Genomic DNA, 56,355 nt, shown 5'->3' with positions numbered 1-56,355 from the left:
CACGAATCGTTGCCGGGACCGCGGGCGGACGGCGGCTGGCGGTGCCACCCAAGGGAACCAGGCCGACATCGGACCGGGTGCGCGAAGCGCTGTTCAGCGCGCTGGAGTCCATGGTGGACCTGGACGGCGCCCGGGTGCTCGACCTCTACGCGGGATCGGGCGCGCTCGGGTTCGAGTCGCTGTCCCGGGGAGCGGCGACGGCGACCTTCGTGGAGTCCGACCGCCGGGCGAGCGATGTCCTCCGCCGCAACGCGGCCGACTTGGCCCTGCCTGGCGCGGACGTCCGGACGGGCACTGTGGACACAGTCCTGTCGACAGGCGCGGCCACCCCGTACGACGTGGTCTTCGCCGACCCGCCCTACGACCTGACCAACGAGGCGCTGCACAAGGCCCTCACGGTGCTCGTCGAGTCGGGCTGGACGGCGCCTGGCACGGTCGTCGTGGTGGAGCGAGCCCTCCGTAGCGGAGACCCCATCTGGCCGGATCCGCTGGAGCCTTTCCGCACCCGCCGCTATGGCGACACAGCTCTGCACTGGGCAGAACATCCGACCCCCTGACTCCGCCAATGCCGCTACTGGCGCTTTGCAAGCGAATGGGGCGGAGTGCTCTTGTTGCCAGTGAGGGGCATTTGCACCGTCGTCGCAATGGGTTTTACGACGTATGTTGCCGCTCGTGGGTGTGTTCGGGAATCGCGTTTATCGGCGGCTCTTCGTCGCCCAGGTGATCGCGCTCGTCGGGTCCGGGCTGGCGACCGTCGCGCTCGGGTTGCTGGCGCACCGGCTCGCCGGGGGTGATGCGGGCGCGGTGCTCGGTGTCGCGCTGGCGATCAAGATGGTGGCGTACGTGTTCTTCGCGCCGCTGGCCACCGCGCTCGCCGAACGGCTGCCTCGGCGGGCGTTCCTGGTGGCGATGGACGTGTTGCGGGCAGTCGTAGCTCTCGCGCTGCCGTTCGTCACGCACGTGTGGCAGGTGTACGCGCTCATCATCGTGTTGCAAGCCGCTTCCGCGTCGTTCACGCCAACGTTCCAGGCCACTGTTCCCACCGTGCTCACCGATGAGGACGAGTACACGCGCGCGTTGTCGCTGTCGCGCTTGGCCTACGAGCTGGAGAGCTTGGTGAGCCCCGTGCTCGCGGCGGCGTTGTTGACGGTGGTCGGTCCGAGTCAGCTGTTCGTCGGCACCGCGATCGGCTTCGCCGGGTCGGCGGTATTGGTGCTGAGCGTCGTGTTGCCCAAGCCGGTAGCGCGAGAAGGGAAGCCCGTTGGCGGACTGCGGGTGTACCTCGCCACACCGCGGTTACGGGCGCTTGTGGGGCTCAACCTCGCGGCTTCGGCGGCCGGAGCGATGGTGCTCGTCAACACTGTCGTGGTCGTGCGTGAGGACTTGGCGCTGACCGATTCGTTCGTCGCGTTGACGCTCGGCGCCTACGGGGCAGGTTCGATTCTCGGCGCGCTGCTGCTGCCTCGCGTGCTATCGCTACTCGGTGAGCGACGCGTGATGCTCGGCGGCGGCTGTGTACTGGTGTTCGTGCTTGCCGTGAGCGCGCCACTGCTCCACATGTCGTGGGCAGTAGTGCTCGGAGCCTGGGCCGCGCTCGGTGTTGGCTGCGCTGCGGTACAGACGCCTGTGGGGCGGCTCGTGCGGCGTTCGGCGACGCCCGGGGGTTGGCCCATGTTGTTCGCCGCGCAGTTCACCGTGTCGCACGGCGGGTGGTTGGTGACGTACCTGCTCGCAGGGTTGTTCGGCGCGTGGGTGGGGATGCCGAGCACCTTGCTGGTGCTGGGCGGGGTCGCGGCCTTCGGTGTGGTCTTCGCGCTGTGGGTGTGGCCGATGCACGATCCGTCCACTGTGGAGCATGTGCACGACAACCTCGAAGCGGGCGACCCGCACCTGCGGGACGCCGTGCTGACCGGGCGCGGGTGGGTGCACACGCACGAGTTCGCCATCGACCGCGTGCACCCCCGCTGGCCTCAGCGACCGAGGTAGGCGCCCCCGTTGACGTGCAGGATCTGGCCGGTCATGTGGCCCGCTTCCGGTGAGCACAGGAACTCCACCGCCGCCGCGACGTCACCCGGAACGCCTGCGCGGCCGTTCATGGTCTGGTCGACCAGCATCGTCCTGCGGGACTCGGACAGGGTTCCGCCGAAGAACTCCGTCTCCTCGATCAGGCCCGGCGAGACCACGTTCACGGTGATGCCGCGCTTGCCGAGCTCCGCGGCGGTCCCGGCGGTCCACGCCTCCACGGCGGCCTTGGCCGCGCCGTAGCCCGCCGCGCCCCGGCGTGCCGCGATCGAACCGATCGTGACGACGCGGGCGTCGTCGACCAGGCGCGGACGGAGAGCCTCGGTCACCAGGACCACGCTGATCAGGTTCGCCTCGATGTTGGCCAGCCAGGCCGCGCGCAGCGCGACGAGGTCGCCCTCCGCCGGGGGCGTCGCGCCCCGGTCGGTGTTGCCGCCCGCGTTGTTGACCAGGACGTCCACCCGCTCGGGCAGCTCGGCCAGCGCGGCGGTCACGGCCTCGGGGTCGGTGGCGTCGAAGGCGACCGGGCGCGCGCCGATCTCCTTCGCCACCTCCGCGAGCAGCTCGGCCCGGCGGCCCGTGATCACGACATCCAGGCCTTCCGCGGCGAAGCGCGCCGCGACCTCCCTGCCGATGCCGGTCGCTCCGCCGGTGACCACTGCCGTGCGTGTCATCGCTTCTCCGTTTCCAGTACTTCGCCGATCGCTTCCAGGAGCGGGACGAGCGTGGCCAGCTCGGCGTCGTCCGTGGTGACGCACTCGGTGACCGCCGCCCCGACGACCGTCCACCCCGGGCTGAGCCGCCGGACGTGCTCGGCGAGCAGAGCCACGCCGATCCCGCCCGGTTCCGGATACGTCATGCCGCCGAACTCCTCGGGGGACAACACGTCCAGATCGATGTGGAGGTAGACCTCCCGGTTTCCCAGCAGGTCCAGAGTGATGCCGATGATGTCCTCATCGGCTTCCAGATCGGCGCACTCCACCAGGGTGACCGGTCTTCCGTCGGTACCGGCGCCGAGCAGCGGTCGTTCTCCGTCGTCGATGCTGCGCGCGCCCGCGAGCACCGCCCGCCGCTCCCCCAGCGCCGACCGCAGGACCATGCCGTGGAAAGCGCCGGACGGTGAGGACTCCGGGGTGTTGAGGTCGGCATGCGCGTCGAACCACAACACCGACGTCTCGGAGCCGAGCAGCTGGACCGGCACGAGGTCGACAGCGCAGTCCCCGCCGATCGTCAGAACCGGACCGTCCACATCGGACAGCACCGCGCGCTGCGCCTCCTGGTGGTCGAGCAGCACCGCGTGGTTGGCGATCCCGCCGACGGTGGGTGAGGTGTCGGTGCGCACCGGGACCTCGCGCACGTCGACGTCGAGGACGCGACTGGCGAGCCCGGCCAGCGCGCGGCAGCCGGGCGGCAGCCCGGACCGGCGCTCGACGAGCGCGCCCTGGAACTGGGGAACCGCGTGGATCTGCACATCCCCGAGTCTGCACACGCGAAGAGCCCGGCAGTAGCGATTTACCGCCGGGCTCTTCGTGAGCGTTCGATCAGGTCAGCTCGATGAGCAGGTCCCCGCCCTCGACCTGCTGGACCTTGCCGATCGCCAGCCGCTTGACCTGGCCGGCCTTGGGCGCGGTGATCGCCGCCTCCATCTTCATCGCCTCGATGGTCGCCACGGTCTGGCCCGCGTCGACCTGGTCGCCCTCGGCCACCGCGACCGTGACCACACCGGCGAAGGGCGCTGGCACGTGGTCGGGGTTGGACCGGTCGGCCTTCTCGGCGGCCGGGATGTCGGCGGCCACCGAGCGGTCGCGGACCGAGATCGGCCGGAGCTGGCCGTTGAGCGTGGCCATCACGGTGCGCATACCCCGGTCGTCGGCCTCACCGATCGCCTCAAGGCCGATCAGCAGCCGCACGCCCTGCTCCAGGTCGACCGAGTACTCCTCGCCCGGTCGCAGGCCGTAGAAGAAGTCCTTGCTGCGCAGCACGCTCGTGTCGCCGTAGGCGTCGCGGTGGGCGTTGAACTCCTTGGCCGGGCCGGGGAACAGCAGCCGGTTGAGCGTCCTGCGGCGGTCGGTCTCCAGGCCCCTGCGGTCGTCGTCGGTCAGCTCGGCGACGCGGCGCGGGGCGGAGCGGCCCGCGAGGGCGCGGGCGCGGAACGGCTCCGGCCAGCCCCCCGGCGGGTTGCCGAGCTCACCGTGCAGGAAGCCGATCACCGAGTCCGGGATGTCGAACCGGCCCGGCTCCGCCTCGAAGTCGGCGGGCTCCACCCCCGCGCCGACCATGTGCAGCGCCAGGTCGCCGACGACCTTGGACGAGGGGGTGACCTTGACCAGGCGGCCGAGCATGCGGTCGGCGGCGGCGTAGGTCGACTCGATCTCCTCGAACCGGTCGCCGAGGCCGAGCGCGATGGCCTGCTGGCGCAGGTTCGACAGCTGCCCGCCGGGGATCTCGTGGTGGTAGACGCGGCCGGTCGGCGAGGCGAGCCCGGACTCGAAGGGCGCGTAGACGCGGCGCACGGCCTCCCAGTACGGCTCCAGGTCGCAGACCGCCTGGAGGTCCAGCCCGGTGGCGCGCTCGGTGTGGTCGGTCGCGGCCACGATCGCCGACAGCGACGGCTGCGAGGTGGTTCCGGCCATGGACGCCGCGGCGCCGTCCACCGCGTCCACACCGGCCTGGATGGCGGCGAGGTAGGTGGCCAGCTGACCGCCCGCGGTGTCGTGGGTGTGCAGGTGCACCGGCAGGTCGAACTCCGAGCGCAGCGCCGTGACCAGCGTGGCGGCGGCGGGTGGGCGCAGCAGCCCGGCCATGTCCTTGATCGCCAGCACGTGCGCCCCCGCCCGGACCATCTGCTCGGCGAGGCGGAGGTAGTAGTCCAGCGTGTAGAGCTGCTCGGACGGGTCGGAGAGGTCGGCGGTGTAGCAGAGGGCGACCTCGGCGAGCGCGGTCCCGGTGTCGCGCACGGCCTCGATCGCCGGGCGCATCTGCTCGACGTCGTTGAGCGCGTCGAAGATCCGGAAGATGTCGATGCCGGTTGCCGTCGCCTCCTCGACGAAGGCCTGCGTCACCGCCTCCGGGTACGGCGTGTAGCCCACGGTGTTGCGCCCGCGCAGCAGCATCTGCAGGCAGATGTTCGGCGCGGCCTCCCGCAGCGCGGCCAGCCGCTCCCACGGGTCCTCGGCGAGGAAGCGCAGCGCCACGTCGTAGGTCGCACCGCCCCAGCACTCCAGCGACAGCAGCTCGGGGGTCATCCGCGAGACGTGCGGGGCGACCGCGAGCAGGTCCTTGGTGCGCACCCGGGTCGCCAGCAGCGACTGGTGCGCGTCGCGGAAGGTGGTGTCGGTGACGCCGACCGCGGGGTTGGAGCGCAGCCAGGCCGCGAAGCCCTCCGGGCCGAGCTCGACCAGCTTGTTGCGCGAGCCGGGGGCCGGGGCGTCCAGGAGGTTGGCAGCAGGCAGCTTCTGCACCGGGTCCACAGTGGACGGACGAGCGCCGTTGGGCTTGTTCACCGTCACGTCGGCGAGGTAGGTCAGCAGCCTGGTGCCGCGGTCGGCGGAGTGCCGCGCGGTCAGCAGGTGCGGGCGCTGCTCGATGAACGCGGTGGTGACCCGGCCGTCCAGGAACTCGTCGTCGTCCAGGACCGCCTGGATGAACGGGATGTTGGTGGACACGCCGCGGATGCGGAACTCGGCGATGGCGCGGCGGGCGCGGCGGACCGCTCCGGCGAAGTCGCGGCCCCGGCAGGTCAGCTTCACCAGCATCGAGTCGAAGTGCGCGCTGATCGCGGCGCCCGCGTGCGCGGTGCCACCGTCGAGCCGGATGCCCGCGCCACCCGGCGAGCGGTAGGCGGTGATGCGGCCGGTGTCCGGGCGGAAGCCGTTTGCCGGGTCCTCGGTGGTGATGCGGCACTGCAGCGCCGCGCCGCGCAGGCGGACCGCGTCCTGGGTGAGCCCGAGTTCCGGCAGCGTGGCCCCGGCGGCGATGCGCATCTGCGACTGCACCAGGTCGACGTCGGTGACCTCCTCGGTCACGGTGTGCTCGACCTGGATGCGCGGGTTCATCTCGATGAAGACGTGGTTGCCCTCGCGGTCGACGAGGAACTCCACGGTTCCGGCGTTGACGTAGCCGATGTGCTTGGCGAAGGCGACCGCGTCGGCGCAGATCCGCTCGCGCAGCTTCGGGTCGAGGTTGGGCGCCGGGGCGATCTCGATGACCTTCTGGTGCCGCCGCTGCACCGAGCAGTCGCGCTCGAAGAGGTGGATCACGTTGCCCTTGGCGTCGGCGAGGATCTGCACCTCGATGTGCCGGGGCTCCACGACGGCCTGCTCCAGGAAGACCGTGGGGTCGCCGAAGGCGGACTCGGCCTCGCGCATGGCGGCTTCCAGGGACTCCCGCAGCGCCGCGGGCTCCTCGACCCGGCGCATGCCGCGCCCGCCACCGCCCGCGACGGCCTTGACGAAGACCGGGAAGCGGATGTCCTCGGCGGCGGCCAGCAGGGTGTCGACGTCCGAGGAGGGCTCGGAGGACTCCAGCACCGGCAGCCCGGCCGCGCGCGCCGCGGCGATGGCCCGCGCCTTGTTCCCGGTCAGCTCCAGCACCTCGGCAGTGGGGCCGACGAAGGTGATGCCCGCGTCCGCGCAGGACTGCGCGAGGTCCGGGTTCTCCGACAGGAAGCCGTAGCCGGGGTAGATCGCGTCGGCGCCCGCCTTGCGCGCGGCCTTGATGACCTCGGCGACCGACAGGTAGGCGCGCACCGGATGGCCGGGATCACCGATCTCGTAGGACTCGTCCGCCTTGAGGCGGTGCAACGAGTTGCGGTCCTCGTGCGGGAACACCGCGACCGTTCCCGCGCCCAGCTCGTAGGCGGCGCGGAACGCCCGGATGGCGATCTCTCCTCGGTTGGCGACGAGGACCTTCGCGAACATGCCGGCTCCTCACGGGTCGTGCCTCGGGGTCGGTCGAGGCACCGTATCGTCGTCTCCCGCCGTACGGGAGGGTCGTCCCAGGTGACGGACTTCATCCTGATCGATTCGCCGGACCTTCGCGACTGCCGACGGGCTGTGGTTCCGGTCACGGACTACATCTCTGGTTTTCTCGCGGGCCGAGGCGGCTACCCCATCGGTCGGACCTTCGGCCGAAGACCCGCTCGCGGGGTCGAGCGTCAGCACGGTGGAGAAGAGATGCGATTCACGTCACGTGGAGCCCTTGCCTTGTCCGCGGCGCTGGTCCTCGGGCTGGTCGGTGTCCCAGCCGAGGCCGGGTACCCCCTCTACTCGGCGACGACGAGCCCGGCGGTCGCCACCGGTGCGGACGGGCTGTCGGAGGTCTTCGCGCCCGGCCCGGGCAACGCCGTCCTGAACCACCGGCGGGAGCTGGCGGGCGGCTCCTGGGGACCGTGGGAGGCCTTCGGCGGACCCACTGAGGGAGCCCCGGCGGTGGTCAGGAACGCGGCGGGCCTGCTGGAGGTGTTCGCGCTCGACCACCGGGACGGCAAGGGCGACGAGCGGATCCGGCACCGCGCCCAGCTCCCCGGCGGGGCGTGGGGCGAGTGGTCGGACTTTGGCCGCGCGGCCTCGGTCCCGGTGATCGCCGACGGCGCGACCGACCTGTTCGCCGTGGCGACCGGTGGGACGAAGCTGCTGCACCGAGCGCGCTCCGGCTCCGGTTGGGGCCCGTGGGAGGAGTTCGGCGAGGGTTCCGGGCTGCCCGCGGTCGCTCGCGGTGGCGACGGTCAGCTGCGGGTGTTCACCACCGTCTCCGGACAGCTCATGGGACGGACCCAGACGCCCGCCGGGTGGAGCCAGTGGACCCCGCTCGGCGGCCCGACCGACGCGCACTCCCCCGTCGCGGCCTCGACGCCCAGCGGTGTCGTCGTGTTCGTGACGGCCGACCAGCGCGTGCACGAGTTGCGCGACGGGTGGTCGGTGCTCTCCGAGCCGGTGAGCGGGCGGCCATCGGTGGGGCACAACGCGGACGGCCGCCTGGAGGTGTTCGTGGTCGGCCGCGACGCGAGCAGCGTGCAGCACCGCAAGGAGACCGCGACCGGCTGGGGCCCGTGGCAGACCTTCGACGGCTCCAGCGCGGTGTGCTCGCCCAGCGTGACGTCCATTGTGGATGGACGGCTGGGGTTGTTCACGCTCGCTCCGGCCGGTGAGGCGATCACGTTCCGCGAGCAGACCACACCCGGTGGGACGTGGGGCCCGGCGCAGGTTCTCGACGGCCCCGCCAGCTCCCGCTGCGAGTAGTCAGCGGAGCTGGTTGACCGCCGCGCGCAGCCACGGCTCGGCGAACGCGGGCTCGGCGGCGATGGCTCTGACCAGGCGGTCGCGGTTGTTTCGACCGGCTTCGACCAGCGCGACGGCCTCCGCGAGGGCTTGCCGGGTGTGCTGGCTGTGGTCGGGGGTCGTGGCGTTCGGATCGGCCCACAACCACCGGGCGAACGAGCGCGTCAGTTTCGTCTGGCGGTCGGCGAAGTAGCTGTAGACACCGGCGTCCAGTGAGACGTTTCCGATCGCGCTCGCCGGGACTTCCTCGGTCCATTCAGCGTGCTGCTGCCAGCGGAACGTGTTCGGGCTCGTCCGCTTTCGGCAGGTGAGGCCGAGAAAGCGGAGTTTGCGCCGGATGACGTCCCAGGTCTCGCGCTCGTCGGAGATCCACCGACGCAGTTCCCCATGAAGGCACTCGTACGTTCCGCCACTGCTCACGATGTCGACGAACACGGCCGGGCGGCGTCCTCGCGCGAGCCGATGCGGTGTGAGCCCCGACGCGGACATGTTGGCGCGCAAGCGTTCTGTCTCCTGCTGGTCGAGGAACCCCGTCCAGGCGTTGATCGCGCTGAGCGATACCGGCAACTGGTGCAGTCGTTGCGCCCGGTCCGTGCCCGCGAGCGCTCCGCTGAGGAAGTCGAAAACGCTGTCCGCCGAGCGGCCGACGAAGTAGATCTCCCCGTCCGCGCTGCGCGCCAGCACCTTCGCCGCGCAGTCGATCAGCTCGTCCAGGAACCACAGGTCCGGCGGCTCCGTCCCGTCCAGCAGCGTGCCCAGCTGGTCCGGGCGCACGAGGTCCCACCGGAAGGGTCGGTTCGCCTCGTGGTCCACGCGCTCATCGCACCACAGAACCCGGCCTCGACGCCCGCCCTTTTCGAGCGAGACAAGAACGTGACAAGTTTGCCTTTGAAGCGCGTTGACAACCGCGCTTACCACCTTCTTCAGTATTCCCGGCAGACCACGAACACTCAGCAAAGGTGAAACATGAGAATCGCCCCCGTCATCGCAGCGGTCGCCTTGGCAGTCACAACACTGGCACCGACAGCCTCCGCGAACTCGCAGGCCACTACGGCCTATTCACCCTGCGGCTACTTCGAAGCAGGCGATGGTGCCTGGTACAACCACTGCACGAGCGACGGCAGCTGGATCAAGATCCTCGTGGACTACAGGACCGAGGATGGGGTGGTGCGGTGCGTCGGGCCCGGCGAGACTTTCCTCGGCGCGGTCTCGAGAATCCAGAACGCCTGGTACATCGGCCTACGCTGCTGATCTTCGCCACGGCGAGCGTCAGGTCTTCTCCAGGAACTCCGCGTGCTCCTCGTGGATGAGGTCGGAGACCATTCCGGCGAGCCCGGGGTGGTTCAGCAGCTCGGGATCGGCCGCGACGACGTCGTCGGCGGCCACCCGGGCGGCCTCGATCACGTCCTCGTCCTCCAGCAGCGACAGCATCTTCAGCGTCGACCGCGTTCCCGACTGCGCCGAACCGAGGATGTCGCCCTCGCGGCGCAGCTCCAGGTCCAGCCGGGCCAGCTCGAAGCCGTCGGTGGTCGCCGCGACCGCCTCCAGGCGCTGCCTGGTCGTCGTGTTCGCCGGGATCTCGCTGACCAGCAGGCACAGCCCGGCGGCGCTGCCCCGGCCGACCCGCCCGCGCAGCTGGTGCAGCTGGCTCACGCCGAACCGGTCCGCGTCCATGATCACCATCACCGTGGCGTTGGGCACGTTCACGCCGACCTCGACCACGGTGGTCGCGACCAGCACGTCCAGCTCGCCCGCGCCGAAGGCCCGCATCACCGCGTCCTTCTCGTCGGTGGGGAGCTTGCCGTGCAGCGCGCCGATCCGGAGACCACGCAGCGGGCCGCCTGCCAGCCCCGGCGCCACGTCCATCACCGCGAGCGGCGGGCGACGGTCGCTCTCACCCTTGGGCTCCTTGGGCTCCTTGGGTTCCTTCGCCTCCTTGGCGCTCTTGGCCTTCTTCTTCGGGGGCGCCTCGTCCTCATCGCCCTCGGTCTCGCCGATGCGCGGGCAGACCACGTACGCCTGGTGGCCCTTGGCGACCTCCTCGCGGATGCGCTGCCACGCGCGGTCCAGCCACGCGGGCTTCTCCGCGACCGGCACCACGGAGGTGGAGATCGGCGAGCGCCCCTTCGGCAGCTCGCGCAGCGCGGCCACCTTCAGGTCGCCGTAGACGGTCATCGCCACCGTGCGCGGGATCGGCGTCGCGGTCATGACCAGGATGTGCGGGCTACCGCCGTTCGCAGCGCGCGTGCGCAACGCGTCGCGCTGCTCGACGCCGAAGCGGTGCTGTTCGTCGACGACCACCAGGCCGAGGTCGGCGAAGCTCACCCGGTCCTGGATCAGCGCGTGCGTCCCGATCACGATGCCAGCGGCGCCGGAGGCCGCGTCCAGCAGCGCCTGCTTGCGCTCCTTCGCCCCCATCGCCCCCGTCAGCAGGGTGATCCTGGTCGCCGTCTCCGGCGCTCCGAGCTCACCGGCGCGGGCGAGGTCGCCCAGCATCTCCCGCAGCGACCGGGCGTGCTGGCCCGCCAGGACCTCGGTCGGCGCGAGCATCGCCGCCTGACGGCCCGCGTCCACCGCCTGGAGCATCGCCCGCAGCGCCACGAGCGTCTTGCCGGAACCGACCTCGCCCTGCAGCAACAGGTTCATCGGGTGGTCGGTGGACATGTCCGCCGAGATCAGCTCGCCGACCTCGCGCTGGCCGTCGGTCAGCGTGAACGGCAGCACCGCGTCGAAGGCCGCGGCGACCCCGTCCCCCCGCAACGGGCACCTCGGGGCGAGACGACTCACCGCGGAGTGCCTGCGCTGCGCGAAGACCAGTTGCAGCGCAAGGGCTTCGTCCCACTTGAGCCGCTGGCGGGCGCGGGTGACCTCGGCCCAGCTGTTCGGCTGGTGGATGCGGCGCAGCGCCTCCGACAACCCGGACAGCTCCGCCTCGGCGAGCATCTCCTCCGGCACCGGGTCGGCCACGCCGTCCCACTGGTCCAGAACCTGCCGGACGCAGTTCGCGATGGTCCAGGTCTGGAGGTCCTTCGTCGCCGGGTAGACCGGGATGAGCCCGCTGGCGAACTCCTGCAACGCCGAGCCGTCCCCCTCCTCGCCGTCACCGAGCAGCTTGTAGTCGGGGTGGGTCAGCTGGAGCTTCTGCTTGTACTGCGAGACCTTGCCCGAGAACATCCCGCGCGTACCCGGCAGGAGCTTGGCCTGGTGGTGCTTCTGCTTGAAGAAGGTGATCGTCAGCTGCGCGCGGCCGTCGGTGAGCACCGCCTCGGTGATGTCGCCCGGCCGGTTCACCATCCGCCGGGTCGAGCACGACCTGACCTCGGCCATGATCGACACGTGCTCGCCGATCACCAGGTCGGCGATGCGCGTCAGCTCCCCCCGCTCGGCGTAGCGCCGCGGGTAGTGCCGCAGCAGGTCACCGACGGTGGTCAGTTCGAGCGCGGACTCCAGCGCCTTGGCGGTCTTCGCGCCGAGCAGCCGGTCCAGCTTGTCGTCCCAGGAAGCCATCGACACCATTCAATCGCCTCCCACCGACAGTGTTCATCCGACGCCCAGTTCACTCGACGCCCAGGAGCAGGACCGCATCGGGTTGCCCGCCGGGATACGCGGCGAGCTCGACCTCGGGCCGGGTGTGCCGCAGGTGGTCGGCCAGCGCCTCGGCGACGCCGTCCGGGGCACCGGCCCCCAGCACCGCCGTCACCAGTTCCCCGCCCGCCGCGAGCATCCGGTCGGCCAGTCGGCACGCCGCCGAGGTGACCGCCGCGGCGGGCTCGATCAGCACGACCTCGCCGTCCACCATGCCGAGCACGTCCCCGGGCTGACAGCGGCCGACCCAGGTCAGCGCCTCCCGCTGGGCGATCAGCAGCTCACCGCGCCTCGTCGCCGCGGCGGCCTCCGCCATCGCCACCACGTCGTCACCCGGCCGCCGCGCGGGATCGTGCACCGCCAGCGCGGCGAGGCCCTGCACCGCCGAGGCCGTGGGAACCGCGACGACGTCCTGTCCGGCTTGGGTCGCTTGTGCACACGCTTCGTCCACCACGGCGGTGAGATGCGTGGAGTTGGGCAAAAGCGCCACGTGTGCGGCGCGGCTGCCGCTGATCGCGGCGAGCAGGTCCGCGGTGTCCAACGCCTGCGCGGGCGGCACGGTGACCACCACGGCGCCTTCACCCCGGAACAGCTCCGCGATGCCTTCTCCGTCCACAATTGCCACAACCGCGCGGTCGCGCACGAAGTGCTTCGGCGCAGCCTCGACCTGGTCGGCGAAGCGCACCACGGTGATCCGGTGCGGACGCCCCGCCTCGACACCGGCTTCCACCGCCGCGCCCACGTCGTTGCAGTGGACGTGCACGGTCCACAGCCCCGCTCCGTCCGGAGCGCCGTCGGCGACCACGGACACGCAGTCGCCCAACGCGGCCAGTTCCGCGCGCAGCTTCGTAGTACGCCGGTTGTCGCTGCTGTCGAGCAGGTACATGACCTCGTACTCGAAGTCGGTGGAGCCGCCCTCGCGCTCCGCGTGCAGGTCCTCCGCCAGGCGCGGCACGCGCCGCGGCCCCGCGGGACGCTCGAAGCGCTCGCCGGTGACCACTTCGGCGAGTGAGTCGAGCAACACCACCAGCCCACGACCGCCCGCGTCGACCACGCCCGCCCTGGCCAGCGCGGAGAGCTGCCGCGGGGTCTCGGCCAGCGCCTCGGCCGCGGCCCGCGCGACCACGACCACGATGTCGCCGAGGTCGTCACCAGGGCAGTCGCGCGCCGCGGCCGCGGCCGCGTGCAGCACCGTGAGAATCGTGCCCGGAGCAGGGTCGGCCACTGCGGCCACCGCGAGCGCATCGGCCCTGAGCAGCGCTTTCCTGATGCTCTCGCCACCTGCCGTCGCCGCGCCCGACCACTCCTCGGAGAGCCCGCGCAGCACCTGGGACAGGATCACGCCCGAGTTGCCGCGGGCGCCCGCGAGCGCTCCTCTGGCCAGCGCGGCGACCGCGGTGCCCGCGTCCTCCGCCGCGTCGGCCCTGACCAGCGCCTCCAGCGCGGCGCGCATGGTGTGCAGCAGGTTGGTCCCGGTGTCGGCGTCGGCGACCGGGTAGACGTTGATCCGGTCGATCTCGTCGCGGCTCGCGTCCAGCGCGTCGACGCAGGTCACGGCCCATCGGCGCACCGCAGCGGCGTCCAGCACTCCCAGCACCCGCACCATCCCCGCGTCAGCCAGCTCGAACGTGGTCGGCGATCACCAGCATCGGAGCGTACCGACGGGGGCGGTTTGGATGCGCGGACCGACTCGGGATAACCTGTGCGGGCTGTCCAACTCGGATATCCGAGTCGATGGTGGACGGCCTCATGCCAAGACCTACACCTGGGTCTTGACGTTCTCATTGCACGACAACGGTTGAAGGAGCGCCCGACATGGCTGCCGTGTGCGACGTCTGCAACAAGGGGCCGGGCTTCGGCATGTCGGTCTCGCACTCCCACCGGAGGACGAACCGCAGGTGGAACCCGAACATCCAGACCGTGCGCGCGAAGATCGGCATCTCGCAGCGCAAGCGTCTGAACGTGTGCACCTCCTGCCTCAAGGCCGGCAAGGTCGTCCGAGGCTGACGCACTCGCTCTGAGCTGCGCGAAAGACCCGGGTCGGACTCAGTCCACCCGGGTCTTTCGCCGTGCCGCGACGCGGTGGGCGACCACGGCCGCGGCCGCCGAGCCGGTGACCTGGCGCACGCCACCACCACATTCGGCACCGCGTCGGCCGCGATCAGCGCGACTCCCATGAGCACTCCGCCGACGCCGAGCGACCTCAGCAACGCCCGCTGACCGGTCGCCCGCGCGCCGATGCGGTTGGCCAGCAGCTTCCCCGGGCCCCAGCAGGCCGACGTGATCCCGAGGGCCACCCAGCCCGCCAGCAGCACGACCGCGGCACCGCGCTCGGGCTAGCAGAACGCGATCAACACCGCGAGCACCGGATCGACCAGCACGGGGACCAACCGCGGCGACCGTGAAAGGCCGTGCCCGGTGAGCGAGAACACCAGCGCGAGGGTGGTGAGCGGTGCCGAAGACCGAGACTTCGACACCGCTCACCACAAGCAGCAGATCGCGCCGGTTGCCCGTTATGGCAGCTTCCACTCGACCGGCTGCGCGCCCTGCTCCTCCAACAGCTGGTTGGCCTTGCTGAACGGCCGCGAACCGAAGAAGCCGTTGTGCGCCGACATCGGGCTCGGGTGCGCGGACTCCACACACGGCACGTTCGGCATGATCGGCCGCAGGTTGCGCGCGTCGCGGCCCCACAGGATCGCCACCAGGGGCTTGTCCCGCTCGGCCAGCGCCCTGATGGCCTGCTCCGTGATCTCCTCCCAGCCCTTGCCACGGTGCGCGGCGGGCTTGCGGGGCTCCACGGTCAGCGCCCTGTTGAGCAGCAGCACGCCCTGGTCGACCCACGGCGACAGGTCACCACTGGTGGGCAGCGGCAGGTCGAGGTCCTGCTGGTACTCCTTGAAGATGTTGATCAGGCTGGCCGGCGGGCGCACGCCAGGCGCGACCGAGAAGCTGAGCCCGACCGCGTGCCCCGGCGTCGGGTAGGGGTCCTGGCCGACGATGAGCACGCGCACGTCGTCGAAGGGCTGCTGGAACGCGCGCAGCACGTTCTCCCCCGCTGGTAGGTACTCCCGGCCCGCCGCGATCTCCTGGCGCAGGAACTCGCCCATCGCGGTGATGCGGTCCTCGACCGGTGCGAGCGCCTTCGCCCAACCGGCATCCATGATCTCGTTCAACGGTCGTCCAGCCACGGGCCGTGACGATATCGGTCCGCACTCAGCCGAGTTCGGCCGCTACCGCCTCGACCATGGCCGTGCGCAGCCACGCGTCGTCGCGCACCCGCGGCTGGTGCTCCATGTGGTAGAACCGCCCGCCGATCTCCCTGGTGTGCTTGGCCTGCGGGTTCTTCGTGGCCCCGACCGAAGGCCAGTTCTCCCCGTCGAACACCTCCGCGCGCACGCCCGCGGTGGTCATCCGCTGCGCGATGCGGTGAAGCTCGCCGTGCGGCTGCGCGCTGCCGTTGCTGAGCACCACATCGGGATAGCCGCCCTCGACGAAACCGTGGTACTGCAACACATGCGTGCTCGCGGTGCTCAGCTGCTTGTGCACTGCTTGGAAGAGGCTGCTCGGATTCCGCGCCATGTCCGACAACGGCTCCCTCCCGTTGTGCGGCCGACCGTTGGCATACCGATGCGTTCCGGCGACAAGGAGCGCGGACGCCTGACATCGGTGAAAGGCCTCAACACCGAAGTCCGGCGTGTACTTGTCGAAGCGCGGATGCGGCACCTCTACCACCACATCACGCACAACGACCGGACGGAGGTAGTAGGAACCCCAGCACCGCTTATAAGCCGCTGTTTCGCGCACTAGGTAGAAGGTCCCGTGCACGGGGTCGCGAAGCTCCGCAAGCTCGTAGTCAACGCGCGCCAGCAGTGCGACCGCTTCGTCAAACCGACCAGCGCTGGCAGCGGTGATACCGGCCGCCGCCACCGCGACCTCTTCCGGCCGTCCTACGACGAACCTGTCACTTCCTTCACCTGGCAGCCTGTTGTTCTCTTCAAGGACGTGGTCGAGCAGCGGCTGGTCGATCAGTCCAACCTCCGGAGCTTGTTCCGGTACTCGAGGATGTTCGCCACGTACATCGCGACGGGAATGTCCACTGTGTCCTCGGCGACCTCGAAGTTCTCCCGGATCCGCGCCGGAACACCCAGTGCCATGCGGCGGCTGGGCACCTGTACGCCGAAGGACACCACCGCACCGGCACCGACGACAGCGCCCGCGCCGACCTCCGCGCCGTTGAGCACGACGGAGCCGGAGCCGATCAGGCAGCGGTCGCCGATGGTCGCTCCCTCGATGTGCACGTTGTGCCCCACAACGCACTCCGCGCCGATCAGCGTCGGATGGATCGGCGTGCAGTGCACCACGGTGCCGTCCTGGACGCTCGTGCGCTCGCCGACCTCGATCCTTCCGTAGTCACCGCGCAGCACCGCCTGCGGCCACACCGAGGCGTGCGCGCGGATCACGACGTTGCCGATCACCGTGGCATCGGGGTGCACGTAGGCATCGGGATGCACGTCCGGTTCGAGCTCACCGAGAGCGTAAATGGCCATGTCGCACAGTATCCGGCCACTCAGTGTCAGACCCCCTGGCTACCGTCGGTCCCGTGCTGACGACCTGAGTCCACCAGCGATGACGGCGAACGGACGCTGACTGACGCGCGACGAACCCGCGATGAGCTCGGTCCGGACGGCGGCACTGGTCCACCCACGCGCAGGAGGCGGTGAAACACGTGCTGACACGACTCTCGGACAACCCGGAAAGCGCCGAGCTGCCCCGCTCAGGTATGTGGCTGGGCACCTGGCTGGCGCGGCTGGGTTCGGTGCCCGGGCGGGTTCTCGCCTACGCCCGCGGCAGGCTGGCCGTTGGCCACCCGCCCACCGAAGCCGTTGCGCCCCAACGGCCCCCGGTGCTCATCCCCGGCGAGCCCTGGGCCGACCAGGCGATCGCGGAGGTCGCCGTGATGGTGCCGGAGCACACGCGGTGCTGGGAGGAGCTGCTCCGACACGCGCTGGCGCTCACCTCGGCCCGCCCGGCCAGGAAGTGGCGGACGCGGGCACGTGAGCTGCTGGACTCCCTCGGCGCGGACGAGGTCTTCGCCAGGACCGACCGCTGGCTCACCAGCTACGCCACGGCGCCACCCGGACGCACCCACGAGCACAACGACAACGCCGTCCGCGGGCTGCTGTGGCTGCGCACGGTCGCCCCGGAGGAGGGAACCAGTCCGCGTCTGCTGGGCGCGGTCGTGGAGGGAGCGCTCGTCCGGGAAGGGCGCACCGGCCCGCGCGGCGCCAGGGTGGCGGGCGCGGCCGTGCACGTTCTCTCCACACTGGACAGTGACCCCGCGCTCGCCGAGCTCGTGCGGCTGGCGAGCCGGATCACCTACAAGGCGACACTCCGCCAGCTGGACCGGGCGTTGCAGGCGAAGGCGGACGCGCTGGGCATCACCAGGGCCGAGATCGACGAGATCGCCGTCCCGCACCACGGGCTCACCACGATCGGCCGGGGCGTTCAGGACATCGGCGACGCGCGCGTGGAACTGCTGGTCGAACCGACACGCGTACGCGCGATCTGGCGCGACAACACCGGCACGGCGACGAAGTCCGTTCCCGCGAGCGTCCGCGACGACCACGCCGACGAACTCCGCGCGCGCATCAAGGACATCGACAAGGCACTCGCCGAGCAGAAGGCGCGCCTGGAACTCCTGTTCCTGGAGCACCGCGTCTGGCGTTTCGACCAGTGGCGCACGCGATACCTGGACCACCCGTTGGTCGGCACGATCGCCCGCAGGCTGATCTGGATCGTCGGCGTGACGCCGTGCGTGTACTACGACGGCAAACTGCGCGGTCTGGACGGCGAGCCGGTACACGCGCGCCCGTCAGACGACGTCGCCCTGTGGCACCCGATCGACCACGACACCGACGAAGTCCTGGAGTGGCGAGAGCTCCTCGCGGAACAAGGCGTGGTGCAGCCGTTCAAACAGGCCCACCGCGAGGTCTACCCGTTGACCGAAGCGGAGCGGAACACCGGGCTGTACTCAACCCGCTTCGCCGCGCACATCCTGAAACAGCGGCAGTTCCACGCACTGACGGCCGCGCGCGGGTGGAGCAACCAACCGCGGTCGACGGTCGACGTGAGCTGTCCTCCCACCGTGCGCGAGCTGCCGGAGTGGGGCCTGCGCGCGGAGTTCTGGGTGGACGGCCTCGGCGAGGACCACGACGCGGGGGTGACGCGCTCCGGCAGCTACCACTACGTCGAAACCGAGCACATCCGCTTCTACCCGATCCAGGCGCCGGAGAACGTGGCGTACGCGCCGGGCCGCGGGTACGCGCAGTGGGACGACGTCAACGACGAGCTCGCGGAACCATTGCCCTTGGCCGATGTCCCGCCACTGGTACTGAGCGAGGTGCTGCGCGATGTCGACCTGTTCGTCGACGGCGCGAGCATCGGCAACGACCCCGCTTGGCAGGACGACGGCGCGGACACCTGCTACCGCGAGTACTGGGACTCCTACGGCTTCGGCGAGCTGTCGACCACCGCGCTGACACGTCGCGAGGTGGTGCGCCGGGTGGTGCCGCGGCTGGCGATCGCCGACCGCTGCACGGTCACCGACCGGTTCCTTGAGGTCCGAGGAGACCTGCGGAGCTACCGCATCCACCTCGGCTCGGGCAACGTCCTGATGACCCCGAACGACCAGTACCTCTGCGTCCTTCCCCGACAGGCCAAGGACGTCGACGGCCTGGCCCGGCTGCCGTTCGAAGGGGACCGGATGCTGAACCTCGTGCTGGGCAAGGCGTTCCTGCTCGCCGAGGACACCGCGATCACCGATCCGACCATCGCCGGGCAGCTGCGGTGACGACCGCGCGGTTCAGTCGGCGATCGACTTGGCGTAGCAGCGGCTCAGCGGGTGGTCCTTGTAAGCGCCGAAGTTCGGGATGCGCTCGTACCCGTTGGCGCTGTAGAGGGACATCGCCTCCGGCTGCTTGGTCCCGGTCTCCAGCACCATGCGCCGCCGACCGGCGGCGCGCGCCGTGTGCTCCAGCTCGCTGAGCATGCGCTTGGCCAGTCCACGGCCGCGCGCGCTGTTCACCACGTACATGCGCTTGATCTCGGCGTCCCCGTCCTGGAACTGCGGGTCGTCGCTGTCGTGCGCGCGCCATCCACCGCAGACCACGGGCACCTTGTCGAGGTAGCCGACCACGAACAGCCCCAGCGGGGGCGCGAACTCCGCCGGGTCGACCGGGGTGACGTCCTCGTCGCCGTACCGCACGACGTACTCCTGCTGGACCTCCGCGATCAGCTTCACGGCATCGGGATGGTCATAGCTCACGACGCGCAAATCCATGGCCGCACCCTATGCGACCAGGCATGTGGATAGGAATACGATTTGTTGCATCATCACTCAGCGCCAGTGTTCCCACCCGGTGGTCGGCCCCTCGTACGGCCTGCCGTCCACCGTCACCCCGGAGCCCTTGCCGACCCAGCCGATGGGGTGCCAGTCGTCCGGCACCTGCCCTGGAGTCGGGAAGGCCGCGACGAGCGCGTGGTCCTCGCCTCCGGTGAGCATCCAGTGCAGCGGGTCCGCGCCCAGGGCCGAGGCCACGTCCAGCAGGCGCTGGTGCACCTCGAAACCCTCGGTGCGGACGTTGATCGCGACCTCAGAGGCGCGTGACATGTGGCCGAGGTCGGCGAGCAGCCCGTCGGAGACGTCGAGCATCGCGGTCGCCCCCGCGCGAGCCGCCTGCGGGCCCGCCGCGTAAGGCGGCTCCGGCACCCGCTGGGCGCCGACAACCGCCACCGGAGAACGGAAACCACGGCCGAGCACGGCCAGTCCGGCTGCCGCCCAGCCGAGGCGGCCCGCGTAGGCGAGCACGTCGCCGGGTCGCGCCCCGGACCGTGTCACCGGCGCCCTGCCCTCAAGATCACCGAGCGCGGTGACCGAGATCACCAAGGTGTCCGAGGTGACCATGTCGCCGCCCACGACGCCGATGCCCGCGTTGCCCGCCTCCTGCCACATCCCGGCGAAAAGCCCGTCGGCGAGCTCCACGGTGGTGTCGGCCGGACAGGCGAGCCCGACGAGGACTCCGGTGGGCACCGCGCCCATGGCCACGATGTCGGCGAGGTTCACCGCGACCGACTTCCGGCCGACGTGCTCGGGGTTGGACCAGTCCAGACGGAAGTGGACGCCTTCGACGAGCACGTCGGTCGATGCCACCACCCGGCCGTCGGGTGCCGCGACCACGGCGGCGTCGTCGCCGGGCCCGAGCAGGGTCGGGGGTGGCTGGGTCCGGCCCTCGGTCACCCTGCGGATGAGCCCGAACTCGCCGAGGCCGGCGACCGTCTCCGCGTCATGCGGCGGTTCCGGACGCACACCCACCTCCGACCCTGAGCACCCCGACCCCTGACTGGGGTAGTTTTCCGAGCACGTTCCTACCCCGTGCAGACAGCTCAAGACGAAGGGGCACGCCGTGGTCCAGGCATACATCCTGATCCAGACCGAGGTCGGCAAGGCAGCAGCCGTCGCCGCCGAGATCGCCACCATCAGCGGCGTGATCACCGCGGAGGACGTGACCGGTCCGTACGACGTGATCGTCAGGTCCGAGGCGGAGACCGTCGACCAGCTCGGCCAGCTCGTGGTGGCGAGCATCCAGGGGGTCGAGGGCATCACCCGGACACTGACCTGTCCCGTGGTGCACCTCTAGCACCTCCTGTCGACGACGGTCGCCGGGAGCCGCCCCCGGGACCGGCCTCGTCCCCCGCGCATGTTGTAGTAGCCGGGTGCCCGACAAGCCGACGGACAACGCGTTCCCTCGACCGCTGGTGATCCTGGCGGTCGGGCTCCCGGTACTGCTCGCGATCGCCGTCGGCGTCATCGGGCTCCTCTCCGGACCGGCGGACGAGGCGGAGCGGGAGCTCCAGGCGCGGCGCGAGCAGGAGATCTCCGCCGCCCGCCGCACGGGCCCGCTGCCCCTGCCACCCGTGTCCGCGCCCGGCTCGGCGAGCCCGGAGTGCCGCGCGGTGCTCGACGGCCTGCCCGCCGAGCTGACGTCGAACTCCGAGAAGCTCGCCCGCAGGCAGATCGCCGAGCCCGCGCCCGCGGCCACCGTCGCCTGGGGCAGCCCGAAGGTGGACCCGGTCGTCCTGCGCTGCGGCCTCGACCGGCCCAACGAGCTGACCCGGACCAGTCCGCTGCTCATCGTCGGCGGCGTCACCTGGCTGGAGATCGCCGAACCGGGCGTGAGCACCTGGGTCGCGGTGGACCGCCCGGTGTACGTGGTGCTCACGATTCCCCAGGACGCCGGCACCGGGCCGCTGCAGGAGGTCTCCGCGACCGTGGCGAGGGCGCTGCCGCCCCGCGTGCCCGACCTCACCGGCACCCCACCCGGCCAGGGACCGCCGCACTCGATTCCCCCGACTCCCACTCGCTGACCCCCCTCGTCCACCCGCGACGCCACGACCGTCCACTCAGGACAGCGGTGGGTCAGCGCAGGCCGGTGCCCCGCGCGATCGCGGTCTCGATCAGCGTGGTCAGCAGGCGCGGGTAGTCCACACCCGTGACGTCCCACACCTTGGGGTACATGGAGATCGGTGTGAAGCCGGGCATCGTGTTGACCTCGTTGATGATCGGCGTGCCGTCCGAGGTGACGAAGAAGTCCACCCGCGCGAGGCCCTGGCAGTCCAGCGCGTGGAAGGCGGCGACCGACATCGCCCGGATGCGCGTGCTCAGCTCGTCGTCCAGCTTCGCCGGGATGTCGACCTCGCACGCCTGGTCGGCGTCGAGGTACTTGGAGTCGAAGTCGTACCAGTCGGCGGGCGCGCTCTCCAGCATCCGGATCTCCGAGGGCAGGCTGGCCTCCACCCGGCCGTCCGGGTACTCCAGCACGCCGACCTCGACCTCGCGCACCACGAGGCCCTTCTCCACCAGGACCTTCGGGTCGGTCTGGCGGGCGAGCGCGATCGCCGCGTCCAGTTCGGCCCAGTCGGCCACCTTCGAGATGCCGATGGAGGAGCCCGCGCGCGCGGGCTTGACGAACACCGGCAGGCCGAGCCGCTCCCGCTGCCGCTCGGTCAGGGTCGCCTGGTCGCGCCGCAGCACCTCGAAGGGCACGCTCGGCATGCCCTCGGCGGCGAGCAGCTTCTTGGTGAACTCCTTGTCCATGGAGGCGGCGCTGGCGAGCACGCCCGCCCCGACGTAGGGCACGCCCGCCATCTCCAGCAGGCCCTGGATGGTCCCGTCCTCGCCGAACGCGCCGTGCAGGACGGGGAAGACCACGTCCACCCCGGAGAGCACCTCACCGGCGCGGCCGGGCTCCAGCAGCACGACCCCGCCGCGGGTCGGGTCGCCCGGCAGGGCCACCGCGACGCCGTCCTCGGGCACCGACGGGAGGCTGCGGTCACGGATCTCCAACGCTTTCGGATCATCTGTGCCCAGCACCCAGGCCCCGTTGGGGGCGATTCCGACCGGAACGGCCTCGAACCGGGTGCTGTCCAGGTGGGTCAGCACGCTGCGCGCCGATACGCACGAAACCCCGTGTTCCGTGCTGCGACCACCGAAAACAACCGCGACCCTCGTCCTGCGTTCTGCCATGCCCGTGACCCTACCGGGGGACGCGCGCGGCCCTCCGGGCCGACTTGACCCTGGTGAGACCGTCATGGTGTGCAGCCGTGCGAGCTCGTGAGCGAGGTGAGGGTGGCGGTCCGGGAGCCGGGCTGCCCCCGTCTTCGCGCGAGCCTGGTGGCGGATCTCATCCGCTCGCTGACCGGCTTCCACTGGGTGGGCATCTACCAGGCTTCGCCCAGCGAGGTCGAGCTGCTCGCGTGGAGCGGCCTGCCCGGCCCCGCGCACCCGCGCTTCCCGCTCGCGGAGAACCTCACGCTGGAGGCGGTGCGGCAGGCCGAGCCCATCGTCTGCAACGACGTCGCCGGGGACCCTCGGTACGTGGCCGCCAGCGACAAGGTCGGCTCCGAGGTGATCGTCCCGGTCGTCGACGGCGACCACGTGCTGGGCACACTCGACGTCGAGGACTGTCGTCAGGGGATCTTCACCGAGGACCTGGTCACGAGGCTGCTGGCGATCGCGGCGGAGCTGGTTCCGCTGTACCAGGAGCAGCACGCGCTCGACTGAGCAGTTCCACCAGCACCGGTACCGCGCCGTCGAGCTGCCCCCGGGTGCACGCCGTGTACCCCACCGCAACGCCGAACCAGGCCGGGACGCCGACGTGGTGCCGTTCGAGCCCGTCGAGCACCAGCCCGCGCCGCCGCCCCTCGGCCAGCAGCTCGCGCTCGGCCTCCAGCGACGGCAGCGGGACGATGAGGTGCCCGCCCGCCTCATCGCCCACCGTCGGGACGCCGGCGGCGGAGAGGGCGCTCACCAGCGACGCCCGGCGTTCTCCCAGCTCGCGGCGGAGTCTGCGCAGGTGCCTGCCGAGGTCGCCGTGCCTGGCCAGCTCGACCAGCACCCGCTGTCCGGCCGCCGAGGGCGAGGTGCCGGTGAGGTCGCGGTGGGCGATCACCGCGGCCGCGACCTCCTGGGGCGCGACCATCCACCCGATGCCGAGCCCCACCGTGAGGATCTTGCTCGTGGTGCCGAGGTGCACGACCACGTCCGGGGCCAGCGACGCCAGCAGCGGCAGCGGGGCGACGTCGTAGCGCATCTCGCCGTCATAGTCATCTTCGATGACCAACCAGCCGTTGGCACGAGCCCGCTCGACCAACTCGCTACGCCGGGCGGCGGGCAGCCTGCCGCCCAACGGGTACTGGTGCGCGGGCGAGCAGTAGACCGCGACCACCTCGGCCGGGATCTCCGGGACCACGAGCCCGTCCTGGTCGACCGGAGCGGGCACCACGCGAAGCCCCGCAGCGCGGAAGGCACCGACGGCGCGCTGGTACCCGGGCTCTTCGACCGCGACCGCCGCTCCCCTCGGCAACGCCGCCATCGCCAGCTCCCCGACCGCCGCCGTGGTCCCGGCGGTCGCGAGCACGGCGTCCTCCGGAGCGCTCGGCACCACGAGGCCACGGTGTCGCAACAGGTGCTCCGCGACCGCGGCGCGGTAGTCCGGGAGTCCGGCGCGCTGTGGGCGCAGCAACGGCTCCGACTCCGCCGCCGCACGCCACGCCCTCCGCCACGCGGCCGTCTCGATGCCCTCGGCCAGCCCGGCCCCGGGAGCGAGGTCGATGCCGTTGCCGGGTTCGGCGCTCGGCGCAACCACGGCACTGCCCGGTCCCGGTGCGGGCGGCGTCGCGGTGACGAAGGTGCCCGAACCGTGCCTGCCGTCGAGCCAGCCCTCTGCGTGCAACTGGTCGTAGGCGGCCGCCGTCACGGTCCTGCTGACCTTGAGGTGGGTGGCGAGGGCCCGCGTCGAGGGCAGCCGGTCGCCGCTGCGCAGGTGGCCGGTGGTCGCGGCGGCGCGCAGCGCATCGGCCAACTGGGCGGCCAGTGGCCGGGGGGCCGCGCGGTCCAACACGATCGGCAGCTCGACGGGCAGCACGATAGTGGCCTCTCGAAATCGGGCCGTGGTGGCTATTCGATAATGCCACTTCACCCGCCAGGCTAGGCGCTGGCACGCCGATCCGCCAAGGAGGGTCCCGCCGTGACAAGACCACCGCTGTCACCGACCGAGCGCAGCACCATCCGGCGCGGCAAGGAGCGCGCCGCCTCCGAGCGCGCCGAGCTCGACGCGCTGCTGGACGCCGCGGTGCTCTGCCATCTCGGCGTGGTGGTCAACGGGGCGCCTGTGGTGCTGCCCACCTGCTTCGGCTGGTCGGACAACACCCTCTACGTGCACGGGTCGACTGGTGCGACCACGCTGCGCACGGCGATCGCGGGCGCCGAGGTCTCCGTCGCGATCACGCTGCTGGACGGGATCGTCTACGCCCGCTCGGTGTTCCACCACTCTGCCAACTACCGATCGGCGGTGGTGCACGGGCGGGCGCGGCTGGTGGAGGACCGCGACGAGAAGCTGCGCGCTCTCGAAGTCATCACCGAGCACGTCGCGCCCGGATCGTGGGACTACACGCGCGGGCCGAGCGCGAAGGAGCTCGCCGCGACCTCGGTGCTCGCGCTGGAGCTGACCGAGGCCGCGGTGAAGATCCGCCGTGGGCCGCCCGGCGACGACGAGGCCGACGTGACCGAGGACTCCTGCTGGGCCGGGGTCCTGCCGGTGCGCCAGGTCTGGGGCGAGCCGGAACCCTGTCCGCTGCTACCGGACGGCGCCGAGGTCCCCGCGCACGTCCGCCGCCGTCAGGCTCCCTGACACCAGGTCCTGCCGGTACTCCGTCATGCCCTGCCTGCGCGGGCCGAACACGTGGATGCTGACGGCCGGGTCGGGGCTGGAGTTGCGCACCTCGTGCACGTACTCCGGGCCGAACACGCGGGTCTGGCCCGTGGTCAGCGCGTGCACCAGCTCGACCGGGCGGCCGTCGGCGCCGACGCGGGCGACCCGCTCCACCAAGGAACCGCTGACCACGGTGAACGCGCCGTGGCCGCCGCTGTGGTCGTGCAGCTCGGTGTGCTGACCGGGCAGCCAGCTCATCAGCCAGATCTCGTGCTCGTCGGTCTTCTCCAGCAGCCCCACCCAGCGTTCGGCGGGGGCGTAGCGCAGCCGGTGCGCCCAGCGCGAGCGGTCGGCCGCGACCTGGAGCGCGATCCTGGCGGGGTGCAGCAGCACCGGTCGGTCGTTGGTGGCGATGGTGTTGGGCGGAACGGCGAACATCGGTGTGGTCCCTACGAGGTGTGGTGATGGTGCGAGCACGCACACTTCGTCGCCGGTCAGGCGGACGGGATCGGTGCGGCCACGCGCGAGCAGGCGGGGCGGATCACCACGAGAGACAGAGCGCGCTGGCAACCCGGACGAGGGCGATGTGGCCCTTCCGGTGCGTGATGGCGCGCGAAGACATGCCTAAATCGAACAGGAGGCTTCGGCCGTCCGTCAAGTCACCACGGCATCGAGGGCTTGAATCACATCGGCCACGAGGTCATCAGGGTCTTCACAGCCGACCGACAGCCTGACCAGCCCCTCTGGCACCGGGTCACCCCACTGCGCGCGCCGGTCCCCGGTGGTGTGCAGTCCCCCGAAGGAGGTCGCCGCCGCCACCAACCGCGCCGCCGCGACGAACCGGTCGGCGGTCTCGGCGTCGGCGAGCTCGATCGTGACGACGCCGGGGAACCGCCTCATCTGCCGGCGGGCCAGCTCGTGCGCCGGATCACCGGGCAGACCGGGCCAGCGGACGGTGCGGACGGCGGGATGCGCCAGCAGCGCCTCGGCGAGCGCCGCCGCGTTCGAGCTCTGCCGGGCCAGCCGCAGGTCCAGGGTGCCCAGGCTGCGGTGCGCGAGCCAGGTCTCGAACGGGGCGGGGACGGCGCCGCCGAGGGTCCGCGCCTTGCGCAACCGGTCAGCCAACACGGAGTCCACTGTGGACACATGCCCCATCAGGATGTCGCTGTGGCCCGTCAACGCCTTGCTGTCGCTGGCGACGACGAAGTCGGCACCGAGCGCGAGCGGTTGTTGACCGAGCGGAGTCGCGGTCGTGTTGTCCACCGCGACAAGGGCTCCGGCCGCGTGCGCACGGTCCACAAGGGACTGGATGTCGCAGACGTCGAGCCACGGGTTGGACGGCGTCTCCAACAGCACCAGCCGGACGCCGTCGAAGTCCGGCCACGACCCGGTGGTCGGCACTTCGAGCACGGTCAGCGCGAGCGCGGCGAGCTCCTCGGCGACGAACGTGCGCGTCGCGAAGTAGCCGTCCGACGGGATCACGACGGTGTCACCGTAATGGAGCACCGTGCGCAGCAACGTGCTGATCGCGGCCATGCCCGACGGGAAGAGCACGCACTGACCGCCGTCGAGCTCGCCGATGGCGGTCTCCAGCGCACGCCACGTCGGGTTGCCCGCACGTGCGTAGTAGTCCGGCTCGGAGCGTCTCGATGAACCGTTCAGGTGGTAAGCCGTCGCGAACACCGGCCCGGCCAGCAACGGCTCCCCGACAACGGGATCGGCGAGTCCTGAGTGGACACAGCGCGTTCCGTCACCCAGCCCCCGAGCCCAGTCCCGGGTCATGAGCGCTCCGGCTTCTGCTTGCGGCCCAGCAGCTCCACGACCATCTCGCGCGGTTCGAGCTCGCCCTCGCAGAGCCGGTGCACCGCCTCGGTGATCGGCATCTCCACACCGTTGCGGTTGGCCAGCTCGCGGATGGACGAGCAGGACTTCACTCCCTCGGCGACTTGCCCGTGCGCGGCGTCCTGCGCCTGCGTCAGGGTCTCCCCCCGGCCGAGGCGCTCGCCGAAGCTGCGGTTGCGCGACAGCGGCGAGGAGCAGGTGGCGACCAGGTCGCCCAGCCCCGCCAGCCCGGCGAAGGTGAGCGGGTCGGCCCCGAGTGCCGCGCCGAGTCTGCTGGTCTCGGCAAGCCCGCGGGTGATCAGCGAGGCCGCGGTGTTGGTGCCGAAGCCGAGCCCGACCGCGATGCCACAGGCCAGGGCGATCACGTTCTTGCACGCGCCGCCGAGCTCGCAGCCGATGACGTCGGTGATCGTGTACGGCCGGAAGTAGCCGGTGGCGCACGCGCGTTGCAGTTGCACAGCCCGGTCGTGGTCGGGGCAGGCGATGACCGTCGCGGTCGGCTGCTGCACGGCGATCTCCATCGCCAGGTTCGGCCCGGAGACCACCGCGACCTGGTCCTCCGGCACCTCGGCGACCTCGCGGACGACCTCGCTGATCCGCTTGAGGGTGCCCAGTTCCACGCCCTTGGAGAGGCTGACCAGGGTGGCCCCGGCTGGCAGCAGCGACCGCCAGCCCGCGAGGTTGCGCCGCAGGTGCTGGCTCGGCACGCCGAGCACGACGACGTCCGCGCCCTCCAGCGCCTCCGCGGCGTCCACAGTGGACCGGAGCCGCTCCGGCAACGTGATCCCTGGGAGGTAGCCGGGGTTCTCCGCGCGCTGGTTGATGGCCTCCACCACCTCCGCCCGGCGCGCCCACAGCGTCACGTCCCGCCCGGCGTCGGCGAGCACCTTGGCGAAGGTCGTCCCCCAGGAGCCCGCTCCGAGGACCGCGATGCGCTGGGCGTTCACTCGCCGCCCTCCCGCTTCGTGCCGTTGCGCGCCTTGCGCGGCGAGTAGAACTCCGTCGGCGCCTTCTCCCCGCGCACGTCGGCGAGCAGGTCGCGGACCTCGCTCATCAGGTAGTCGGTGACCTCGCGCAGCAGCTCGTTGTCCACCGCGCGGCCCTGGAACCGCGACATGTCCAGCGGGTCTCCGATGCGCACGACGACGGTCTTGCGCGGGAACAGGCCCAGCCGCTTGCGCTTGTGGTCCCAGACCCGGTGGGTGCCCCAGTGCGCCAACGGGATCACCGGCACCGAGCCGTCGAGGCAGTGCTCGACGGCGAGCCTGGCGACCCCGGTCCTGGAGACCATCGGCCAGAAGTCGGGGTCCTTGGTGAGGGTGCCCTCCGGGTAGATCGTGACGATCTTGCCGTCGGCCAGCGCCTTGTCCGCCGCCTCAAGGCTGTTGCGCGCGTCGGCGCTGCCCCTGCGGACCGGGATCTGGCCGGTGCCGCGCAGGATCGGCCCGAGCACCGGGATCTTCCACAGGCTGTCCTTGGCCATGAACCTCGGCACCCGCTTCGCCTGGTGCACGAACACGGCGGTGTAGGGCGGGTCGAGGTGGGAGATGTGGTTGCCGACGAGCAGCGCGGCGCCTTCCGCGGGCAGCTTGTCCCGGCCGACGAAGGTCCTCTTGGCCAGCAGCCTGGTGCCCGGATAGAAGATCGCCGCGGCGACGCCCACCCAGAATCCGCCCTTTTCCCTGGCCACGCGTTGCCTCCCGTTCACTGCCCCGCCCGGCGCGGTGCTGGGGTGAGTCTTCCCGCAGCGGTGCCATCAGGTCCAGCCGGACACCGGACCGTGGCTTCAGGTAAGGATGAACCGTGTCCTACGAAGTCGATCTGGTGGTCCCGGTCAAGCCACTGCACCGGGCGAAGTCGCGGCTGCTCGGCGCGGCGGACTGCGGCAGGCGCGACCCGGGAGCGCACGCCGCCCTGGCTCTGGCGCTGGCCAAGGACACGCTGACGGCGGCCGCCGAGGCGCCGGGGGTGCGCCGCGTGGTGGCGATCACATCCGACCCCGAGGTCACCTCGGCACTGCGCGCGCTCGGCGTCGAGTCCATCCCGGACGAACCGGACAGCGGGCTCAACGAGGCGCTCCGCCACGGGGCTCGGGTGCTGCGGGAGACCGACCCGCTCGCCCGCATCGGTGCGCTCCAGGCGGACCTGCCCGCGCTGCGCCCCGCCGAGCTCGGCGCGGCGCTGGCCGCGTCCGAAGGCCGCCGCGCGCACTGCCCGGACCGGCAGGGCACCGGGACGACCCTGCTGGTGGCGGGTCTGGGTGGCGAGCTCGATCCGCGCTTCGGGCCGGACTCCTCCGCCGCTCACACCGCCACCGGGGCGTTCCGGTTGCTGGGAGACTGGCCCTCACTGCGCTGCGATGTGGACACCGAGGAGGACCTGGAGGTGGCAGCCGCACTGGGACTCGGCCGCCACTCCGGCGAACGGCTGCTCGCGCGGCTGCGGAAGCCCTGCCCCTAGCGACAAGCGGTGGAGCCGACGCAGTCGCGCCCGGAGTAAGCGACGTTCCGCCGCCGCACGTCGGAGTAATGCGCCGAGCAGGTGACGTTGCCGAGCAGAGGGCCCTCTTGGTCGCGCGGGCTCCACACGCCGACGGTGCCGGTCTGGTCACCGAACGCCTCCTCCGTGTTCGCTCCCCGGGTGCTCGCGGGTCGGCAGCGGGCCGTCGAGCAGCTCGCGGAACGCGTTGCGGCTGAACGCGGTCGGCGTGTCCTTACGCGGCACAACACCGCCCGCATACGGGATCGGGGTCTCCGCAGTCACCACACGGATGCGCCCGAGCAGCGGATCGCGGTGTAGTCCGGAGGTGTAGTACCCCCTCGTACCATCGGTCCCGGAAGTCGGTGACGTGCTTCTCGCCGCCGGTCGGCACGTCGGGTCAGGTGCCCGATCCGCACGGGCTTGTCCACATCGGACATGAGGAAGGTGACCGGCCGGATGGTGCGCGGGGCGCGGCAGGGCTGCTGAGCCCAACGCCGGGGTGGAGAGCACGAGCAGCGCTCCGGCGACGGTCCTGGTTCCCAGGTTCACGCCGGCAGCGTGGCAACGCCGCGACGGCCCCGGCGAACTTTCGGGATGCGCGTGATCTTCCTGCCAGGGCGGGAAAGAGCTATCGTGCGAGCTGTGAGCACCTCTGACCAGGCAACTGTCCACTCCGTCCTGCCGGACGGCGCGGTCACCGTGCTCGACGACGACGGCCTGCTGCACACCGCGGACGCCGAAGCCGTTCGCGCGGGCGGCTGGCGTGCGCCCAGGGCCGGGCAGCGGGTGGCCTTGCGCCGTCAGGACGCCCGGATCACCGCCGTCCTGCCGCCGACCCTGGCCTGAACCATGCGTTCATCTCAACGCCGTGACAGGTTCACCACTCCGAGTGCCGTGAACAGCGCCGACGGAGCCTCGGTGCGGAACAATGGCGCAACGTGAGCCCGGACAGCAGCGAGAGCAGATCAGCAGCCCGTTTCTCCGGTGGCGGCGCGACGAACCGCTCCGAGGAGCACGCGGCGCACCAACGCGCCGTTCCCCCGCCTCCCGCGGCCACGCGGCCCGCCGTGCCGACGGGCCTGCCGGACGACCGGTACTTCAACCGGGAGCTCGCGTGGCTGGACTTCAACGCCCGGGTGCTGGCGCTTGCCGAGGACCCGTCCGAGCCGCTGCTGGAGCGGGCCAAGTTCCTGGCGATCTTCGCGTCCAACCTGGACGAGTTCTACATGGTGCGGGTCGCCGGGCTGAAGCGCCGCGACGAGACCGGCCTCTCGGTGCGCAGCGCCGACGGCCAGTCCCCGCGCGAGCAGCTGGCCAGGATCTCCACCCGCACCCAGGACCTGGTCGAGCAGAACGCGAGCGTGTTCCTCAACGAGCTGCGGCCGGAGCTGGAGAAGCACGACATCCGCATCGTCGGCTGGGACGACCTCGACGACGCCGACCAGCTGCGGCTGGGGACGTACTTCACCGAGCACATCTTCCCGGTGCTGACCCCGCTCGCGGTCGACCCGGCGCACCCGTTCCCCTACATCTCCGGGCTTTCGCTGAACCTCGCGGTGACCGTCAAGGACCCCGAGGGCGGCACGGAGCGGTTCGCCCGCATCAAGGTCCCGGACAACGTGCCGCGGCTGGTGCGGGTGGAGCTGGATTCCGACGCCGACACCGCGACCTTCCTCCCGCTGGAGGCGTTGATCTCCGCGCACCTGGACAAGCTGTTCTCCGGCATGGAGATCAGCGAGCACCACGTGTTCCGGGTCACCCGCAACGCCGATCTTGAGGTGGAGGAGGACCAGGACGAGGACCTGTTGCAGGCGCTGGAACGCGAACTCTCCCGCCGCCGCTTCGGTCCCCCGGTGCGCCTCGAAGTCGAGGAGTCGATGAGCGAGCACATGATGGAGCTGCTGCTCCGCGAGCTCGACGTCGACCCGCACGACGTGGTCGAAGTTCCCGGCCTGCTCGACCTGAACTGCCTGTGGCAGCTCTACGCGCTGCACCGGCCGCAGCTGAAGAACGCGCCGTTCGTGCCCGCGACGCACCCGGCCTTCGGCGAGGGCGAGACGCCCAAGAGCGTGTTCCAGACGCTGCGCGAGGGCGATGTGCTGGTGCACCACCCGTACCACGCGTTCTCCACGAGCGTGCAGCGCTTCATCGAGCAGGCCGCCGCGGACCCGCACGTGCTCGCGATCAAGCAAACGTTGTACCGGACCTCCGGCGACTCCCCCATCGTCGACGCGCTGATCGACGCCGCCGAGGCGGGCAAGCAGGTCGTGGCGCTGGTGGAGCTCAAGGCGCGCTTCGACGAGCAGGCGAACATCAAGTGGGCGCGGGCGCTCGAACGCGCGGGCGTGCACGTGGTCTACGGCCTTGTCGGGCTCAAGACGCACTGCAAGACCGCGCTCGTGGTGCGCCAGGAAGGCTCCACCATCCGCCGCTACTGCCACATCGGCACCGGCAACTACAACCCGAAGACCGCGCGGCTGTACGAGGACCTCGGCCTGCTGACGGCGGAGCCCTCGGTCGGCGCGGACCTCACCGACCTGTTCAACGTGCTGACCGGGTACGCGCGGCAGAGCACCTACCGCAGCCTTCTGGTGGCCCCGCAGGGGGTTCGGCGCGGCATCATCGAGCGCATCGAGCGTGAGATCGGCCACGCCCAGGCGGGCCGCCCCGCCGGGATCCGGCTCAAGGCCAACGCCGTCGTCGACGAGCAGGTGATCGACGCGCTGTACCGGGCCTCGCAGGCCGGAGTGCCGGTCGAGGTGGTCGTGCGCGGTATCTGCGCTTTGAAACCGGGAGTTCCGGGTCTGTCCGAAACGATCCGCGTGCGCTCGATCCTCGGCCGCTTCCTGGAGCACTCCAGGGTCATCCACTTCGCGGGCTGCGACGAGTACTGGATCGGCAGCGCGGACATGATGCACCGCAACCTCGACCGCAGGGTCGAGGTGCTGGTGCGCGTCACCGACCCCAAGCTGACCAGAGACCTCTCCGCCATGTTCGACGTCGCCATGGGCCCCAACACCCGGTGCTGGGTGCTCGGCCCCGGCGGCGGCTGGACCCCCTCCCCCGCGGAGGGCGAAGAGGTGCTGGACCTTCAGACGGAGATGCTGCGGCGGTACGGAGCGAAGGCGTGAGCGAGACAGACCCCGTTGTCCTGGCGGCGGGCGCCGTGCTGTGGCGCTGGGACCTTTCGGGCAAACCCGAGGTCGCGGTGGTGCACCGGCCGCGCTACGACGACTGGACGCTGCCCAAGGGCAAGCGGGACGAGGGCGAGACGATCCCGGCGACGGCGGCCAGGGAGGTCCTGGAGGAGACCGGTTTCACCCCGGTCCTCGGCCGGGGCCTCGGCTCGGTCCGGTACCCGGTGACCACAGTGGACGGCCGAAGTGGACAGAAGGTCGTCGACTACTTCGCCGCCAGGGTCGCTGGCGGGGAGTTCGTGCCCAACGACGAGGTCGACGCGCTGCGCTGGCTCGGGCCGGAGCAGGCGGCGGTGCTGCTGACCCGCGCCCACGACCGCGCGATCCTGGACGCCTTCACCGCGCTCCCCCCTGACACCACGACGCTGCTGCTCGTCCGGCACGCCAAGGCCGGAAAGCGGGAGAAGTGGAAAGGCGACGACGATCTCCGGCCGCTGAGCAAGAACGGTGTGAGACAAGCCGCCGCGCTCCGCGAACTGCTGCCGCTCTACGGCCCGGACCGGGTGTTCACCGCACCTCGCGTCCGCTGCGCGCAAACCGTGGAATGCGTCGCGAAGGACCTCGGTGTGCCGATGCGGGAAGAACCGCTGCTGAGCGAGGAGGGCTATTGGCCGCATCCCTCGGAAGGCGTCGGCAGGCTGCTGGAGATCGCGGCTGAGGGCGGCACTCCTGTGGTGTGCAGCCAGGGCGGGGTCATTCCCCACGCGGTGGAGCACCTGGCGCGCTCCTCGGGGATCACGACCCCGGCGCTCGCCGCCCGCAAGGGCAGCCTGTGGGTGCTCTCCTTCGCCCTCGCAGGCGGCGCCGTCCCCACCCTGGTGGCGGCCGACTACCTGGCGAGCCCCTTCCCCCGCGACTGACCCACGCGCACCACGGCTGTGCGCTGAATGGGTCATGCGGGTGCCCTGAGCGCCCCCGGATGACTCGTTCGGCGCACCGCCTCGGTGGGTGGCGGCTCGCCGACCACGTGTCTTGAGAGCCTCCGAGCCCGCTGCTGCGAGCGGATCATCCTGTTAGGACGGTCGGGCGTCGCACGGACGGTCTGGTGGCCGAAACGAAACGGGGCCCGGTCCTGTGCAGGACCGGGCCCCGTTTCTCGGCTGGCACCGCGGGGTGCGGTGGGCCGTACTTACTTCTTGGCGCGAGCCGGCTTCTTGGCAGCGGGCTTCGCCGCGGCCTTGGCCGTGGTCGCCTTCTTCGCCGCCGGCTTGGCGGCGGGCTTGGCGGCGGCCTTGGCCGTGGTCGCCTTCTTCGCGGTGGCGGCCGCGGGCTTGGCGGCGGCCTTCGCCGTGGTCGCCTTCTTCGCGGCGGGCTTCGCTGCCGGCTTGGCGGCGGCCTTCGCCGTGGTCGCCTTCTTCGCGGCCGCGGGCTTCGCGGCGGCCTTGGTGGCCGGCGCCTTGGCCGCGGTGGCCTTCGCGGTACGCGTGCTGGTGGCGCGCGTGGTGGTGCTCTTGGTGGCGGCCGCCGCGCGGGCCGTGGTGGCCTTGGCGGTGGACGACTTGGCCGCGGTGGCCTTCGGCAGCTTCTTGGTGCCGCTCACCACGTCCTTGAACGTGGTGCCCGCGCGGAAGGCGGGGATGTTGGTCTTCTTCACCTTGACGGTCTCACCGGTGCGCGGGTTGCGCGCGGTGCGAGCGGCGCGGGCGCGCTTCTCGAAGACGCCGAAGCCGGTGATCGTGACCTTCTCGCCCTTGTTGACGGTGCGGACGATGACGTCCACGAGACCGTCCACGGCGGTGTTGGCGGTCTTCTTGTCACCAAGGCGCTCCGCGAGCGCCTCGATCAGCTGGGCCTTGTTCACTTTCAGTCCCTCCCAGGACAGTTACGGCCCAGTCGGGCCGACTACTTGGCCCAAGATAGGCGTAACAGAGCGCATTCTCCACACGCCACGCCCAAAAACCTTTACGGCACGCGGAAATGCGCCCTTCCGAGCTACAACCCCCGACGGGGCGCCGTCCTGGGAGGGAAAACCGATTGTTGCTGCTCAATCCCCTTTGGCAGTAGCGGATCCGGCCCGGTCAGGCCCCGGAAGCGGCCTGTGTCACGGGAAGCCAGGCCGGTCGATCACGTTCAAAAAAGTCGATCTCCTGGGCGTGTCGCAGGGTCAGCCCGATGTCGTCGAGGCCCTCAAGGAGCCGCCAGCGGGTGTAGTCGTCGATGTCGAAGGGGGCCGTGAAGTCCTTCGCACGAACCGTCTTCGCGGTGAGGTCGACGGTGATCTCCGTCCCGGGCTCGGCTTCCAGCAGCTTCCACAGCTGCTCGACGTCGGTCTGCTCGCACCGCGCGGCGAGCAGACCGGCCTTGCCGGCGTTGCCGCGGAAGATGTCCGCGAAGCGCGAGGAGATCACCACCCGGAAGCCGTAGTCGGCAAGTGCCCAGACGGCGTGCTCCCGCGAGGAGCCGGTGCCGAAGTCCGGCCCGGCCACCAGGACGCTGCCCGCGCGGTAGGGGTCGGTGTTGAGCACGAAGTGCTCGTCGGCCCGCCAGGCGGCGAAGAGGCCGTCGGCGAATCCCGTGCGACTGACCCGCTTCAGGTAGACGGCGGGGATGATCTGGTCGGTGTCCACGTTGGACCGCCGCAGCGGAACGCCGACACCAGTGTGCGTGGAGAACGGTTCCATGGTCTTGAAACGCCCTTCTCAGTCCAGGTCCGCGGGGGAGGCGAGGGTGCCGCGCACGGCGGTGGCGGCGGCGACGAGCGGGGAGACGAGGTGCGTCCTGCCGCCCTTGCCCTGCCGTCCCTCGAAGTTCCGGTTGGAGGTCGACGCGCTGCGCTCACCGGGGGTGAGCTGATCCGGGTTCATGCCAAGGCACATCGAGCAGCCCGCCTGGCGCCACTCGGCACCGGCGTCGAGGAAGACCTCGTGCAGGCCCTCGGCCTCGGCCTGTGCACGTACACGCATCGAGCCGGGCACGACGAGCATGCGCACGCCGCCCGCCACCTTGCGCCCCTTGAGAACCTCGGCGGCGGCGCGCAGGTCCTCGATGCGGCCGTTCGTGCACGAGCCGAGGAAGACGGTGTCGACCGAGATCTCGCGCAGCGGCAGGCCCGGCTTGAGGTCCATGTAGGACAGCGCCTTCTCGGCGGCCAGCCGCTCGCTCTCGTCGGCGATCCCGGCGGGGTCGGGAACCGCGGCGTCCAACGGCAGCCCCTGCCCGGGGTTGGTGCCCCACGTCACGAAGGGGGTCAGCTCATCGGCGTTGATCCGGATCTCGTGGTCGAAGGTCGCGTCCTCGTCGGTGGCCAGGGTGCGCCAGTACTCGACGGCGGCGTCCCAGTTCTCGCCCTCCGGCGCGTGCGGGCGCCCCTTCAGGTAGGCGAAGGTCACCTCGTCCGGCGCGATCATCCCGGCGCGCGCGCCCGCCTCGATGGACATGTTGCAGACGGTCATCCGCGCTTCCATGGACAGCTGCCGGATCGCGCTGCCGCGGTACTCCAGCACGTAGCCCTGTCCGCCGCCGGTGCCGATCTGGGCGATGACGGCGAGGATCACGTCCTTGGCGGTGACTCCGGGCCGCAGCTCGCCGTCCACGGTCACGGCCATGGTCTTGAAGGGGCGCAACGGCAACGTCTGCGTCGCCATCACGTGCTCGACCTCGGAGGTGCCGATGCCGAAGGCGAGCGCGCCGAAAGCGCCGTGGGTGGAGGTGTGGCTGTCACCGCAGACGACGGTCATGCCGGGCTGGGTGAGCCCGAGCTGCGGACCGACGACGTGCACGATGCCCTGTTCGGCGTCCCCCATGGGATGCAGGCGGATGCCGAACTCCGCGCAGTTGCGGCGCAAGGTGTCCACCTGCGTCCGCGACACGAGGTCCGCGATCGGCTTGTCGATGTCGACGGTGGGGACGTTGTGGTCCTCGGTGGCGATCGTGAGATCGGGCCGGCGGACGGGGCGACCTGCCAGCCGCAGGCCCTCGAACGCCTGGGGACTGGTCACCTCGTGCACCAGGTGGAGATCGATGTAGAGCAGGTCGGGCTCGTCACCGCTGCCCTGACGCACAACGTGCGCCTCCCACACCTTCTCCGCGAGCGTGCGTGCCATCGCTTGTCTCCGTGGGGTTTCTCGCGAGTAGTCCGGCAGGCGGCGGCCGGTGACCGCGCCGCGAACCACATCTGGACTTCCCAAATACCGGGAAGCTAGTATCGACGTGTGGGACAGCATAGCGGCATCGGCGTCTTGGACAAGGCAGTGGCAGTGCTGCACGCGGTCGCCAAGGACCCCTGTGGCCTTGCGGAGTTGTGCAGCAGGACCGGACTGCCGAGGGCGACGGCACACCGGCTCGCGGTGGGCCTGGAGGTCCACCGCCTCCTCCAGCGGGGAGCGGACGGGCGCTGGCGCCCCGGCGCGGCCCTCGCCGAGCTGGCGGGCGGGGCGACCGACCCCCTCGTGGACGCGGCGAGCTCGGTCCTGCCCCGGCTGCGCGACATCACGGGCGAGAGCGTGCAGCTCTACCGCAGGGACGGGATCCTGCGGGTCTGCGTGGCCAGCGCGGAGCCGCCGAGCGGCCTGCGGGACACCGTCCCGATCGGCGCGCGCCTGCCCATGACGGCGGGCTCGGGTGCCAAGGTGCTGCTCGCGTGGGCAGACCCGGCGACCCAGAGAGCGGTCCTGGGGGACGCGGTCTTCGGCGAGCGGACGCTCCTGGACGTCCGCCGCCGGGGCTGGGCGCAGAGCGTCGCGGAGCGGGAGCCCGGCGTCTCCAGCGTCTCGGCCCCGGTGCGGGACGCGACGGGAGCGGTGGTGGCCGCGGTCTCGGTCTCGGGCCCGGTGGACCGCATCGGCCGCCGTCCGGGAGCCCGCTGGGCCGCGGACCTCCTGGCAGCCGCCGAAGCCCTCCAGTCCCGCATGTGAACAGCTCCCCCACCACCCCAGAGCCGCCTCCCCCAGGAGGCGGCTCTCCTTGCATAACAACCCCGTATACCCAGTAACAAACCCGCAAGTAGAACCGACATACAAAGATTTACCTAAAGAAAAACCGCCACAACAACGAAACAGCCATCCCCAAAACGAACAAGACCACCAAGACCGTAAAGCGGCAAAGCCATAGGCGAGCCGACACCACAACCAAACCGAACCCGCAAAGGCGAAGGCGAAGCCGAGCAACCCCAGCGAGCCACAGCCGGGGGGGCCGGGGCGAAGCCCGCCGGCGTGGGGGCTCGGCCCCCACAGAGAAATACGAAAAAGCCCGTACTCACGTTCTCCGTGAGTACGGGCTTCCCCGCTTTGTAGCCCCGACGGGATTTGAACCCGCGCTACCGCCTTGAGAGGGCGGCGTCCTAGGCCGCTAGACGACGGGGCCTTGAACTAGGGAGGTGTTTATCCTGCCCTGCTGGGGTACTAGGACTCGAACCTAGAACGGCAGAGCCAGAATCTGCTGTGTTGCCAATTACACCATACCCCACCGCATTCGGGCCGGTGTTCCGGGGGCCTTTCGGCTTCCGTTCCGCCGTCCCTCTTGCTGAAATGAATACTAGACCACGCCCCCACGATCCTCCAAATCGGCCCCCTCCTCACGCGTTTGTGCAGGTCAACGCGCTGGAAGGGGGCCGGGGGCGACAGGGCGAGTTGATCAGCGGGTGATCACGTGCCCACCGGGGCGACGTCGCAGACGAGGGCCTCGGGGAGCTCGTCGAGCGTGGCGATGGCGAGGACGCCCTGGGGGACCTCGGCGTGGGTGTCGCCGCGGTCGAGCCAGACACCGTGCATCCCGGCGTCGCGAGCGCCGACGGCGTCCACGTCGAGCCGGTCGCCGACGTGCATGACCTGCTCGGGCGGCAGGCCGAGCGCCACGGAGGCGGTGTGGAAGATGGCCGGGTCGGGCTTGGCGACGCCCAGCTCACCGGCGATGATCACGTGGTCGAACACCTCGGCGAGGCCGAGGTCGGCGATCTTCATCCGCTGCAGCGGCCCGGAGGCGTTGGTGATCGCGGCGATGCGCAGGCCGGCGGCGCGCAGCCAGTCCAGGCAGGGCCAGACGTCCTCGTAGACCTCCCAGGCGGCGCGCATGGCCGCGACCCGCAGCTCCTCGCGCTCCTCCAGCTCGGAGTCGGCGAGCTCGACGCCCAGCTCCGCGAAGAAGGCCCTGGTCCGCTCGCGCCGCATGGTTTCGTAGTCGACCTCGCCTGCGAGATAACGCGCCAACTGCATTTCGGTAACGCGTTCCCATAACGGCCACGCGTCGTCGTGCCCCACCAACGCGGCGAGCCCGCGCCTGGAGGAAGTCACATAGTCGACCAGCGTGTCGTCGATGTCGAAGCACACAGCACGGATTTGTCCGACCTTCTCGGAGGAGGCGATAGGAGCTAAGGCGGATGTCACCCGGTGAGATTACGCGCTTACGAAGTGTTTTCGACTCGGCTAAGGAGGTGATTGTTATGTCCGCTGGCTCGGTCAAGAGCCAGCGAGACACAACGCTTAGTACTTAACCTGCCTTGGCGGGCCTGGCGAGCACCCGCGCGCGGCCCAGGAGTTCCCTCGACTCGCGCAGCGGCCGGGAAACCGTACGACCGCAACCCGCACCGCGCGAAAGCCTTACGGGGCTTCAAACCGGGCCCGTCCACAAGCGCGGACCGCGTCACCTTTTCGATCTTCTCGGTCGTCCACTCCGGCAGCACCTCCCAGGCCGGCCCGGCGTCCGCGCCGAGCGCCTTGGCAACCGATTCCGGCTCGGGGCGACGGAATCCCCGTCGGCGGACAGGAAACGCAGCATCCCGACCGCCCCGGACAGCACGACCAGCCGCTTCCGCGCCAGCGGCGCGGATCAACCCGACGTGCGGGAAGCCGTGGTGGAAGGGCGGAAGCGGATGCGGACCTCGCCCATCACACCAACGCGGCGGCGCACTTGACGCGGGGCCCCGCTCGGTGCAACCTGAGCTTATTCAACTGGCGTTGAAATAAGGGGTGATCATGATGGAGCGCACGACCTGCGTCATCGCCGGGGGTGGCCCCGCTGGCATGGTTCTGGGACTCCTGCTGGCCCGCGCCGGCGTCGAGGTCACGGTGCTGGAGAAGCACGCGGACTTCCTGCGGGACTTCCGCGGCGACACCGTGCACCCGTCGACGCTGGACCTGCTGGACGAGCTCGGCCTCGGCGAGAAGTTCGCGCAAGTGCCGCACCGGCGGGTCGACAAGATGCAGGTGATGCTCGACTCGGGCATCGCCCAGGTCGCGGACATGAGCCGGATCCGGAGCAGGCACAAGTACATCGCGTTCGTGCCGCAGTGGGACTTCCTCGACATGATGGCCGACGCGGGCAAGGCGGAGCCCACGTTCACGCTGCGGATGAGCACCGAGGTGACCGGGCTGGTCCGGCGCGGCGGCAAGGTCGTCGGCGTGCACTACCGCACCGCGGACGGCCGGACCGGCGAGCTGCACGCGGACCTCGTCGTGGCGTGCGACGGACGGCACTCGACCGCCCGCGCGGGCGCGGGTCTCAAGAGCCGTTCGTTCGGCGTGCCGATGGACGTGTGGTGGTTCCGCCTGCCACGCCACGAGGGCGACCCGAGCGGCGGGCTCGGCCGGTTCGGCCAGGGCCAGGCCGCGGTGCTGATCGACCGCGGCGACTACTTCCAGACCGCCTATCTGATCAAGAAGGGCTCGGACGCGACGGTCCGCGCCGAGGGCGTCGAGGCGTTCCGCGAGCGCGTGGTGAACATGGTCCCGTGGCTCGCCGACCGGATCGACGCGGTGGAGTCGCTGGACGACGTGAAGCTGCTGGACGTGCGACTGGAACGCCTCACCCGGTGGCACACCGACGGCCTGCTGTGCATCGGCGACGCGGCGCACGCGATGTCACCGGTCGGCGGCGTCGGCATCAACCTCGCGGTGCAGGACGCGGTCGCCGCGGCGCGGCTGCTCGCGGGCCCGCTCTACCGGGGCACGCTCACCACGAAGGACCTCGCCCGCGTGCAGCGGCGGCGGTGGCTGCCGACCGCGCTGACCCAGAGCGCGCAGCGACTGATCCACAAGCAGGTGCTCGGCAAGACGCTCAACGGCGAACGCCCGGCCATGACCCGGGTTCCGCGCCCGATCCGGATCCTCCAGCGCTTCCCGTGGCTCCAGGTGATTCCCGCGACGGCCGTGGGGCTCGGCGTCCTTCCCGAGCACGCGCCGGAGTTCGCCCGCCGTCGCTGACCGACGGCCAACGCAGGGGCCTCGCGCGTGCGGGGTCCCTTTCGCTATCCCTGGTCCAACGCGTCGACGAAGCGGGTCAGCGACCTCGCGAACTCGGAACGCTCCTTTGTGGACCATCCGCGCATCGCTCGCTCGAACCGCTCCTGCCGGTGAGCGCGCACCTCCTCGACGTGGTGCCACCCTTGCTCGGTGAGCTCCAGCAGCGACCGCCTGCCGTCGCGCTGGTCGGCCACCCGGCGCAGCAGACCGGCTTCCACCGCCCTGGCGACGAGCTTGCTCGCCCTGGGCTGGTCGACGCCGAGCAGGTCCGCGAGCGAGGTGACCGTGCACGGCCTTGCCGCCTCGTGCTCGCCCTCCAGCACGTCCGCGACCACGGTGAGCGCCGGATCGACATTCGCCTCCCTCGCCAGAGCGCGGCGGTTCTGCCTGCGGCGCACGCGAACCATGGCGCGTTCGATTGCGGCGACGGCGTCATCCGGGTTGCGATCCACCCGGTCAAAGTACATGCTGGTGACAATTCCATGTTCAAAGACATGTACTTGGAGTAGGCATGCGTCCTCTCGGCTACTGGCTCAAGCACATCGACGCCCTCATCGAGGCCGACTTCGCCGCCGCGCTGGCGGACTTCGGGCTCGACCGCAGGACCTGGCAGGTCCTGAACACGTTGCACGCCAAGCCGCACACGTACGCGGAGCTGACGGCGGCCGTTGCGCCGTTCCCGGACACCGACGCGGCGGTGCGCGCACTGGCCGAACGCGGCCTGATCACCGTGACGGAGAACACCTTGTACCTCAACGACACGGGAGAGAAGTCCTATGTGGAGGTCGCAGCCAGGGTGCGTGAACGGCGAGAGCGGATCACGCGCGGCATCTCCGACGAGGAGTACGCCGCGACGATCACCGTGTTCGAACGGATGGCGGCCAACCTCACGACTTCGGGCTCATGACGGGAGTCCCGCCATGAGCCCGAACGAGAGTCCTGCTGCCGCTACTTCTTCGCGGCGACCGGGTTGGTGAGGGTGCCGATGCCGTCGATCGTCACCGCGACGGTCTGGCCGTCGACCATCGGCGCGACGCCCGCCGGGGTACCGGTGAGGATCACGTCGCCCGGCAGCAGCGTCATGATGTGCGAGACCCACTCCACGAGCGCGGGCACGTCGTGGATCATCTGCGAGGTCCGGCCGTCCTGCTTCACCACGCCGTCGAGCTCGGTGCGCAGACGGAGGTCCGCGGCGTCGATCGTGGTCTCGATCCACGGCCCCAGCGGGCAGAACGTGTCGTGGCCCTTGGCGCGGCCGAACTGGCCGTCCTGCTTCTGGTGGTCGCGCGCGGTGACGTCGTTGGCCACCGTGTAGCCGAGGATCGCCTCGGCCGCGCGCGAGGCCGCGACGTCCTTGCACGGCCTGCCGATCACCACGGCCAGCTCGCCCTCGAAGTCCACGTGGGAGGAGTTCGAGGGCAGCCGGATCGCGGCGTTCGGGCCGACCACCGAGGTGGACGGCTTGAGGAAGATCATGGGGTCGGCAGGGGCCTCGTTGCCCATCTCCTTGGCGTGGTCGGCGTAGTTGCGGCCGACGCAGATCACCTTGGACGGCAGGATCGGCGCGAGCAGCCGCACGTCGGCGAGCTGCCAGCGGCGGCCGGTGAACTGGACCGGCCCGAACGGGTGCTCCGCGATCTCGGCGGCCATCAGGGAGTCGGTCGACGCACCGGACTCGCCTTCGATCGCGACGAACGCGACACCTTCTGGGTGAGCGATACGAGCAAGACGCACGTGTCCCAGCCTAACCGAGCCGGGCTAGCGTCCCCGGTGTGCGCCTCCCAGGACTGGTGATCTTCGACTGCGACGGCACGCTTGTCGACTCGGAACGGATCGCGAACGAGGTCTTCGCCGACCTGATCACGGCGGAAGGACTGCCCACCAGCTTCGCCGAGTGTGTCGAGCGCTACATGGGCCGGTCGGCCAGCTCCTGCGTCGCCCGGATCGAACGGGAGCTCGGTCGCCCGCTGCGCACCGAGCTGCTGGGCCTGCGCGCCGCCCGCGTGGACCAGCGGCTGGCCGAGGAGCTGACCGCGGTCCCCGGCATGCGTGCGGCGCTCACGGCGCTGGCCGGGGCACGGGTCGCGGTCTGCGTCGCCTCCAGCAGCACCCCACGGGAGATCGCATTCCGGTTGCGGCACACGGACCTGGCCGGGTTCTTCGGTGACGCGATCTTCAGCGCGACGATGGTGGCGAACGGCAAACCCGCCCCGGACGTCTTCCTGCACGCGGCGAAGGAGATGGGATTCCGGCCGCAGGACTGTGTCGTGATCGAGGACAGCGTCGCCGGAGTGCGAGCGGGACGGTCCGCCGGGATGCGCGTGATCGGGTTCGCCGACCTGATGGCCCCGGACGCCTTGCTCGCGGCCGGAGCCCACCAGGTGGTGCGCGACGCCGACGAGCTGCCGGCACTCCTCGGTGTCTGAGCCGGCTACCCGGCGAGGGCGCGCTGGCTCATCGCCTTGTGCACCAACGCGTCGCACAGTGCCAGCCAGCTCGCCTCGACGATGTTGCCGTGCACGCCGACGGTGGTCCACTCCCGTTTGCCGTCGCGCGACTCCACCAGAACCCTGGTCACCGCGTCGGTTCCGTGGTGGTCGGTGAGGATGCGGACCTTGTAGTCGGCCAGCTCGACATCGGCCAGCCACGGCAGGTGCGGGCTGAGCGCCTTGCGCAGCGCGGCGTCCAGCGCGTGCACCGGACCGTTGCCCTCCGCGGTCGCGATCACGCGCTCACCCGCGACGTGCACCTTGACCGTGGCCTCGGACACCACGTCGTCCTGGCCGCGGTGGTCGAGCACGACGCGGTAGGACTCCAGCTCGAACGGCGGCTCCGGCAACGGTTCCGCACCGTCCACATCGGAGGCTTCGCGGCGCAGGAGGAGCTCGAGCGAGGCGTCGGCGGCCTCGAAGGACCAGCCGCGCGCCTCCAGCTCCTTGACGCGGCGCACCGCGCTGTTGATGGTCTCCGACCGGCCGGTCAGGTCCAGCCCGAACTCTCGGGCCTTGAGCTCAAGGCTGGCCCGACCGGCCATCTCGGTGACCAACACTCGCTGCCCGTTGCCGACGGTGGCCGGATCGATGTGGTTGTACAGCTCCGGATCCACCTTGATCGCGCTCGCGTGCAGACCCGCCTTGTGAGCGAATGCCGACGTCCCGACGTAAGCCTGGTGGGTGTCGGGTGCGAGGTTCGCGATCTCCGCGAGGGCGTGCGAGACCCGGGTGAGCTCCGACAGCGCTTCGGTGGGTAGCACCGGCATGTCGAGCTTGGTCACCAGGTTCCCGACAACGGCGAACAGGTCGGCGTTGCCGGTCCGCTCGCCGTAGCCGTTGGCGGTGCACTGCACGTGGGTCGCACCGGCCTGGACGGCGGCGACGGTGTTGGCCACCGCGCACGCCGTGTCGTCCTGGCAGTGGATGCCCACGCGGAATCCCGTGCGGGACACCACGTCCTGCACGGTCTCGGCCAGCTGAAGTGGGAGCTGGCCGCCGTTGGTGTCGCAGAGCACGACCACGTCGGCACCGGCCTCGACACCCGCGGAGAGCACGCGCAGCGCGCACTCGGGGTCGTAGGCGTAGCCGTCGAAGAAGTGCTCCGCGTCGAGGAAGACCCGTCGCCCCTGGCCGACGAGGAACGCCACGGTCTCCCCCACCATCGCCACGGCCTCGGACACCCCGGTGCGCAGCGCGCGCTCGATGTGCCTGCGGTCGGACTTGGCGACGAGGGTGACCACCGGGGCCTGCGAGTCGACCAGCGCCCGCACCTGCGGGTCCTCGTCGGGCCGCAGGCCGGGGCGGCGGGTGGAGCCGAAAGCCACGAGCGCGGCGTGCCGCAGCGCGAGCTCCCCCGCCGCGGCCCGCGCGAAGAACTCGGTGTCCTTGGGCATGGCGCCCGGCCAGCCGCCCTCGATGAACCCGACGCCCAGTGAGTCCAGCAGCCGCGCCACGGCGAGCTTGTCCGTCACCGAGTAGGAGATGCCCTCGCGCTGCGCGCCGTCGCGCAACGTCGTGTCGTAGACGTGGAAGTCGTCGCCGAGGGGCGTTTCCGCCGGAGTCGTGCGGCTCACGGGAGTGCCTCGATCCTGGGTGTGCAAGGGGCCTGACAAAACAAAAAGACCCCCCGCTGAATGCGAGAGGTCGGCGCGCCGGGAGCTGGAGCTCGTTACCCGGCGCGCTTGGCAATGATGATCTGGTGCTGCGAGAGCATGGGACGGATCGTGCCACACCGCCGCGCGACTTACCAACCCACGGACGATCTTTCCCACATCCTGGACCCCACCGACAGGCCTCCGCTCCGCCCACGCACACCCACATCTCCTGCGGAACCCACCCCGGCGTGGTCCGAACTTCGCGTTTTGGCACCTCAATGCGAAAGAGAGCGCTCCCATTGCGCAAGTTGGTGCCAAAACGCGAAACCTGGACCACGGAGGTGGGGCGGTCAGGGGCCGGCGCGCCAGGCCGTGGCCAGCCGGCGGATCCCCTCCGCGACCGCGGCCGGGCCCGCCGCGTAGCCGATCCGGAGGAACTCGCGGAGTCCTTCGGACGCCGAGTACGCGGGGCCCGGCACGACCAGGACCCCGTGGCGGCGGGCGCGGGCCGCGAGGGCGACCGTGTCCGACTTGGGCACGCGGACCCACAGCGCGGCTCCACCGAGTGGGCGCGCCCACTCCCATTCCGGGAGCAGCTTGTGCATCGCGGCCTCGGCAGCGGCCAGGCCCGAGGACAGCTGGTCCTTGCGCTGCTCGCGGGCCGACGCCGCGTGGGGCAGCAGCTTCAGCGCGAGGAGCTGGCCGGGGACCGAGCTGCCGAGGTCCGCGGCGTTCTTCACCCGGGAGAGCCTGCCGACCAGGTCGCTCGGGCCGTGCACCCAGCCGACGCGCAGGCCGCCCCAGAACAGCTTGGACAGCGAGCCCACGCTGAACACCGTCGCGGGCACCGAGTGCTCCGCGGCGACCGCGGCCAGTGGCGGCGGCGGGGGCCAGACCAGCGAGGTGTCCACTGTGGACTCGTCGTCGATCAGCGGGACGTTCGCCGCGGCGGCCGCCCGCACCACGCGGAGGCGGTCGGCCACGTTCAGCGTCGCGCCCGTCGGGTTGTGCGCCGTCGGCAGCAGGTAGACCAGCTTGGGGCGGCGGGCGATCAGGCGCTCCAGCACGTCCACGTCCACACCGCCCGGCCCGCGGCGGCCCGTGCGCACCGGCACCGAGATGACCTTGGCGCCACGGGAGCGGAAGGTCTCCAGCGCGCCGCGGTAGGTCGGCTCCTCCAGCACGATCTCGTCGCCCGGCTGCACCAGTCCCTGCGCGATCAGCTCGACCGCCTGCTGCGAGCCGCTGGCGACCAGCAGCTCATCGCTGCTCGCCCGGACACCTCGCCGGGCGAGCCGCTCCGCGAGCGCCTCGCGCAGCAGGGGCAGACCCGCCGCGTAGTAGCCGTGGTGGTTCAACAGGTCGAGGTAGTCCTCCGCGCCGACCGTCGTGGCGATCTCGGCGACCATCGCCAGGCCGGGAAGGGCGCCGGTGGACAGGTCGATGCTCTCCGGCGGGTCGGCGAGGTCCGCTCCGGTCAGCGGGGCCGGGACCGAGCCCTGCCGCCCGATGCCGAGCGGACCCCGCGAGCGCGGCTCCGGCACCGGGTAGTCCACCCCGGGTCTGCGCACCCAGGTGCCGCTGCCCCTGCGGCTGGCCAGCCAGCCCGCCGCCCGCAACGCTTCGTAAGCGGCCACCACGGTGGACCGGCTCACCGCCAGCGCGCCCGCCACGGTGCGCTCCGCGGGCAGCCTGGTGCCCGCCGGGAGCTCTCCGGTGTCGATGAGCTGGTGCAACGCGTCGGCGAGGCGCTTGTGCAGCGGCCCTTCGCCGTCGGTCCAGCCGACCAGCAGGTGCACGAGCCGGGGCGCACCGATCGCTTCACTACGCACACGATCGGTCACTCGCAGTCCACCTCCGCTGAATTGGCCTGGTTGGCTGAGGTCCGTTCGGAGCACCCTCTGCTGTCATAGCGCGCGAGCCGCTCCTCATGGCGCAGAGCTTCCGGACACCGCCAGGACACAGGGTTTCCGGACGTTACCCGCATCGCCCGTTCCCAGAAAGGCAGGTCGGTGGCGTGGCAACCGTCGTGCTCGTCGGCACCCTCGACACCAAGGGGGAGGAGTACGCCTGGCTGGCCGAGCGGATCCGGGCTGGCGGCTGCTCCACGGTCCTGATCGACACCGGTGTCCTCCGTGAACCCACGACGCCTCCCGACGTGACCGCCGTCCAGGTCGCGGAGGCGGCGGGCACGGACCTCGGCGAGCTGCGGGCCGCGGCGGACCGGGGCGCGGCAATGACCGCGATGGCCCGAGGGGCCGCGGTCATCGCCGCGCGGCTGCACGCCGAAGGCAGGCTGCACGGCGTGATCGGCGTCGGCGGCTCCGGCGGCTCCGCCGTCGCCTCCGCGGCGATGCGCGAGCTCCCGGTCGGGGTGCCCAAGCTCCTGGTGTCCACGATGGCCTCCGGCGACACGTCGCCGTACGTCGGCGCGGTGGACGTCACGATGATGTACAGCGTTGTCGACATCGCTGGGATCAACCAGATCTCCGAGCTCGTCCTTGGCAACGCCGCTGCTGCGATTTCGAGTATGGCGAATGCCTATCAGCTTGCCAGGCAGCAGAAAACCGCCGCGGGCAGGCCCCTCGTCGGCGCGAGCATGTTCGGCGTGACCACCCCCGCGGTGGACGCGGCGCGCCGGGTTCTCGACGATCTCGGCTACGAGGTGCTGGTCTTCCACGCCACCGGCGCGGGCGGGCAGTCGATGGAGGCGCTGGCCGCGAGCGGTCTGCTGAGCGGGGTTCTCGACCTCACGACCACCGAGCTCGCCGACGACCTCGTCGGCGGCGTGCTCAGCGCCGGACCGGACCGGCTGACGGCAGCGGGTCGCGCGGGCGTGCCGCAGGTGGTCAGCGTCGGCGCGCTGGACATGGTCAACTTCGGCCCCGAGGAGACCGTTCCCGACCGGTTCGCCGACCGCACCCTGTACGTGCACAACGCCACCGTGACCCTCATGCGCACCACCGAGGAGGAGTCCGCTGAGCTGGGCAGGCGGATCGCGGCCAAGCTCGTCGGAGCCACCGGGCCGACCGCGCTGTTCCTCCCCGCGCGCGGGGTTTCCGCGATCGACGCCGAGGGCATGCCCTTCCACGACCCGGGGGCCGACGCGGCGCTGTTCGACGCGCTGCGCACGGGGGTGGCCGGGTCGGCTGTCGAGCTCAGTGAGCGGGACGAGCACATCAACGACGCCGCGTTCGCCGGCGCGATGGCGCACCGGCTGCACGAGTTGATCCAGGCAAGGGGACGGAATTCATGAACCGCACGGAGGCACTCGCCCGCCTCAAGTCCACTGTGGACAGTGGATCCGCGATCATCGGGGCGGGAGCGGGGACCGGGCTGTCGGCCAAGTGCGCCGAGGCCGGCGGCGTCGACCTGATCATCATCTACAACTCCGGCCGCTACCGGATGGGCGGCAGGGGCTCGCTGGCCGGGCTGATGCCCTACGGCGACGCCAACGCGATCGTGCTGGAGATGGCGGGCGAGGTGCTGCCGGTGGTGCGCGACACCCCGGTGCTGGCCGGGGTCTGCGGCACCGACCCGTTCCGGCTGATGCCGAACTTCCTCGACCAGCTCGCCGCGACCGGCTTCACCGGCGTGCAGAACTTCCCGACGGTCGGCCTCATCGACGGGGTCTTCCGGGCCAACCTGGAGGAGACCGGGATGAGCTTCGCGATGGAGGTCGAGATGATCTCCCTCGCCGCGCAGCGGGGCCTGCTCACCGCGCCCTACGTCTTCGACCCCGAGCAGGCGCGCGCCATGGCCGAGGCCGGTGCCGACGTGCTCGTCCCGCACATGGGGCTGACCACCAAGGGCAGCATCGGCGCCCGGACCGCGCTGACGCTGGACCAGAGCGTCGAGCGGGTGCAGGCGATGCGCGACGCCGCCGTCGAGGTCAACCCCGACGTGCTCGTGCTCTGCCACGGCGGCCCGATCGCCGAGCCGGAGGACGCGCAGTACGTGCTCGACCGCACCACCGGGGTGGTCGGCTTCTTCGGCGCCTCCTCCATGGAGCGCCTGCCCACCGAGACCGCGATCACCGAGCAGGTGCGGGGTTTCAAGAGCCTGGCGCGAAAGGGATGAGCCGGTGTACCGACTGACCGTCCTCTACGGACACCCACACGACCCGAAGGCCTTCGACGAGTACTACGAGACCGTGCACCTGCCGCTGGCCAGGAAGATGGAGGGCCTCACCGGCTGGACCATCGGCAAGTGCGAGCCGCTCGTCGCCGGTGCCCAGGCGCCGTACTACATGACCGTCGGACTGTACGCGGAGTCCCGCGAGCGGCTGGAGGAGATCCTGGCCTCCCCCGAGGGCCAGGCCACCGTCGCCGACGTGCCGAACTTCGCCACCGGCGGCGCGTGGTTCTGCTACCACGAGGAACAGGTCGAGGTCCCGCTCAACCTCGGCTGACTCCTCCGCATGGCACCGGCACGCCCCCGACTTGGCCGGTGCGCCCCAGAAAAGCGATCGGCCCCCGTTGCTCCCGGGGGCCGATCGCTTGTTCAGTTCTGGCTGGGCGCCGTCAGCTGGTGCTGGCGACCCCGGTGCGGGTGATCACGTTGGAGGACACCAGCGCCGCGAGGCGGTCGCCGACCGCGTAGGTGGCGCCGGGGGCCGCGTGGTCCCTGGTGGCCAGGTCGAAGGCCACCGCGGCCTCGATGCGCCGCGCGGACTCGGACTCGCCGAGGTGGTCCAGCATCAGCGCGACCGAGAGCACCGCCGCGGTCGGGTCGGCGACGCCCTGCCCCGCGATGTCCGGCGCGCTGCCGTGCACCGGCTCGAACATGCTCGGGTTGCGGCGGGTGATGTCCATGTTGCCGCTGGCCGCCAGGCCGATGCCGCCGGTCACCGCCGCCGCCAGGTCGGTGATGATGTCGCCGAAGAGGTTGTCGGTGACGATCACGTCGTAGCGGGCCGGGTCGGTGACCATGTGGATCGTGGTCGAGTCCACGTGCTGGTAGGCCACGGAGACGTCCGGGTACTGCAGCGAGACCTCCTCGACCACGCGCGACCACAGCGAGCCCGCGTGCGCGAGGACGTTGGTCTTGTGCACCAGCGTGAGGTGCTTGCGGGGCCGGGCCGACGCCCTGGCGAAGGCGTCCCGGACCACGCGCTCGACGCCGAAGGAGGTGTTGATGCTGACCTCGGTGGCGATCTCGTGCGGGGTGTCCTTGCGGAGCAGGCCGCCGTTGCCCGCGTACGGGCCTTCCGTGCCCTCCCGGACCACGACCATGTCGATCTCGGGCGAGTCCGCCAGCGGGCAGCGCACACCCGGGTAGAGCCGCGCCGGGCGCAGGTTGACGTGGTGGTCGAGCTCGAAGCGCAGCCGCAGCAGCAGGCCGCGTTCGAGGATGCCACTGGGCACCGAGGGGTCGCCGACCGCGCCGAGCAGGATCGCGTCGTGCTGGCGCAGTTCGCCGAGCACCGACTCCGGCAGCAACTCGCCGGTGGCGTGCCAGCGAGCCGCACCCAGGTCGAACCGGGTGATCTCGGCGGTCGGGACGACCTCGCCGAGCACCTTCAGCGCCTCGGCGATCACCTCGGGGCCGATCCCGTCACCTGGGATCACCGCGAGCCGCATGCACACACCTCCTGCGAGCGAGGCCCCGTCGAATCGGGGCCCGTCCTGGCGCGAAGGCTACCGTCACCCGAGGTGTTAATTGCATATTCGACGCGCAACTGACTCGATCTCTCCCGTACTGCGGGACACCCGATCGGGTATCTCCGGTCGTGGGACCCCCGACGGAGGGGGTCATCAGCACTGCGTCATTAGGCAAACGCCAAGATCACGGTGCGAGCTGTCCACAACGCAGTGGTGCCCGGACCGAAAGACCGGTCCGGGCACCACGGTCGGGCTCATGGCCCGATCAGGTCCGCTCAGCCGTGCTGCGGACGGCCGGGCCGCCCGATCGGGGCACCCCCGCCGAGTTTCACGTCCTTCACGCCGACCACCTGCGCCCGCTTGCCGGTCGCGTTGTGGTGGTGCAGCAGGAGCAGTCCCTCGGACTTGTCGGCCGCCTGCGCCGCCGCGTCCCGGTTGACCACGAGGGCCGTGCCGGGCTGCGCCAGGTAGGTCAGCGCGGGGTCGCCGCCACCCTGCACCCACAGGCCCGGGTTCAGCGGGTCGAAGGTCAGCGGGGTCGCGATCTGGTCGATGGTGCCGGTGGTGTCACCCGGCGCCCGGTAGTAGCCGGCGACGCCGACCCGGTAGGTCAGCTTCGCCGACGGGTTCTCGCCGTTGATGCCCAGCGCCTTGAGGGTCACCGGGAGCACGACCACGTTGCTGTCGAAGGCGTTGGTGTCCACGTCGCCGAACTGGCCGTTGATCGGCTGCATGTCGACGCTGGTGAAGCCACCGGTCGGCAGCGGCTTGCGCAGGTCGACGGTGTTGGCGACCCACACGTCGGAGCTGGTGAGCTTCGTGGCGAAGGTCTCGAACTCCGGCTTGCCGTCGTTGTTGGTGTCGATGCTGACGAACGGCTGGGTGTTGCTGCCGAGGTTGGCCCAGTTGCCCCAGCTCACCAGGCCGAAGGCCAGCACACCGTCCTGCGGCTTGCCCTGCATCTTGGCCAGCGGGGCGGTCGAGCCGACACCCACGTAGCGCAGGTCACCGGCCTTGGCCGTCTCGTTGATGGTGCAGCGGGTGGTCACCGAGCCGCCGCACTCGGGCAGCTGGTCGGAGCGGGCCTGCATCTCCAGGACGCTGACCAGCGAGCGGTACGCCTGGGCGCCGCTGCCCTGGTTCACGCCGCGGCCGCTCAGGTTGAGCACGCCCTGCTCCTGGCCGGGCTGGAACAGCAGCGTGTCCTTGGCCACGATGTCCGCGGCCGGCTTCGGCGCGGCGTAGACCGACAGGCGCAGCGGGACGACAGCGCCGTTGGTCGGGGTCAGCACGATCCGGCCGGAGGCGTCGGCGAGGAACTGCCTGGCGACACCGAGCTGGGTGGTGGCGACCGTGGAGTCGACCGTCTTGCGCAGCGCGGCCGGGTCGGTGATCTTCAGGGTGACCTTGAAGTTCGCCACCCCGCGCGGGCTGACCTTGACCGTGGGCGCCGACAGCTCGTAGCTGACGCCCGGGATCGAGGTCGCGGCCTGGTAGGAGGTGCGGTACTCGACCGGCTTGACGCCCTTGTTGACCACCTTGATGTTCTTGGTCAGCGTGAGCGGGCCGGAGACCTCGACCGCGCCGAAGGAGGCGCTGACCGCGCCCGGGTCGTCGGTGACCATGGCAAGGACCTGGTTGTCCAGCGCGGCCTTGGCGTCGATGCGGCCGGTGCCGACGCGGTTCGGGGCGTAGATGGTGCCGTTGGGGCCGGTGCGGACGTCGACGCCCGCGGTGTTCATGACCGCGGCCTTGACCTCCTCCGGGGTCCAGTCCGGGTGCGCCTGGCGGACCAGGGCGGTGATCCCGGTGGTGTGCGGGGCGGCCATCGAGGTGCCGCTGATCACCAGCGGCTGGTTGCCGGAGCCGGACAGCGCCGAGGCGATGGTGTCACCGGGGGCGGCGATGTCGGGCTTGACGATCTTGCTGTGCACGCTGCGCGAGGTGAAGGTGCTCGGCGTGTCGTTGATCGCGGGCGAGGTGGTGCGCACGGTGGAACGCAGGTAGCCACCGAGCTTGACCTCCAGGGTGCCCGCGGTCAGCGCCGGGCGCACGGCCTTGGTGGCCGAGCCGGTGAACTGGAACATCGGCACGGTGGTGTTGCCGGCGATGCCCGCGGCGAAGTCGTCCAGGGCCGACGAGAGCACGACGCCGAGTGCGCCCGCGGCACCGGCCTGGTTGGCACGCGCGGCCGAGCCGCACTTGCGGGTCGCGTCGTTGTCGTCCCACTCCAGCCAGACGAACTTGCCCGCGACCGCGGCCTTGTCGGCGGCGGAGTAGGCGAGGCAGCCGTCCTTGTTGTCGGCGGCGGACAGCGCGACGACCGGCTTGGTCAGGTCGAGCGAGTCGTACTTGGCGTAGTCCTGGCTGTACTGGCCCGGCTTCACGCCCGCGAGGGTGTTCGGGGCGGTCACCTCGGCGCCGTCGCGCAGGACGAAGGCGTCGCGGGTGCTCGCGACGGTCAGCGCCTCGGGGGTGTTGCCGGGGGAGCCGCCGACGTCGTAGAGGTCGCCGCCGTTGCCCGCGGAGATCACCGGGAGCACGCCGTTGGCGACGAGCTTGCGGACGAAGAGGCTGTCCGGGTCGTCGGCGCCGCCGAAGTTGCTGCCGAGGGAGAGGTTGACCACGTCGAGGCGGTCGGTGAAGTCACCGTCGCCGTCGGGGTCCAGCGCCCAGTCCAGCGCCTGCGAGGTGACGTCGGTGGAGCCCTCGCAGCCGAAGACCTTGATCGCGTAGAGCAGCGCCTTGGGCGCGGTGCCCGGGCCGACGCGCATCTCGTCGAGCTGCTTGCCGGTCAGCTTGTTGTAGTCACCCTTGAAGGTGGTGCCGTCGGCGTTGACGCCGAAGCCGCCCGCGGTGCCCGCGACGTGGGTGCCGTGCGTGCCGCAGGAGAGCGGGTTGGGGTCCGGGGCCGGGGTGGTCGGGCCGTTCTCGCCGGAGGCGTCGTACTTGTCACCGACGAGGTCGGTGCCACCGACGACCTTGGCGGTCGGGAACACCGCGGGGTTGGCCTTGTCGCGGTCGACCGCCGCGTAGGCCTCCTTGGTGCCGGGGCCGCCGAAGGTCGCGTGGGTGTAGTCGATGCCGTCGTCGATGATGCCGACGCGCATGCCGTCACCCAGGACGCCGGTGGACTTCCACGTCTGCAGCGCGCGGGTCAGCTGCACGGCGTTGGAGTTGCCGCGCGACTTCGGAACCACGGTGCGCACGGAGCGGACGTCCGACCGGGACGCGAGCTCGGTGATCTTCGCGGCGTCCGCCTGGACCACGACGCCGGGAACGGCGTTGGCCGTGCGGTACAGCTCGCGGGTGCCGCCGTCGCGGGTGCGCAGCTGCCCCACGACCGAGTCGGCCGCCTTCTTGGTGTCGTCCTTGGCGCGCTGCGCCGCGACCTTCGCCTGCTGCTTGCCCGCGCCCTTGCGCTCGGTCTCGGCGAAGGCGTCGACGGCGGGCGCCTTGGCCAGCTCGATGAACGCGGTCACCTTGCCGTTGGCCGCCGCCAGACGCGGTTCGACCTTCTGCTGCAACGACTTCGCGGCCAAGCCCTTCGCGCCGGCGAGCCCCTGCGCCAGCGGGTCTTGCGTGACAGGACCCTGCGCGCTCGCCGTGCCGACGCCGGTGACCCCGACCGCCAGCACGGCGGCGAGCACTGCGGTGGCAGTGCGTGCCGCTGACCGGCGAACAGGCCCCGGTACCCGGGTTGAACTCACTGTTGCCCTCACTGGAGGTCATCTCCGACCATGCCGGCGCGCGCCCGCCTGCACGGGCGGCTCGACCCAGTGGGGAAACCCGGCGTGGCACCGTGCCCTCAACGGCGCCTGGTCTGACCTCGGCAGGCAACCTAACCCGAAAGAGCAAGGTGAGGTTACTCCATTAGGGTGACGGATCGGCGGACGTTTTCACTTAAACCGCGAATTACGGCCTTTGGTAACACTTTGAGCCGCAATAGCGACACAACTTCACTCACTCATCAGTGAAATGCGTGTTGTCCAGGCATTTCGTTGACATCTCAACAGGAAACGCGGCTGTCCACATCGGACTCGACGTCGGCCGGAAACAGTCGACCGGAAACGCGCGAGGGGCGGTCCCCCGGCCGTCCGGGAAACCGCCCCTCGCGCGGAAAGCGCTCGGTGCTCAGTCGAACGACAGCGAGCGGGCCATGCGGGCGCCGACCGCGGCGCCGATCGGCTCCAGCACGCCGTTGTCGACCGGGCGGTCCACCCGCAGCAGCATGGTGGCGTCCGCGCCGTCGGTGGTCTGGCTGATCTGCGCGGCCTCGACGTTCACGCCCGCCTCGCCGAGCAGGGTGCCGACGGCACCCATCACGCCGGGGCGGTCCGGGTACTCCAGCAGCAGCACGTTGCCCTCGGCGCGCAGGTCGAAGTGGCGGCCGTTGATCTCCACCAGCTTCTCGACCTGCTTGGGGCCGGTGAGCGTGCCGGAGACGCTGATGCGCGTGCCGTCGGCCTGCACCGCGGTCAGGGTCACCAGGCTGCGGTGGTTGGCGCTCTCCGACTCGGTGGTCAGCTCGACCGCCACGTCCCGCGCCTCGGCCAGCTTGGTGGCGTTGACGAAGGTGACCTGCTCCTCGACCACGCCGGTGAACAGCCCGCGCAGCGCGGCGAGCGGCAGGATCTTGACGTCCTCGTTGGAGAGCTCGCCGCGGACCTCGATGTTCAGGGCGGCCGGGGGACGCGCGCTGATCGCGGACAGGACGGTGCCGAGCTTCTGGGTGAGCGGCAGGTAGGGCCGCACCTCCTCGCCGACGATCCCGCCGCCCTGGACGTTCACCGCGTCCGGGACGAAGTCGCCGCGCAGCGCCAGGATCACCGAGCGGGCCACGTCGGTGCCCGCGCGGTCCTGCGCCTCGGTGGTCGAGGCACCCAGGTGCGGGGTGGCGACGACGTTGGCCAGCTCGAACAGCGGGCTGGAGGTGCACGGCTCGGTGGCGAAGACGTCAACGCCCGCGCCGCCGACCTGACCGGAGCGCACGGCGTCGGCCAGCGCGGCCTCGTCGATCAGGCCGCCGCGGGCGGCGTTGACGATCAGCACGCCCTTCTTGGTCCTCGCCAGCTCGTCGGCGCCGATGAGGCCCTTGGTCTCCGGGGTCTTCGGCAGGTGGATGGAGATCGCGTCGGCCGTGGCGAGCAGGTCCTCCAGGCTGACCAGCTCGATGCCGAGCTGGCCCGCGCGCGCCGGGGAGACGTAGGGGTCGTAGGCGATCAGCTTGACGCCGAAGGCGGCGACGCGGCTGGCGAAGAGCTGGCCGATCTTGCCGAGGCCGATGACGCCGACGGTCTTGCCGTTGAGCTCGACACCGCCGAGCGAGCTGCGCTTCCACTTGCCGTCCTTGAGGCTCGCGTCGGCCTCGGGGATGCGGCGGGCGACGGCGAGCAGCAGCGCGACCGCGTGCTCGGCGGCGGAGACGATGTTGGAGGTGGGCGCGTTGACCACCATCACGCCGCGGGTGGTCGCCGCGGGCACGTCGACGTTGTCCAGGCCGACACCGGCCCGCGCCACGACCTTGAGGCGGTTGCTTGAGGCCAGCGCCTCGGCGTCGACCTGGGTGGCCGAGCGCACGAGCAGCGCGTCCGCCTCGGCGAGCGCGGCGAACAGGGCGGGGCGGTCGGTGCCGTCGACGTGACGGACCTCGACCTCGTCACCGAAGACATCCAGCACGGACGGCGCCAGCTTCTCGGCGATCAGGACGACGGGACGAGGTGACTTGCTCACAGATGCTCTCCAGGAGATGGGTGCATGGCCACGCGGGCCAGGAAGTCGAGCAGCGGGCCACCGCGTTGTGCCCCGGAGAACCCGC

Annotated in this window: 52 protein-coding genes and 2 tRNA genes (1 of these 54 running past the window's edge); 22 read left to right on the top strand and 32 right to left on the bottom strand. The window is 71.0% G+C overall.

Translation table 11 applies throughout. From position 1 onward, the window contains the following. Both rsmD and ACFFQA_RS29270 read left to right on the top strand, forming a co-directional pair. Window positions 1-557, top strand: partial view of a 16S rRNA (guanine(966)-N(2))-methyltransferase RsmD gene (rsmD, locus tag ACFFQA_RS29275; protein WP_377859262.1) — the 3' portion only. The gene continues 4 nt to the left of window position 1, outside the view; 557 of the gene's 561 nt are visible here — the last part of the coding sequence; the start codon falls outside the window, past its left edge; it ends in the stop codon at window positions 555-557. Between the two features lie 115 nt (window positions 558-672). Further along, on the top strand, window positions 673-1,986 hold the full coding sequence (locus ACFFQA_RS29270) for an MFS transporter (RefSeq protein WP_446681693.1): 1,314 nt from the start codon (window positions 673-675) through the stop codon (window positions 1,984-1,986). Here ACFFQA_RS29270 and ACFFQA_RS29265 read toward each other — a convergent pair. The 3 genes from ACFFQA_RS29265 to ACFFQA_RS29255 are packed head-to-tail and all read right to left on the bottom strand — an operon-like array spanning window position 1,971 to window position 6,941. Continuing rightward, a complete protein-coding gene (locus ACFFQA_RS29265; protein ID WP_377859256.1) occupies window positions 1,971-2,696 on the bottom strand; it encodes an SDR family NAD(P)-dependent oxidoreductase in 726 nt (241 codons plus the stop codon). The two genes, ACFFQA_RS29270 and ACFFQA_RS29265, sit on opposite strands and share 16 nt — an antisense overlap. Then, window positions 2,693-3,511 carry an arginase family protein gene (locus ACFFQA_RS29260; protein ID WP_377859252.1) on the bottom strand — a complete coding sequence of 273 codons (819 nt, stop codon included), beginning with the start codon at window positions 3,509-3,511 and terminating at the stop codon, window positions 2,693-2,695. Before ACFFQA_RS29260 ends, ACFFQA_RS29265 begins: the two co-directional genes overlap by 4 nt. Before the next feature lie 52 nt (window positions 3,512-3,563). Continuing rightward, window positions 3,564-6,941 (bottom strand): pyruvate carboxylase, encoded by a 3,378-nt coding sequence (locus ACFFQA_RS29255; RefSeq protein ID WP_377859249.1) that lies wholly within the window; start codon window positions 6,939-6,941, stop codon window positions 3,564-3,566. Window positions 6,942-7,196: 255 nt separating this feature from the next. Between ACFFQA_RS29255 and ACFFQA_RS29250 the strand changes: the two genes are divergently transcribed. Next, window positions 7,197-8,261, top strand: coding sequence for a DUF8189 domain-containing protein (locus tag ACFFQA_RS29250; protein WP_377859246.1), 1,065 nt, complete (start codon window positions 7,197-7,199; stop codon window positions 8,259-8,261). Here ACFFQA_RS29250 and ACFFQA_RS29245 read toward each other — a convergent pair whose 3' ends face one another. After that, window positions 8,262-9,113: a hypothetical protein gene (locus ACFFQA_RS29245; RefSeq protein ID WP_377859243.1), complete on the bottom strand. Its 852-nt coding sequence runs from the start codon at window positions 9,111-9,113 to the stop codon at window positions 8,262-8,264. 153 nt (window positions 9,114-9,266) lie between these two features. Between ACFFQA_RS29245 and ACFFQA_RS29240 the strand changes: the two genes are divergently transcribed. Then, complete coding sequence (locus ACFFQA_RS29240; RefSeq protein ID WP_377859240.1) at window positions 9,267-9,551, top strand: DUF6355 family natural product biosynthesis protein; 285 nt, start codon at window positions 9,267-9,269, stop codon at window positions 9,549-9,551. Between the two features lie 18 nt (window positions 9,552-9,569). On the opposite strand, the gene recG is transcribed toward ACFFQA_RS29240, so the two are convergent. Further along, window positions 9,570-11,807, bottom strand: coding sequence for an ATP-dependent DNA helicase RecG (gene recG, locus ACFFQA_RS29235; RefSeq protein ID WP_377859237.1), 2,238 nt, complete (start codon window positions 11,805-11,807; stop codon window positions 9,570-9,572). Between the two features lie 49 nt (window positions 11,808-11,856). Further along, a complete protein-coding gene (locus ACFFQA_RS29230) occupies window positions 11,857-13,491 on the bottom strand; it encodes a fatty acid kinase ATP-binding subunit FakA (protein WP_377859234.1) in 1,635 nt (544 codons plus the stop codon). Between the two features lie 209 nt (window positions 13,492-13,700). On the opposite strand from ACFFQA_RS29230, the gene rpmB reads away from it, so the two are divergent. Beyond that, entirely contained in the window at window positions 13,701-13,892 is a 192-nt protein-coding gene (gene rpmB / locus ACFFQA_RS29225) for a 50S ribosomal protein L28 (RefSeq protein WP_086825447.1), read from the top strand. 75 nt (window positions 13,893-13,967) lie between these two features. Next, complete coding sequence (locus ACFFQA_RS29220; protein WP_377859231.1) at window positions 13,968-14,105, top strand: hypothetical protein; 138 nt, start codon at window positions 13,968-13,970, stop codon at window positions 14,103-14,105. 116 nt (window positions 14,106-14,221) lie between these two features. Here ACFFQA_RS29220 and ACFFQA_RS29215 read toward each other — a convergent pair whose 3' ends face one another. The 4 genes from ACFFQA_RS29215 to ACFFQA_RS29200 form a co-directional block, all read right to left on the bottom strand. Continuing rightward, entirely contained in the window at window positions 14,222-14,362 is a 141-nt protein-coding gene (locus ACFFQA_RS29215; protein WP_377859228.1) for a hypothetical protein, read from the bottom strand. 36 nt (window positions 14,363-14,398) lie between these two features. Continuing rightward, window positions 14,399-15,073, bottom strand: coding sequence for a uracil-DNA glycosylase (locus ACFFQA_RS29210; protein ID WP_377859225.1), 675 nt, complete (start codon window positions 15,071-15,073; stop codon window positions 14,399-14,401). Window positions 15,074-15,098: 25 nt separating this feature from the next. Then, entirely contained in the window at window positions 15,099-15,464 is a 366-nt protein-coding gene (locus ACFFQA_RS29205; RefSeq protein ID WP_377859222.1) for a hypothetical protein, read from the bottom strand. A 446-nt stretch (window positions 15,465-15,910) separates the two neighbouring features. Continuing rightward, window positions 15,911-16,432 (bottom strand): gamma carbonic anhydrase family protein, encoded by a 522-nt coding sequence (locus ACFFQA_RS29200; protein ID WP_377859219.1) that lies wholly within the window; start codon window positions 16,430-16,432, stop codon window positions 15,911-15,913. A 179-nt stretch (window positions 16,433-16,611) separates the two neighbouring features. On the opposite strand from ACFFQA_RS29200, the gene ACFFQA_RS29195 reads away from it, so the two are divergent. After that, window positions 16,612-18,735 (top strand): DUF4132 domain-containing protein, encoded by a 2,124-nt coding sequence (locus ACFFQA_RS29195; protein WP_377859216.1) that lies wholly within the window; start codon window positions 16,612-16,614, stop codon window positions 18,733-18,735. 12 nt (window positions 18,736-18,747) lie between these two features. On the opposite strand, the gene ACFFQA_RS29190 is transcribed toward ACFFQA_RS29195, so the two are convergent. Both ACFFQA_RS29190 and ACFFQA_RS29185 read right to left on the bottom strand, forming a co-directional pair. Next, window positions 18,748-19,224 carry a GNAT family N-acetyltransferase gene (locus tag ACFFQA_RS29190; protein WP_377859213.1) on the bottom strand — a complete coding sequence of 159 codons (477 nt, stop codon included), beginning with the start codon at window positions 19,222-19,224 and terminating at the stop codon, window positions 18,748-18,750. A gap of 57 nt (window positions 19,225-19,281) precedes the next feature. After that, window positions 19,282-20,250, bottom strand: coding sequence for a thiamine-phosphate kinase (locus tag ACFFQA_RS29185; protein WP_377859211.1), 969 nt, complete (start codon window positions 20,248-20,250; stop codon window positions 19,282-19,284). A gap of 97 nt (window positions 20,251-20,347) precedes the next feature. Here ACFFQA_RS29185 and ACFFQA_RS29180 point away from each other — a divergent pair, with 97 nt between their 5' ends. Together ACFFQA_RS29180 and ACFFQA_RS29175 are read left to right on the top strand one after the other, a co-directional pair. Then, a complete protein-coding gene (locus ACFFQA_RS29180; protein ID WP_377859209.1) occupies window positions 20,348-20,581 on the top strand; it encodes an Lrp/AsnC ligand binding domain-containing protein in 234 nt (77 codons plus the stop codon). Window positions 20,582-20,657: 76 nt separating this feature from the next. Further along, complete coding sequence (locus ACFFQA_RS29175) at window positions 20,658-21,308, top strand: DUF3515 domain-containing protein (RefSeq protein ID WP_377859207.1); 651 nt, start codon at window positions 20,658-20,660, stop codon at window positions 21,306-21,308. A 52-nt stretch (window positions 21,309-21,360) separates the two neighbouring features. Here the strand turns inward: ACFFQA_RS29175 and ACFFQA_RS29170 are convergent, their stop codons facing one another. Then, complete coding sequence (locus ACFFQA_RS29170) at window positions 21,361-22,467, bottom strand: D-alanine--D-alanine ligase family protein (protein ID WP_377859205.1); 1,107 nt, start codon at window positions 22,465-22,467, stop codon at window positions 21,361-21,363. Window positions 22,468-22,554: 87 nt separating this feature from the next. Between ACFFQA_RS29170 and ACFFQA_RS29165 the strand changes: the two genes are divergently transcribed. Then, complete coding sequence (locus tag ACFFQA_RS29165) at window positions 22,555-23,004, top strand: GAF domain-containing protein (protein ID WP_377859202.1); 450 nt, start codon at window positions 22,555-22,557, stop codon at window positions 23,002-23,004. Here ACFFQA_RS29165 and ACFFQA_RS29160 read toward each other — a convergent pair. After that, complete coding sequence (locus ACFFQA_RS29160; RefSeq protein WP_377859199.1) at window positions 22,937-24,367, bottom strand: aminotransferase-like domain-containing protein; 1,431 nt, start codon at window positions 24,365-24,367, stop codon at window positions 22,937-22,939. The genes ACFFQA_RS29165 and ACFFQA_RS29160 overlap by 68 nt on opposite strands. A gap of 102 nt (window positions 24,368-24,469) precedes the next feature. Here ACFFQA_RS29160 and ACFFQA_RS29155 point away from each other — a divergent pair, with 102 nt between their 5' ends. Beyond that, the gene (locus ACFFQA_RS29155; RefSeq protein ID WP_377859197.1) at window positions 24,470-25,132 is read left to right on the top strand and encodes a pyridoxamine 5'-phosphate oxidase family protein; all 663 of its coding nucleotides are present in this window, start codon (window positions 24,470-24,472) and stop codon (window positions 25,130-25,132) included. Here the strand turns inward: ACFFQA_RS29155 and ACFFQA_RS29150 are convergent. From ACFFQA_RS29150 to ACFFQA_RS29135, 4 genes are all read right to left on the bottom strand, one after another. Next, window positions 25,079-25,591, bottom strand: a complete 513-nt coding sequence (locus tag ACFFQA_RS29150; protein ID WP_377859194.1) for a cysteine dioxygenase — start codon at window positions 25,589-25,591, stop codon at window positions 25,079-25,081. The two genes, ACFFQA_RS29155 and ACFFQA_RS29150, sit on opposite strands and share 54 nt — an antisense overlap. A 216-nt stretch (window positions 25,592-25,807) precedes the next feature. Continuing rightward, window positions 25,808-26,935 carry a cystathionine gamma-lyase gene (locus tag ACFFQA_RS29145; protein WP_377859191.1) on the bottom strand — a complete coding sequence of 376 codons (1,128 nt, stop codon included), beginning with the start codon at window positions 26,933-26,935 and terminating at the stop codon, window positions 25,808-25,810. Beyond that, on the bottom strand, window positions 26,932-27,942 hold the full coding sequence (locus ACFFQA_RS29140) for an NAD(P)H-dependent glycerol-3-phosphate dehydrogenase (RefSeq protein WP_377859189.1): 1,011 nt from the start codon (window positions 27,940-27,942) through the stop codon (window positions 26,932-26,934). Before ACFFQA_RS29140 ends, ACFFQA_RS29145 begins: the two co-directional genes overlap by 4 nt. Continuing rightward, window positions 27,939-28,685, bottom strand: coding sequence for a lysophospholipid acyltransferase family protein (locus tag ACFFQA_RS29135; protein ID WP_377859186.1), 747 nt, complete (start codon window positions 28,683-28,685; stop codon window positions 27,939-27,941). The genes ACFFQA_RS29140 and ACFFQA_RS29135 overlap by 4 nt, the downstream gene beginning before the upstream one ends. A 113-nt stretch (window positions 28,686-28,798) precedes the next feature. On the opposite strand from ACFFQA_RS29135, the gene cofC reads away from it, so the two are divergent. Beyond that, the gene (gene cofC / locus ACFFQA_RS29130) at window positions 28,799-29,455 is read left to right on the top strand and encodes a 2-phospho-L-lactate guanylyltransferase (RefSeq protein WP_377859183.1); all 657 of its coding nucleotides are present in this window, start codon (window positions 28,799-28,801) and stop codon (window positions 29,453-29,455) included. A gap of 147 nt (window positions 29,456-29,602) precedes the next feature. Here cofC and ACFFQA_RS29125 read toward each other — a convergent pair whose 3' ends face one another. Then, on the bottom strand, window positions 29,603-29,758 hold the full coding sequence (locus ACFFQA_RS29125; RefSeq protein ID WP_377859180.1) for a hypothetical protein: 156 nt from the start codon (window positions 29,756-29,758) through the stop codon (window positions 29,603-29,605). Between the two features lie 360 nt (window positions 29,759-30,118). Here ACFFQA_RS29125 and ACFFQA_RS29120 point away from each other — a divergent pair, with 360 nt between their 5' ends. From ACFFQA_RS29120 to ACFFQA_RS29110, 3 genes are all read left to right on the top strand, one after another. Continuing rightward, window positions 30,119-30,322, top strand: coding sequence for a hypothetical protein (locus ACFFQA_RS29120; protein ID WP_377859178.1), 204 nt, complete (start codon window positions 30,119-30,121; stop codon window positions 30,320-30,322). A gap of 92 nt (window positions 30,323-30,414) precedes the next feature. Further along, on the top strand, window positions 30,415-32,607 hold the full coding sequence (locus ACFFQA_RS29115; RefSeq protein WP_377859176.1) for an RNA degradosome polyphosphate kinase: 2,193 nt from the start codon (window positions 30,415-30,417) through the stop codon (window positions 32,605-32,607). After that, window positions 32,604-33,533 (top strand): NUDIX hydrolase, encoded by a 930-nt coding sequence (locus ACFFQA_RS29110; RefSeq protein WP_377859174.1) that lies wholly within the window; start codon window positions 32,604-32,606, stop codon window positions 33,531-33,533. Before ACFFQA_RS29115 ends, ACFFQA_RS29110 begins: the two co-directional genes overlap by 4 nt. A gap of 269 nt (window positions 33,534-33,802) precedes the next feature. Here ACFFQA_RS29110 and ACFFQA_RS29105 read toward each other — a convergent pair whose 3' ends face one another. The 3 genes from ACFFQA_RS29105 to leuC all read right to left on the bottom strand — a co-directional run bounded on the left by ACFFQA_RS29105 (window position 33,803) and on the right by leuC (window position 36,716). Next, window positions 33,803-34,474 carry an HU family DNA-binding protein gene (locus tag ACFFQA_RS29105; RefSeq protein ID WP_377859172.1) on the bottom strand — a complete coding sequence of 224 codons (672 nt, stop codon included), beginning with the start codon at window positions 34,472-34,474 and terminating at the stop codon, window positions 33,803-33,805. 217 nt (window positions 34,475-34,691) lie between these two features. Further along, window positions 34,692-35,294, bottom strand: a complete 603-nt coding sequence (gene leuD / locus ACFFQA_RS29100; RefSeq protein ID WP_377859170.1) for a 3-isopropylmalate dehydratase small subunit — start codon at window positions 35,292-35,294, stop codon at window positions 34,692-34,694. Window positions 35,295-35,312: 18 nt separating this feature from the next. Beyond that, complete coding sequence (gene leuC / locus ACFFQA_RS29095) at window positions 35,313-36,716, bottom strand: 3-isopropylmalate dehydratase large subunit (protein WP_377859168.1); 1,404 nt, start codon at window positions 36,714-36,716, stop codon at window positions 35,313-35,315. 108 nt (window positions 36,717-36,824) lie between these two features. Between leuC and ACFFQA_RS29090 the strand changes: the two genes are divergently transcribed. Next, entirely contained in the window at window positions 36,825-37,526 is a 702-nt protein-coding gene (locus tag ACFFQA_RS29090; RefSeq protein ID WP_377859165.1) for an IclR family transcriptional regulator, read from the top strand. Between the two features lie 375 nt (window positions 37,527-37,901). Here ACFFQA_RS29090 and ACFFQA_RS29085 read toward each other — a convergent pair. The 3 genes from ACFFQA_RS29085 to ACFFQA_RS29075 all read right to left on the bottom strand — a co-directional run bounded on the left by ACFFQA_RS29085 (window position 37,902) and on the right by ACFFQA_RS29075 (window position 38,993). Continuing rightward, window positions 37,902-37,974: transfer RNA gene (locus ACFFQA_RS29085), tRNA-Glu, on the bottom strand. Window positions 37,975-38,004: 30 nt separating this feature from the next. After that, window positions 38,005-38,076: transfer RNA gene (locus ACFFQA_RS29080), tRNA-Gln, on the bottom strand. Window positions 38,077-38,255: 179 nt separating this feature from the next. Continuing rightward, window positions 38,256-38,993, bottom strand: coding sequence for an HAD family hydrolase (locus ACFFQA_RS29075; RefSeq protein ID WP_377859162.1), 738 nt, complete (start codon window positions 38,991-38,993; stop codon window positions 38,256-38,258). A gap of 591 nt (window positions 38,994-39,584) precedes the next feature. Here ACFFQA_RS29075 and ACFFQA_RS29070 point away from each other — a divergent pair. Then, window positions 39,585-40,808 (top strand): FAD-dependent oxidoreductase, encoded by a 1,224-nt coding sequence (locus tag ACFFQA_RS29070; protein ID WP_377859894.1) that lies wholly within the window; start codon window positions 39,585-39,587, stop codon window positions 40,806-40,808. A gap of 44 nt (window positions 40,809-40,852) precedes the next feature. Here ACFFQA_RS29070 and ACFFQA_RS29065 read toward each other — a convergent pair whose 3' ends face one another. Then, a complete protein-coding gene (locus ACFFQA_RS29065; protein ID WP_377859159.1) occupies window positions 40,853-41,299 on the bottom strand; it encodes a MarR family winged helix-turn-helix transcriptional regulator in 447 nt (148 codons plus the stop codon). Between the two features lie 59 nt (window positions 41,300-41,358). Here ACFFQA_RS29065 and ACFFQA_RS29060 point away from each other — a divergent pair, with 59 nt between their 5' ends. Beyond that, entirely contained in the window at window positions 41,359-41,754 is a 396-nt protein-coding gene (locus ACFFQA_RS29060) for a winged helix DNA-binding protein (protein ID WP_377859156.1), read from the top strand. A gap of 41 nt (window positions 41,755-41,795) precedes the next feature. On the opposite strand, the gene ACFFQA_RS29055 is transcribed toward ACFFQA_RS29060, so the two are convergent. Beyond that, entirely contained in the window at window positions 41,796-42,581 is a 786-nt protein-coding gene (locus ACFFQA_RS29055) for a fumarylacetoacetate hydrolase family protein (RefSeq protein WP_377859154.1), read from the bottom strand. A 38-nt stretch (window positions 42,582-42,619) separates the two neighbouring features. On the opposite strand from ACFFQA_RS29055, the gene ACFFQA_RS29050 reads away from it, so the two are divergent. After that, complete coding sequence (locus tag ACFFQA_RS29050) at window positions 42,620-43,273, top strand: HAD family hydrolase (protein ID WP_377859151.1); 654 nt, start codon at window positions 42,620-42,622, stop codon at window positions 43,271-43,273. 5 nt (window positions 43,274-43,278) lie between these two features. Here ACFFQA_RS29050 and cimA read toward each other — a convergent pair whose 3' ends face one another. Then, the gene (cimA, locus tag ACFFQA_RS29045) at window positions 43,279-44,913 is read right to left on the bottom strand and encodes a citramalate synthase (protein ID WP_377859148.1); all 1,635 of its coding nucleotides are present in this window, start codon (window positions 44,911-44,913) and stop codon (window positions 43,279-43,281) included. Window positions 44,914-45,284: 371 nt separating this feature from the next. Next, on the bottom strand, window positions 45,285-46,778 hold the full coding sequence (locus tag ACFFQA_RS29040; RefSeq protein WP_377859145.1) for an aminotransferase-like domain-containing protein: 1,494 nt from the start codon (window positions 46,776-46,778) through the stop codon (window positions 45,285-45,287). Between the two features lie 173 nt (window positions 46,779-46,951). On the opposite strand from ACFFQA_RS29040, the gene ACFFQA_RS29035 reads away from it, so the two are divergent. From ACFFQA_RS29035 to ACFFQA_RS29025, 3 genes are read left to right on the top strand one after another with little or no spacing between them, the layout of a single operon-like run. Then, window positions 46,952-48,190: a Tm-1-like ATP-binding domain-containing protein gene (locus ACFFQA_RS29035; protein WP_377859142.1), complete on the top strand. Its 1,239-nt coding sequence runs from the start codon at window positions 46,952-46,954 to the stop codon at window positions 48,188-48,190. After that, a complete protein-coding gene (locus ACFFQA_RS29030) occupies window positions 48,187-49,014 on the top strand; it encodes a phosphoenolpyruvate hydrolase family protein (protein ID WP_377859139.1) in 828 nt (275 codons plus the stop codon). Before ACFFQA_RS29035 ends, ACFFQA_RS29030 begins: the two co-directional genes overlap by 4 nt. Window positions 49,015-49,018: 4 nt before the next feature. Further along, on the top strand, window positions 49,019-49,345 hold the full coding sequence (locus tag ACFFQA_RS29025) for an EthD family reductase (RefSeq protein ID WP_377859136.1): 327 nt from the start codon (window positions 49,019-49,021) through the stop codon (window positions 49,343-49,345). A gap of 112 nt (window positions 49,346-49,457) precedes the next feature. On the opposite strand, the gene ACFFQA_RS29020 is transcribed toward ACFFQA_RS29025, so the two are convergent. The 3 genes from ACFFQA_RS29020 to serA all read right to left on the bottom strand — a co-directional run bounded on the left by ACFFQA_RS29020 (window position 49,458) and on the right by serA (window position 56,270). Beyond that, window positions 49,458-50,516: a 3-isopropylmalate dehydrogenase gene (locus ACFFQA_RS29020; protein ID WP_377859133.1), complete on the bottom strand. Its 1,059-nt coding sequence runs from the start codon at window positions 50,514-50,516 to the stop codon at window positions 49,458-49,460. Window positions 50,517-50,812: 296 nt separating this feature from the next. Continuing rightward, entirely contained in the window at window positions 50,813-54,247 is a 3,435-nt protein-coding gene (locus ACFFQA_RS29015; RefSeq protein WP_377859131.1) for a S8 family peptidase, read from the bottom strand. Window positions 54,248-54,671: 424 nt separating this feature from the next. Further along, complete coding sequence (gene serA / locus ACFFQA_RS29010; RefSeq protein WP_377859128.1) at window positions 54,672-56,270, bottom strand: phosphoglycerate dehydrogenase; 1,599 nt, start codon at window positions 56,268-56,270, stop codon at window positions 54,672-54,674. Between the last annotated feature and the right edge of the window lie 85 nt (window positions 56,271-56,355).

The sequence above is a fragment of the Allokutzneria oryzae genome, from assembly GCF_042429765.1.
Taxonomy (GTDB): domain Bacteria; phylum Actinomycetota; class Actinomycetes; order Mycobacteriales; family Pseudonocardiaceae; genus Allokutzneria; species Allokutzneria oryzae.
Note: the sequence above shows the minus strand (reverse complement) of the source record. Positions and strands in the feature narration are given on the sequence as shown.

Coding starts and splice junctions, on each gene's coding strand:
- ACFFQA_RS29170 (WP_377859205.1), bottom strand. CDS start 22,467: ATGGCAGAACGCAGGACGAGGGTCGCGGTTGTTTTCGGTGGTCGCAGC.
- ACFFQA_RS29060 (WP_377859156.1), top strand. CDS start 41,359: ATGCGTCCTCTCGGCTACTGGCTCAAGCACATCGACGCCCTCATCGAG.
- ACFFQA_RS29230 (WP_377859234.1), bottom strand. CDS start 13,491: ATGGTGCGGGTGCTGGGAGTGCTGGACGCCGCTGCGGTGCGCCGATGG.
- ACFFQA_RS29020 (WP_377859133.1), bottom strand. CDS start 50,516: ATGCGGCTCGCGGTGATCCCAGGTGACGGGATCGGCCCCGAGGTGATC.
- leuC (WP_377859168.1), bottom strand. CDS start 36,716: ATGGCACGCACGCTCGCGGAGAAGGTGTGGGAGGCGCACGTTGTGCGT.
- ACFFQA_RS29070 (WP_377859894.1), top strand. CDS start 39,585: ATGGAGCGCACGACCTGCGTCATCGCCGGGGGTGGCCCCGCTGGCATG.
- ACFFQA_RS29250 (WP_377859246.1), top strand. CDS start 7,197: ATGCGATTCACGTCACGTGGAGCCCTTGCCTTGTCCGCGGCGCTGGTC.
- ACFFQA_RS29240 (WP_377859240.1), top strand. CDS start 9,267: ATGAGAATCGCCCCCGTCATCGCAGCGGTCGCCTTGGCAGTCACAACA.
- ACFFQA_RS29200 (WP_377859219.1), bottom strand. CDS start 16,432: ATGGCCATTTACGCTCTCGGTGAGCTCGAACCGGACGTGCATCCCGAT.
- ACFFQA_RS29190 (WP_377859213.1), bottom strand. CDS start 19,224: ATGGATTTGCGCGTCGTGAGCTATGACCATCCCGATGCCGTGAAGCTG.
- leuD (WP_377859170.1), bottom strand. CDS start 35,294: ATGGAACCGTTCTCCACGCACACTGGTGTCGGCGTTCCGCTGCGGCGG.
- rpmB (WP_086825447.1), top strand. CDS start 13,701: ATGGCTGCCGTGTGCGACGTCTGCAACAAGGGGCCGGGCTTCGGCATG.
- ACFFQA_RS29145 (WP_377859191.1), bottom strand. CDS start 26,935: ATGACCCGGGACTGGGCTCGGGGGCTGGGTGACGGAACGCGCTGTGTC.
- ACFFQA_RS29265 (WP_377859256.1), bottom strand. CDS start 2,696: ATGACACGCACGGCAGTGGTCACCGGCGGAGCGACCGGCATCGGCAGG.
- ACFFQA_RS29255 (WP_377859249.1), bottom strand. CDS start 6,941: ATGTTCGCGAAGGTCCTCGTCGCCAACCGAGGAGAGATCGCCATCCGG.
- ACFFQA_RS29150 (WP_377859194.1), bottom strand. CDS start 25,591: ATGTTCGCCGTTCCGCCCAACACCATCGCCACCAACGACCGACCGGTG.
- recG (WP_377859237.1), bottom strand. CDS start 11,807: ATGGCTTCCTGGGACGACAAGCTGGACCGGCTGCTCGGCGCGAAGACC.
- ACFFQA_RS29030 (WP_377859139.1), top strand. CDS start 48,187: ATGAACCGCACGGAGGCACTCGCCCGCCTCAAGTCCACTGTGGACAGT.
- ACFFQA_RS29205 (WP_377859222.1), bottom strand. CDS start 15,464: ATGGCGCGGAATCCGAGCAGCCTCTTCCAAGCAGTGCACAAGCAGCTG.